Origin of the sequence: Acidovorax sp. Root568, from assembly GCF_001427445.1 — a bacterium.
GTDB lineage: Bacteria > Pseudomonadota > Gammaproteobacteria > Burkholderiales > Burkholderiaceae_C > Acidovorax > Acidovorax delafieldii.
In genome coordinates, this window is record NZ_LMGP01000019.1 from 220,869 (window position 1) to 266,157 (window position 45,289).

General features: G+C 61.5%; 45 protein-coding genes (1 of these 45 running past the window's edge). 31 read left to right on the forward strand and 14 right to left on the reverse strand.

What is annotated here, in order from left to right:
• The 7 genes from flhF to motA all read right to left on the reverse strand — a co-directional run.
• Window positions 1-177 carry the start of a flagellar biosynthesis protein FlhF gene (gene flhF / locus ASD75_RS21885; RefSeq protein ID WP_056748015.1) on the reverse strand. It extends 1,320 nt beyond the left edge of the window, so 177 of the gene's 1,497 nt are visible here — the first part of the coding sequence; it begins with the start codon at window positions 175-177; its stop codon lies beyond the left edge, outside the window.
• Window positions 174-2,255: a flagellar biosynthesis protein FlhA gene (gene flhA, locus ASD75_RS21890; RefSeq protein ID WP_056065684.1), complete on the reverse strand. Its 2,082-nt coding sequence runs from the start codon at window positions 2,253-2,255 to the stop codon at window positions 174-176. The genes flhF and flhA overlap by 4 nt, the downstream gene beginning before the upstream one ends.
• A complete protein-coding gene (locus ASD75_RS21895; protein ID WP_056065689.1) occupies window positions 2,252-3,406 on the reverse strand; it encodes a flagellar biosynthesis protein FlhB in 1,155 nt (384 codons plus the stop codon). The genes flhA and ASD75_RS21895 overlap by 4 nt, the downstream gene beginning before the upstream one ends.
• A 222-nt stretch (window positions 3,407-3,628) precedes the next feature.
• A complete protein-coding gene (locus tag ASD75_RS21900; protein ID WP_056748017.1) occupies window positions 3,629-4,246 on the reverse strand; it encodes a protein phosphatase CheZ in 618 nt (205 codons plus the stop codon).
• A gap of 4 nt (window positions 4,247-4,250) precedes the next feature.
• Complete coding sequence (cheY, locus tag ASD75_RS21905) at window positions 4,251-4,637, reverse strand: chemotaxis response regulator CheY (protein WP_010466076.1); 387 nt, start codon at window positions 4,635-4,637, stop codon at window positions 4,251-4,253.
• A 72-nt stretch (window positions 4,638-4,709) separates the two neighbouring features.
• On the reverse strand, window positions 4,710-5,642 hold the full coding sequence (gene motB, locus ASD75_RS21910) for a flagellar motor protein MotB (RefSeq protein ID WP_056065694.1): 933 nt from the start codon (window positions 5,640-5,642) through the stop codon (window positions 4,710-4,712).
• Window positions 5,643-5,683: 41 nt separating this feature from the next.
• Complete coding sequence (motA, locus tag ASD75_RS21915; protein WP_056748020.1) at window positions 5,684-6,544, reverse strand: flagellar motor stator protein MotA; 861 nt, start codon at window positions 6,542-6,544, stop codon at window positions 5,684-5,686.
• 468 nt (window positions 6,545-7,012) lie between these two features.
• On the opposite strand from motA, the gene rfbF reads away from it, so the two are divergent.
• From rfbF to ASD75_RS21950, 7 genes are read left to right on the forward strand one after another with little or no spacing between them, the layout of a single operon-like run.
• A complete protein-coding gene (gene rfbF, locus ASD75_RS21920) occupies window positions 7,013-7,783 on the forward strand; it encodes a glucose-1-phosphate cytidylyltransferase (RefSeq protein WP_056748022.1) in 771 nt (256 codons plus the stop codon).
• 6 nt (window positions 7,784-7,789) lie between these two features.
• Window positions 7,790-8,857, forward strand: coding sequence for a CDP-glucose 4,6-dehydratase (rfbG, locus tag ASD75_RS21925; protein WP_056748024.1), 1,068 nt, complete (start codon window positions 7,790-7,792; stop codon window positions 8,855-8,857).
• The gene (locus tag ASD75_RS21930) at window positions 8,854-9,414 is read left to right on the forward strand and encodes a dTDP-4-dehydrorhamnose 3,5-epimerase family protein (protein ID WP_056748026.1); all 561 of its coding nucleotides are present in this window, start codon (window positions 8,854-8,856) and stop codon (window positions 9,412-9,414) included. Before rfbG ends, ASD75_RS21930 begins: the two co-directional genes overlap by 4 nt.
• Complete coding sequence (locus ASD75_RS21935) at window positions 9,411-10,652, forward strand: class I SAM-dependent methyltransferase (protein ID WP_056748029.1); 1,242 nt, start codon at window positions 9,411-9,413, stop codon at window positions 10,650-10,652. Before ASD75_RS21930 ends, ASD75_RS21935 begins: the two co-directional genes overlap by 4 nt.
• A gap of 54 nt (window positions 10,653-10,706) precedes the next feature.
• Window positions 10,707-11,831, forward strand: a complete 1,125-nt coding sequence (locus ASD75_RS21940) for a DegT/DnrJ/EryC1/StrS aminotransferase family protein (protein ID WP_056748031.1) — start codon at window positions 10,707-10,709, stop codon at window positions 11,829-11,831.
• Between the two features lie 10 nt (window positions 11,832-11,841).
• Window positions 11,842-12,492, forward strand: a complete 651-nt coding sequence (locus tag ASD75_RS21945) for a GNAT family N-acetyltransferase (RefSeq protein ID WP_056748110.1) — start codon at window positions 11,842-11,844, stop codon at window positions 12,490-12,492.
• Between the two features lie 32 nt (window positions 12,493-12,524).
• Complete coding sequence (locus ASD75_RS21950; RefSeq protein ID WP_056748033.1) at window positions 12,525-13,172, forward strand: hypothetical protein; 648 nt, start codon at window positions 12,525-12,527, stop codon at window positions 13,170-13,172.
• Window positions 13,173-13,181: 9 nt separating this feature from the next.
• On the opposite strand, the gene ASD75_RS21955 is transcribed toward ASD75_RS21950, so the two are convergent.
• Together ASD75_RS21955 and ASD75_RS21960 are read right to left on the reverse strand one after the other, a co-directional pair.
• Window positions 13,182-15,380 (reverse strand): tetratricopeptide repeat protein, encoded by a 2,199-nt coding sequence (locus ASD75_RS21955; RefSeq protein ID WP_056748035.1) that lies wholly within the window; start codon window positions 15,378-15,380, stop codon window positions 13,182-13,184.
• Between the two features lie 124 nt (window positions 15,381-15,504).
• Window positions 15,505-16,989: a flagellin gene (locus tag ASD75_RS21960; RefSeq protein ID WP_056748037.1), complete on the reverse strand. Its 1,485-nt coding sequence runs from the start codon at window positions 16,987-16,989 to the stop codon at window positions 15,505-15,507.
• 321 nt (window positions 16,990-17,310) lie between these two features.
• Between ASD75_RS21960 and ASD75_RS21965 the strand changes: the two genes are divergently transcribed.
• From ASD75_RS21965 to ASD75_RS21980, 4 genes are all read left to right on the forward strand, one after another.
• Complete coding sequence (locus tag ASD75_RS21965; RefSeq protein WP_056748039.1) at window positions 17,311-18,807, forward strand: flagellin; 1,497 nt, start codon at window positions 17,311-17,313, stop codon at window positions 18,805-18,807.
• A gap of 201 nt (window positions 18,808-19,008) precedes the next feature.
• Window positions 19,009-20,442: a flagellar filament capping protein FliD gene (gene fliD / locus ASD75_RS21970; RefSeq protein ID WP_056748040.1), complete on the forward strand. Its 1,434-nt coding sequence runs from the start codon at window positions 19,009-19,011 to the stop codon at window positions 20,440-20,442.
• Window positions 20,443-20,511: 69 nt separating this feature from the next.
• Complete coding sequence (fliS, locus tag ASD75_RS21975) at window positions 20,512-20,961, forward strand: flagellar export chaperone FliS (RefSeq protein ID WP_056748042.1); 450 nt, start codon at window positions 20,512-20,514, stop codon at window positions 20,959-20,961.
• 2 nt (window positions 20,962-20,963) lie between these two features.
• A complete protein-coding gene (locus tag ASD75_RS21980) occupies window positions 20,964-21,263 on the forward strand; it encodes a flagellar protein FliT (protein WP_007860919.1) in 300 nt (99 codons plus the stop codon).
• A 329-nt stretch (window positions 21,264-21,592) separates the two neighbouring features.
• Here ASD75_RS21980 and fliE read toward each other — a convergent pair whose 3' ends face one another.
• Window positions 21,593-21,904 (reverse strand): flagellar hook-basal body complex protein FliE, encoded by a 312-nt coding sequence (fliE, locus tag ASD75_RS21985; protein WP_056748044.1) that lies wholly within the window; start codon window positions 21,902-21,904, stop codon window positions 21,593-21,595.
• Between the two features lie 175 nt (window positions 21,905-22,079).
• Here fliE and fliF point away from each other — a divergent pair, with 175 nt between their 5' ends.
• The 13 genes from fliF (at window position 22,080) to fliR (ending at window position 33,323) form a co-directional block, all read left to right on the forward strand.
• Window positions 22,080-23,774: a flagellar basal-body MS-ring/collar protein FliF gene (gene fliF, locus ASD75_RS21990; RefSeq protein WP_056065860.1), complete on the forward strand. Its 1,695-nt coding sequence runs from the start codon at window positions 22,080-22,082 to the stop codon at window positions 23,772-23,774.
• A 36-nt stretch (window positions 23,775-23,810) separates the two neighbouring features.
• On the forward strand, window positions 23,811-24,806 hold the full coding sequence (gene fliG, locus ASD75_RS21995; protein WP_056065732.1) for a flagellar motor switch protein FliG: 996 nt from the start codon (window positions 23,811-23,813) through the stop codon (window positions 24,804-24,806).
• The gene (locus ASD75_RS22000; RefSeq protein ID WP_056748111.1) at window positions 24,793-25,533 is read left to right on the forward strand and encodes a flagellar assembly protein FliH; all 741 of its coding nucleotides are present in this window, start codon (window positions 24,793-24,795) and stop codon (window positions 25,531-25,533) included. Before fliG ends, ASD75_RS22000 begins: the two co-directional genes overlap by 14 nt.
• Window positions 25,517-26,911 carry a flagellar protein export ATPase FliI gene (gene fliI / locus ASD75_RS22005; protein ID WP_099729183.1) on the forward strand — a complete coding sequence of 465 codons (1,395 nt, stop codon included), beginning with the start codon at window positions 25,517-25,519 and terminating at the stop codon, window positions 26,909-26,911. The genes ASD75_RS22000 and fliI overlap by 17 nt, the downstream gene beginning before the upstream one ends.
• 21 nt (window positions 26,912-26,932) lie before the next feature.
• On the forward strand, window positions 26,933-27,382 hold the full coding sequence (locus tag ASD75_RS22010) for a flagellar export protein FliJ (protein ID WP_056065736.1): 450 nt from the start codon (window positions 26,933-26,935) through the stop codon (window positions 27,380-27,382).
• Between the two features lie 950 nt (window positions 27,383-28,332).
• Window positions 28,333-28,740, forward strand: a complete 408-nt coding sequence (locus ASD75_RS22015) for a flagellar hook-length control protein FliK (RefSeq protein WP_056748045.1) — start codon at window positions 28,333-28,335, stop codon at window positions 28,738-28,740.
• A gap of 195 nt (window positions 28,741-28,935) precedes the next feature.
• On the forward strand, window positions 28,936-29,532 hold the full coding sequence (gene fliL / locus ASD75_RS22020) for a flagellar basal body-associated protein FliL (RefSeq protein WP_056748047.1): 597 nt from the start codon (window positions 28,936-28,938) through the stop codon (window positions 29,530-29,532).
• 22 nt (window positions 29,533-29,554) lie between these two features.
• Window positions 29,555-30,559 (forward strand): flagellar motor switch protein FliM, encoded by a 1,005-nt coding sequence (gene fliM, locus ASD75_RS22025; RefSeq protein WP_056065744.1) that lies wholly within the window; start codon window positions 29,555-29,557, stop codon window positions 30,557-30,559.
• Entirely contained in the window at window positions 30,549-30,989 is a 441-nt protein-coding gene (fliN, locus tag ASD75_RS22030) for a flagellar motor switch protein FliN (RefSeq protein WP_015015804.1), read from the forward strand. Before fliM ends, fliN begins: the two co-directional genes overlap by 11 nt.
• A gap of 7 nt (window positions 30,990-30,996) precedes the next feature.
• Window positions 30,997-31,362, forward strand: coding sequence for a flagellar biosynthetic protein FliO (locus ASD75_RS22035; RefSeq protein ID WP_056065746.1), 366 nt, complete (start codon window positions 30,997-30,999; stop codon window positions 31,360-31,362).
• Window positions 31,355-32,146, forward strand: a complete 792-nt coding sequence (gene fliP / locus ASD75_RS22040) for a flagellar type III secretion system pore protein FliP (protein ID WP_200938979.1) — start codon at window positions 31,355-31,357, stop codon at window positions 32,144-32,146. The genes ASD75_RS22035 and fliP overlap by 8 nt, the downstream gene beginning before the upstream one ends.
• An 11-nt stretch (window positions 32,147-32,157) precedes the next feature.
• A complete protein-coding gene (gene fliQ / locus ASD75_RS22045; RefSeq protein WP_015015801.1) occupies window positions 32,158-32,427 on the forward strand; it encodes a flagellar biosynthesis protein FliQ in 270 nt (89 codons plus the stop codon).
• 125 nt (window positions 32,428-32,552) lie between these two features.
• Window positions 32,553-33,323 carry a flagellar biosynthetic protein FliR gene (gene fliR / locus ASD75_RS22050; protein WP_056065753.1) on the forward strand — a complete coding sequence of 257 codons (771 nt, stop codon included), beginning with the start codon at window positions 32,553-32,555 and terminating at the stop codon, window positions 33,321-33,323.
• Between the two features lie 9 nt (window positions 33,324-33,332).
• Here the strand turns inward: fliR and ASD75_RS22055 are convergent, their stop codons facing one another.
• Both ASD75_RS22055 and ASD75_RS22060 read right to left on the reverse strand, forming a co-directional pair.
• Entirely contained in the window at window positions 33,333-33,962 is a 630-nt protein-coding gene (locus ASD75_RS22055; RefSeq protein ID WP_056065755.1) for a response regulator transcription factor, read from the reverse strand.
• On the reverse strand, window positions 33,959-35,068 hold the full coding sequence (locus tag ASD75_RS22060) for an ATP-binding protein (protein WP_056748049.1): 1,110 nt from the start codon (window positions 35,066-35,068) through the stop codon (window positions 33,959-33,961). Before ASD75_RS22060 ends, ASD75_RS22055 begins: the two co-directional genes overlap by 4 nt.
• Before the next feature lie 188 nt (window positions 35,069-35,256).
• Between ASD75_RS22060 and ASD75_RS22065 the strand changes: the two genes are divergently transcribed.
• From ASD75_RS22065 to ASD75_RS22095, 7 genes are all read left to right on the forward strand, one after another.
• Window positions 35,257-35,703, forward strand: a complete 447-nt coding sequence (locus tag ASD75_RS22065) for a hypothetical protein (protein WP_056065760.1) — start codon at window positions 35,257-35,259, stop codon at window positions 35,701-35,703.
• A 49-nt stretch (window positions 35,704-35,752) separates the two neighbouring features.
• Window positions 35,753-36,115 (forward strand): response regulator, encoded by a 363-nt coding sequence (locus tag ASD75_RS22070; protein WP_015015796.1) that lies wholly within the window; start codon window positions 35,753-35,755, stop codon window positions 36,113-36,115.
• Between the two features lie 40 nt (window positions 36,116-36,155).
• Window positions 36,156-38,300, forward strand: a complete 2,145-nt coding sequence (locus tag ASD75_RS22075; protein WP_056748051.1) for a chemotaxis protein CheA — start codon at window positions 36,156-36,158, stop codon at window positions 38,298-38,300.
• A 55-nt stretch (window positions 38,301-38,355) separates the two neighbouring features.
• Window positions 38,356-38,844 (forward strand): chemotaxis protein CheW, encoded by a 489-nt coding sequence (locus tag ASD75_RS22080; protein ID WP_015015794.1) that lies wholly within the window; start codon window positions 38,356-38,358, stop codon window positions 38,842-38,844.
• Between the two features lie 110 nt (window positions 38,845-38,954).
• The gene (locus tag ASD75_RS22085) at window positions 38,955-39,866 is read left to right on the forward strand and encodes a CheR family methyltransferase (protein WP_056748053.1); all 912 of its coding nucleotides are present in this window, start codon (window positions 38,955-38,957) and stop codon (window positions 39,864-39,866) included.
• 30 nt (window positions 39,867-39,896) lie between these two features.
• Window positions 39,897-40,646, forward strand: a complete 750-nt coding sequence (gene cheD, locus ASD75_RS22090) for a chemoreceptor glutamine deamidase CheD (protein ID WP_056748055.1) — start codon at window positions 39,897-39,899, stop codon at window positions 40,644-40,646.
• 15 nt (window positions 40,647-40,661) lie between these two features.
• Window positions 40,662-41,768 (forward strand): chemotaxis response regulator protein-glutamate methylesterase, encoded by a 1,107-nt coding sequence (locus ASD75_RS22095; RefSeq protein WP_056748057.1) that lies wholly within the window; start codon window positions 40,662-40,664, stop codon window positions 41,766-41,768.
• 80 nt (window positions 41,769-41,848) lie between these two features.
• On the opposite strand, the gene ASD75_RS22100 is transcribed toward ASD75_RS22095, so the two are convergent.
• Window positions 41,849-43,750 carry an ATP-binding cassette domain-containing protein gene (locus tag ASD75_RS22100; protein WP_056748059.1) on the reverse strand — a complete coding sequence of 634 codons (1,902 nt, stop codon included), beginning with the start codon at window positions 43,748-43,750 and terminating at the stop codon, window positions 41,849-41,851.
• A 124-nt stretch (window positions 43,751-43,874) separates the two neighbouring features.
• Entirely contained in the window at window positions 43,875-44,972 is a 1,098-nt protein-coding gene (gene ribD / locus ASD75_RS22105) for a bifunctional diaminohydroxyphosphoribosylaminopyrimidine deaminase/5-amino-6-(5-phosphoribosylamino)uracil reductase RibD (RefSeq protein WP_056748061.1), read from the reverse strand.
• Window positions 44,973-45,289: the final 317 nt, after the last annotated feature.

A 45,289-nucleotide genomic window follows, 5' to 3' on the forward strand; every position in this document is an offset into this window, starting at 1 on the left:
CGAAGCGGTGGGCGCACCACCGTCCAGAGCCGACAGCGTGTCCTCGGCCGTGGCCACCACTTCCACGCCGTTGGCCGTGGGGCGGTTGGACAGAATCAGCGTGCCGTCGCCAAAGGCCATGCGCGCCTTGGCCAGAGCCTCCCGGGAGGTGGGGGCGGTAAAGCGTTTGATGTTCATGCTGATGCACCTTTAAGGATCGGCCCAATACGGATGGTGTGGGTCTCTGGAATTTCACTGTGTGCCAGCACCTGCAGGCGGGGCGCTACGCGGCGCACCAGGCGGGAGATGGCATTGCGGATCTGGTCGGGAACCAGCAGGCAGGCGGGCAGGCCCATCTCTTCCTGCTTGAGGGCCACTTCGGCGGCCTTTTGTGTGAGGATGTCGGCCACGCCGGGGTCGAGTGCGGGGCCTGCCGTGTTGCCCAGGGCTTGCACCAGCAGGCGCTCCAGGCCGGGCTCGATGGCAATGACGTTGAGCTCGCGGGTGGGGCCGTAGATCTGCTGGACGATGGCGGGCGAGAGCGCAATGCGCACGCGGCGGGCCAGCTCGACGGGGTCCGAGACGCCACCAGCATGCTCGGCCAGCGTTTCGATGATGGTGCGGATATCGCGGATGTGCACAGACTCTTCCAGCAGCAGCTGGAGGACTTTCTGGAACGTTGCGATGGAGACCATTTTCGGAACCACTTCTTCGATGAGCTTGGGGGCCAGCTTGGCCACGTGTTCCACCAGTTGCTGCGTTTCCGTGCGACTGAGGAGCTTGGCGGCTTGCACTTGCATCAAGTGTGACAAATGGGTGGCCATCACGGTTTCGGAATCAACGACGGTAAAACCGGCCATTTGTGCGGCTTCCTTTTGCCGATCGTCGATCCAGTGTGCTGGCAGGCCAAAGGCAGGGTCGGTGGTGGCCGTGCCGATCAGCGGCGTGGTGATGCCGCCGGGGTTGATGGCCAGGAACATGCCAGGGAAGGCTTCGCCCTCGCCCACCACCACGCCGCGCAGCGTGATGCGGTAGCCGCTGGGCTTGAGTTCGAGGTTGTCACGTACGTGCACGGCAGGGGGCAGGAAGCCGACTTCCTGTGCAAACTTGCGGCGCACGCCCTTGATGCGGGTGAGCAGGTCGCCCTGGCGGCTCTTGTCCACCAGGCTGATGAGGCGGTATCCCAGTTCCAGGCCCAGCAGGTCCACGGGCTGCAAGTCGTCCCAGGTGGCTTCGCCATCGGTGGCGGGCGGCGGTGGGGCTTCGACCACCGGGGGAACCTTCTGGCGCTCATACATCACCCAGGCGCCGTAGCCCAGCAGGCTGCCCATGGTCAGGAACACCACATGCGGCATGCCGGGGATCAAACCCAGCAGGATCAGGATGCCTGCCGTCACGCCCAGCACGCGGGGCGACATGAACAGCTGCTGAACGATCTGGCGGCCCATGTCGTGGTCCTTGCCCACGCGCGAGATCACCATGGCGGCCGCCACCGAAATCAGCAGGCCGGGAATCTGTGCCACCAGCGCATCGCCGATGGCCAGCAGGATGTAGCTGTCTGCGGCCTGCTTGGCCGACAGGTCGTGTTGCAACACACCAATGGCGAAGCCGCCAATGATGTTGATGAGCAGGATCAGGATGCCCGCCACGGCGTCGCCGCGCACGAACTTGGACGCGCCGTCCATGGAGCCGAAGAAGTTGGCTTCTTCCGCCACTTCGGCACGGCGACGCTTGGCTTCTTTTTCGTCGATCAGGCCGGCATTCAGGTCGGCATCCACCGCCATCTGCTTGCCGGGCATGGCGTCCAGGGTGAAGCGCGCCGACACTTCGGCAATGCGCTCGGCGCCCTTGGTGATCACCACGAAGTTGATCACCACGAGGATCGCAAAAACGATCAGGCCGACGGCGAAGTTGCCGCCGATCAGGAAGTGGCCGAAGGCCTCGATCACAGCACCCGCTGCGCCAGGGCCCTGGTGGCCTTCGAGCAGCACCACGCGCGTAGAGGCCACGTTCAGCGACAGGCGCATCAGTGTGGTCAGCAGCAGCACCGAAGGGAATGCCGCGAAGTCCAGCGGACGCAGCATGTACGCCGCCACCATCATCACCATCAGCGCGACGGCGATGTTGAGCGTGAAAAATGCATCCAGCAGCCACGGGGGGATGGGCAGCACCATCAGCGCCAGAATCGCCACCACCAGCAGTGGTGCCGACAGGCCCTGCAGGGCGCTGGCATTGGTGCCAGCCCATTGCTGCAAAGACTTTACGGAGGTGTTCATACGGCAGCACCTTGCACCGTGGTGCGGTTCAGCGGATCGAGTTCAGGCGGCACGAAAGGCTCCACCAGGCTGTCGGGCATGCGGCCTTCGCCACGCAGGGCCGCCTTGAGGCGGTACACATAGGCCAGCACCTGGGCAACGGCGGTGTAGAGCGTCGCGGGGATGGCCTGGTCCAGCTCGGCATGGGCATACAGCGCACGGGCCAGCATGGGCGACTGCAGCACGGGCACGTTGTGCTCCTTGGCCACGTCGCGGATCTTCATGGCGATGAGGTCGGTGCCGCGCGAGATGACCTGAGGCGCACTCATGGTCTTCTCGTCGTATTTGAGGGCCACGGCGTAGTGGGTGGGGTTCATCACCACAAAGTCGGCCTTGGGGACGGCGCCTACGCTGGCCCGGTCGGCGATCTCGCGCTGCTTCTGGCGGATGCGGCCCTTGGTGTGGGGGTTGCCGTCAGACTCCTTGTGCTCCTGCTTGACTTCCTCGTGCGACATCTTCAGTCGTTCCTTGAAGAAGAACGCCTGCAAAGGCACATCCACCAAAGCTGCCAGAAACACGACCAGCAGCAACAGGCTCATGCCCGAAGTCAGCCAGTCTGCAATCTGGCGAATGGCCAGCGGCGAGGGCTGCAGCACCAGCATGGCGACCGTTTCGAGGCTGTTGCCCAGGAACTTCCAGGCCACGTAGGTCAGGATGGCGGTCATCAGCACCATCTTGGCCACGTTGGCCATCTGCTGCTTGGAAAACAGGTTGGCCAGTCCGGAGATCGGGTTGAGTCGGTTGAACTGCGGTGTGATGGGCTTGGCACTGAGAATCCAGCCGCCCGCCCCGATGGCGCTAATCAGCCCCGCGGCGCTGGTGAGGGTGGCAAACACCGTGCTGGCCACCAAGCCCACGATGACCATGTCCTGCAGCCGCGAGAGCATGGTGCCTGGCGCCATCACCGTGGCCGCATTGAACGCCAGCTGCTGGCTCATGGCCCACTGCATGCGGTCCATCAGCTGTGGGGCTAGCAGCAGCATGCATGCGGCGCCCGCACCCAGGATGGCCAGGTGCGACAAGTCGCGCGAGCGTGCCCCTTGGCCGTCTTCGCGCGCTTTTTGCAGCTTGCGTTCTGACGCGGGGAGGCTTTTTTCTTGGCTGGATTCCATGGTGGCATGACGGCTGGTGTCATGCCATTGTCGTGAGCGACCTGGAAATCTAAAGGCTGATAAGGGGGCTGCAGCCCCCTCTTTTCGGTGGTGCCTGGGGTGTGTCTAGCGGCGGCTCTGTGTCTGACCCACGCTGTGGATTGCTGTCATTCTTTTCAAAAATGATAGCAATCAGGCCATATTGCACTAGCGCTGTAGGGCTGCCGGACTGGAAGCGGAGCGTCAGAAGCCCAGACTGGCCAGCAGGTCGTCCACCTGGGACTGGTCGGTGACCACGTCGGGGGTGTTCTCCGGGTCCACCACCGGGCCCTGAAGATGCGCTGCGCGGACGGGCTCGGCGGGCACCTGGGCGCTGGGCGGAGCCGTCTGGATGAGCAGTTGCACCAGCTGCTCTTCAATGGTGGCTGCCAGGTTAACCACGCGCGCAATCACCTGGCCGGTGAGGTCGTGAAAATCCTGCGCCATCATGATTTCGGTGAGGTGCGTGTCGGCTTCCTTGGTCACGCGCTCCACGTCGGTCAGAAAGTTGAAGATCTCGCCTTTGGCCACAGCCGCCACCGGGTCCGCCACCAGCGAGTTTACGACCCGGCGCGTTTCCGCCGCAATGTAGTCGTGCTGGGCCTTGGCCTGTTCGACGCGGTTGAGCACCTTCTCGGCCGCTTCTCCCGTCAGGCGGGCGATATAGGAAAGTCGGCTCTGCGCGTCGGGCAGCTCGCCCATGGAGCCGCGCAGCTTGTCGGCATAACCCAGCTCGTTGAGTGAATCGTGAAGCTGACGTGTCAGCAGGCCAATCTTGTGATGAACATCGGCAGGCTGGCTGTTGTCCGGTGTGTCGTCCATGGTGTCATAACCCCATCTTCTTCAGAATCAAGGTCACTTTCTCTTCCAGAGTTGCCTTGGTGAAGGGTTTGACGATGTAACCCGCAGCGCCTCCCTGGGCGGCGGCAACGATGTCTTCCTTGCGGGCTTCGGCGGTCACCATCAGGACGGGTAGGTGTTTGAGCTTGTCGTCCTTCTTGATCTCGGCCAGCAGCTGGAAGCCGTTCATGTTGGGCATGTTGATGTCGGTCACCACAAAGTCGAACTTGCTGTTGCGCAGCTTGTTGAGTGCGGCGACACCATCCTCGGCCTCGTCGGCGTCTGCAAACCCGCTCTCCTTGAGCAGGTTGCGAACGATGCGTCGCATGGTGGAGAAGTCGTCAACGATCAAAAAACGAAGGGCTGTGGTCACTTGGGACCCTTTCAGTCGAGATTTACTGTAAGCATTGTCATGGGTGGCAGGTTTGGTGACAAGTCGTAACTGTTACCTGCTTGGGGGGGGATTTTCCCGCTTTTCCGTCAACAGTTCTGTGGACGTGATTTCAGGAATCCCTTTGCCCATGAGCCGTTCTTCGGCCTCCCGGGTCAACACCGTGATGGTGATGCGCCGGTTGGAGGGGGAGCGTGGGTTCTTGGGGTCCAGCAGATCACTGGCGGCCAAGCCCACCACGCGGCCCAGTTTAGCGTCTGGCATGCCCGCAGAGACCAGTTCCCGTCGCGAGGCGTTGGCGCGATCTGCCGATAGCTCCCAGTTGCTGTACCCCTTTTCGCTGTTGCCATAAGGTACGGCGTCGGTGTGGCCTGCAAGGCTAATGCGGTTTTCAACGCCACCGAGGGCTGCGCCAATTTCGCGCAGGATGTCGCGCATGTAGGGTTTTACCAACGCGCTACCGCTGTCGAACATGGGGCGGTTCTGGTCGTCGATGATCTGGATCTGCAGCCCGTCGGGTGTGATGTCGATGCGGATCTGCGACTTGTACTCATTCAGGCGCGGGTTCTCGGTGATCAGCGCATCGATCTTGGCCTCCAGGGCCTTGATGCGCTCCTGGTCCTGCTTGGCCCGTTCTGCCCGCGCGGCATCGATGCTCATGCGGCGCTGCTTGGCTTCTTCCACATCGGAGCGGCGCACCTGGCCATGCACCTTGGCCAGATCGTTGCCGCCACCGGGGATGACGCTGGAGCTGTTGCCTGCACCGTCGCCTCCGGTCATCGCCACTTTGAGCGGCGAAGCGAAATATGCCGCAATACCCTGCAGCTCACCTTTGGCCGTGGAGCCCAAAAGCCACATCAGCAAGAAGAACGCCATCATCGCCGTCACGAAGTCGGCATAAGCGATCTTCCAGGCGCCACCATGCACCGCGTGGCCGCCTTTCTTGACGCGCTTGATGATGATGGGCTGGAGCTTTTTTTCTGCCATGGTGGTGGGGCGTTACGGCGCGGCTACCGCATTCGCGGCGGCTACTTCTTGCCCTTCACGTGTCCTTCCAGCTCCGAGAAGCTGGGGCGTACGTTGGAGAACAGCACCTTGCGGCCAAACTCAATGGCGGTGGCCGGGTTGTAGCCCTGCATGCTGGCGAGCAGGGTGGACTTGATGCACTGCAGTTCCTTGGCGGCGTCCTCGGTCTTTTGCTCGACGAGTCCACCCAGGGGCTCGACCACGCCGTAGGCCAGCAAGATGCCCAGGAACGTGCCCACCAGCGCCGAGCCGATCATGCCGCCCAGCACGGAGGGCGGCTGGCCCACCGAGCCCATGGTGTTCACCACCCCCAGCACGGCGGCCACGATCCCGAAGGCGGGCAGGGCGCCTGCAAGGCGCGCCAAGGCAGCCACCGGGGCGTGTGCTTCCTGGTGGTGGGTGTCGATCTCGCTGTCCATGAGCGCTTCGATCTCATGGGAATTCAGGTTGCCCGACACCATCATGCGCAGGTAGTCGGTGGTGAACTCGATCACGTGGTGGTCGCTGCCCACCGTGGGGTATTTCTTGAAGATCTCGGACTCGTGGGGTGTTTCCACATCCTTCTCAATGGCCATCAACCCCTCTTTGCGGGCCTTTTGCAGGATGTCATAGAGCATCGCCATCAGCTCCATGTAGCGCTCTTTGGTGTATTTGGAACCCTTGAGCGCCATCGGCAGTGCGGCCAAGGTGGCCTTGATCACCTTGGGCTGGTTATTCACCACAAACGCCCCCAGTGCGCCGCCCAAAATGGTGATGATCTCAAACGGCAGTGCCTTGAGAATCACGCTGATATTGCCCCCGTGCACGATGTACACACCGAAGATGCAGCCGAGGCAGACGACGTAACCGATGATGACAAACATGCTTTAGACGTTTAGGGCGGCGGCAGGGGCACGACTGCGCTGGGGAGGGCTGCAGTCCACGGATTGACCGAAGGTTACTGCAAATGTATCGGATTGCAGAACGCGAAATGCCCCAAGAGAGCGGTCAACAGGCTGCTTCTCGGGCGAATGGCCGCTGGCCGCTGGCACCGATGGGACGTTGGTGGTCTTGCGCGCGGGGATGCGAGTGTTCCGATGGCCTTCGCGTGCCCAGCAAGGGGTCTGGGCGGCCTCCCGGGGGGCTGTGCATACCCAGGTTTTTGTCAAAGCGTGGCGATGCGCCGATATTTATTGCCTGTGATGCTATCAATTTGATATTGATCGGAGTGAGCCCTCGCGCAGCGTGTCCGCCATCCGTGCGCCCACATCGCATGCAAACGCCTCATTTGGACGGTGTTTCTGCTGTGACTGAACCTTTTTGGCCGTGAGGGCCTGCACTATGCTGCGGGCATGAAAGCTGTACTGCTGGCAGGCGGGCTTGGTACCCGCATTTCGGAGGAGTCGCACCTGCGGCCCAAGCCCATGATCGAGATCGGTGGGCGGCCCATCCTCTGGCACATCATGAAGATGTACTCTGCCCACGGCGTCAATGACTTCATCATCTGCCTGGGCTACCGCGGCTACGTCATCAAGGAGTACTTCGCCAACTACTTCCTGCACATGTCCGACGTGACGTTTGACATGGCCAACAACCGCATGGAAGTGCATCACCGCCATGCCGAGCCTTGGCGGGTGACGCTGGTGGACACCGGCGAAAGCACCATGACCGGCGGGCGCTTGCGCCGGGCGCAGGAATACTTGCCTGCAGGCGAGCCCTTCTGCTTTACCTATGGCGATGGCGTGGCCGACCTCGACATGACGGCCCAGTTTGCCTTCCACCGCGCCCATGGCCGCCAGGCCACGGTGACGGCCGTGCAGCCCCCGGGCCGTTATGGCGCCCTGGTGCGTGATGGCGACACCGTGGCGGGGTTCGAGGAAAAACCGCGGGGCGACGGTGGCTGGATCAATGGCGGCTTTTTTGTGCTGCAGCCCGAGGTGATCGACCTCATCGACGGCGACGCCACCAGCTGGGAGCTGGAGCCCATGGCCCGCCTGGCCACCAGCGGCCAGCTGCGCGCCTTTGAGCACACCGGCTTCTGGCAGCCCATGGACACGCTGCGCGAGAAGAATCTGCTCGAAGACCTGTGGCAATCGGGCCGCGCCCCCTGGAAGTGCTGGTAAACCACGATGCGCCCTGATCCCGACTTCTGGCGCGGCAAGCGCGTGTTGCTCACCGGCCACACCGGCTTTAAGGGCGCGTGGCTGGCCCTGTGGCTGCAACGCCTGGGCGCGCAGGTGACCGGCGTGGCGTTGCCCCCTGCTAGCGAGCCTAACCTGTTCAGCCTGGCCCAGTTGGGGCAGGGCGGCCCGGGCATGGAGAGACATTTTTGCGACATCCGCAACGCCCCGGCGCTGGCCCTGCGCGTGCACGCCGCCCGGCCCGATGTGGTGCTGCACCTGGCCGCGCAGGCGCTGGTGCGGCCCGGCTATGCAGCGCCACTCGACACCTTTGCCACCAACGTCATGGGCACGGCGCATGTGCTGGACGCGCTGCGTGGGCTGGAGGGCGTGCGCGTGGCTGTGGTGGTCACCACCGACAAGGTCTACCGCAACCGCGAATGGGCCTACCCCTACCGCGAGGACGACCCCCTGGGCGGGCACGACCCCTATAGCGCCAGCAAGGCCGCCACCGAGCTGGTCACCGCCAGCTACCGCGATTCCTTCCTGGCCGCACAGGGCATCGCCGTGGCCACCGCCCGCGCGGGCAACGTGATTGGCGGCGGCGACTGGGCGCAAGACCGCCTGCTGCCCGACGCCGTGCGCGCCTGGGAGAAGGGTGCCACCTTGCACATCCGCCGCCCCCAGGCCACGCGCCCCTGGCAGCATGTGCTGGAGCCGCTGGCCGCCTACCTGCGCCTGGCCCAATGCTTGTGGGAATCGCCCGCACTGGCTGGTTCCTACAACTTTGGCCCGCTGCCGCACGAGGCCGCTACGGTCAAAAATGTCATCGAATTAGCCTCCAGCGCATATCCTTCCGGCGCAACAAGCTATGAAAATGAGAGTGATGGCCCCCACGAAGCCGGCTGGCTTGCACTGGAGACTGCCCACGCCCGCCAGGTGCTGGGCGTCGCCCCGCATTGGGCGCTGAACACCGCCGTGGCCCGCACCATGAACTGGTACCGACAGCACCATGGCGGCGCCGATGCGCGCGCGCTGTGCCTGGCCGACATCGACGCGTGGGAGGCCCGCCCATGAGCCGCCTGGCCCTGGCGCAGCTGCCCCTGGCGGGGTTGTTCCGTGTGCAACGCCAGCCGTTGGTGGACGAGCGCGGCTTTTTTGCGCGCCTGTTCTGCGCCGATGAACTGGCGGGCGCGGGCTGGGCGGGCCCGATCGCCCAAGTCAACCAGAGCTATACAGCCCTCCAAGGCACCGTGCGTGGCATGCACTACCAAAAACCGCCGCACGCCGAAATGAAACTTGTGACCTGCCTGCGTGGCGAGGTCTGGGACGTGGCTGTGGACTTGCGCCAGGGCTCGCCGACCTTTCTGCACTGGCATGCCGAGCATTTATCCGCAGACAACGGCAACGCGCTGCTCATCCCGCCCGGTTTTGCCCACGGCTTCCAGGCGCTGACCGACCATGCCGAGCTGCTGTATTGCCACTCTGCAGCCTTTGCACCCGCCGCCGAGGCGGGGCTGCACCCGCTCGACCCGCGCCTGGCCATTGCCTGGCCGCTGCCGGTGGGGCAAATGTCGCCCCGCGACGCAGGCCAGCCCGGGATGACCGAAGAATTCGAAGGAGTGCGCCTGTGAAGTGCCGACACTGCGGCAGCCCGCTGCAACTCACGTTCCTGGACTTGGGCTGCGCGCCCCCGTCCAACGCCTACCTGCGCGAGGCCGCCCTGCGCGCGCCCGAGACCTGGTTCCCCCTGCGCCTCTTGGTGTGTGAGACCTGCTGGCTGGTACAGACAGAAGACCACGCCGGGCGCGAGGCGCTGTTCACCGACGACTACGCGTACTTCAGCTCGTTCTCATCGTCTTGGCTGGCCCACGCCAATGCGTACGTGGAGGCAATGCGCGAACGCCTGGCGCTCACCGCCGCCAGCCGGGTGGTCGAGGTCGCATCGAACGACGGCTACCTGCTGCAATACGTGCAGGCGGCGGGCATGCCCTGCTACGGTGTGGAGCCCACGGCCAGCACGGCGGCAGCAGCCCGCGCCAAAGGCATCGAGGTGGTCGAGCGCTTCTTCGGCGTGGCGCTGGCCGAAGAGCTGGCCGCCGCCGACCGCCAGGCCGACCTGATCGCCGCCAACAACGTGCTGGCCCATGTGCCCGACATCAACGACTTTGTGGGCGGCTTCACGCGGCTGCTCAAGCCCCACGGCGTGGCCACCTTCGAGTTTCCGCACCTGCTGCGCATGGTGGAGGGTTGTCAGTTCGATACGGCGTACCACGAGCACTATTCGTACCTGTCGCTCACGGCGGTTCAGCGCATCTTTGTGGCCAACGGCCTGGTGGTGATCGATGTGCAGGAACTGCCCACCCACGGCGGCAGCCTGCGCGTGTTTGCCGCCCGTGCCGACACCGTGGGCCACCCCCAGGCCACGCCCGAAGGCGCCGCCCGCGTGCAGCAACTGCTGGCCACCGAGGCTGCAGCCGGCATGCTGGGGGCAGGTTTCTATTGCGATTTTCAGACCCAGGCCATACGGGTCAAGCGCGAGCTGCTGACATTTTTACTTCAATGCCAGGCCGAAGGCATCACCGTGGGTGCCTATGGCGCTGCGGCCAAGGGCAACACCTTGCTCAACTTTGCGGGCGTGCGGCCCGACCTGCTGCCCTACGTGGTGGACAAGAACCCCGCCAAGCAAGGCCAATTCCTGCCGGGCAGCCACATCCCCGTGGTGAGCGAGGCGCACCTGCTCGCCCACAAGCCTCAACGTATCTTCATCCTGCCGTGGAATCTGCGGAGCGAAATCAGCTTGCAGCTGAGCGAAATACGTGAATGGGGAGGCCAGTTTGTCACGGCCATTCCTCGCCTAGAAGTCTGGTAGCCGAATACCTAGCGCTACGCCCATTTGAACCGTACACAACCGAAGGAGACCACCATGATCCCAATGTTCAAGCCCTTGATCGAACAAGAAGAAATCGATGCCAGCCGAGAGTCGCTGGAGCTGGGATGGCTCGGTATGGGCAGCTATGTGTCGGGGTTCGAGAAAAAGGTGAAAGAGATCCTGCAGGCCCCGGACCGCCATGTGGCAGCGGTGAGCACCGGCACGGCAGGCTTGCACATCGCGCTGCTGCTCGCGGGCGTGGGACCGGGGGACGAGGTGATCGTGTCGGCATTCAACTGCTCGGCCGACTACCAGGCCATCACCTGGGTGGGGGCGGACATCGTGTTCTGCGACTGCAACGACGACACGCTCGAGCTGGACCTTGTCAAGGCCGAGTCCTTGGTGGGCCCACGCACCAAGGCCATCATCGTGATGGACTACGACTGCATCATCAGCAACCATGAAGACATTGCCGCGTTCGCAGAGCGCCACAAGCTGCGCGTAATCCATGACGCGGCGCATTCATTTGGTTCCAGCTACAAAGGGCGGATGGTCGGCAGCTTTTCCGACATCTGCGTTTTCAGCCATGACCCGGTGAAAACAGTGACCTGTCTCGATGGCGGCACGATTGTTGTGCGTACGGAAGAGGAGTTGCGTCGTGTGCACGAGCTGCGGCTGCTGGGCATGCAGCAGCCTGCGGAGGTGATGTACCAGAACAAGCGTGCCTGGACTTTTGATGTCGAGCGGGTGGGATTTCGCTACCACATGCTCAACATGCACGCCGCGATCGGATTGGCGCAGCTGGGCAAGCTCGATGTGATCAAGTCGAGCCGGCAGGCAGCATCGCGCCGCTACAACGAAAAGCTGCAAGGCATTGCGCAGGTGCGCACTCCCCGTACCGATTTTGCCGAAGTCAACCCGTTTCTGTACTACATACGGGTGCCGGCAGAGCACCGCGATGCACTGCGAGACTTCCTCAAGGAGAACGGTGTGGACACCGGCATCCACTGGCAGCCGGGGCATTGGTTCTCGCTCTGGAAGGACTGCAGGGCAGGGGACCTGTCGGTGACCGACAGCGTGGGCAAGGGCATTCTCTCGCTGCCGCTGCACTCGCGCATGCCCCTGGAAAGCGTGGACACCGTGGCTGCGCAGGTGCGCCGCTACTTTGCCCAACTCTGAAGAGGCCGCCATGAGTGCATCCACCCCTGGGCAGCAGCTTTTTGCTGCCATCAAACAGACGGCCCGTGCTGGCGAGCCTGGCCTGTTGTTGCCGGTGGGGCAGCCGCTGGCAGCGGTCGTTCGACCCATAGCCACCGTGCCTGGACACACCGATGCTGTTGATGTGCGGCTTTTGACGGAGTGGCGAAACCGCCATGTCAAATCTTTCCTGACCGAGTTTGTATCCACCCCTGAGCGCACCGCCGCCTGGCTGGCTGGAGCGGTTCACGAGAACTCCGGCAAGATGTTGTTCATGGTGGAAACCTTGGACGGCGAGCGTGTGGGGCACGTGGGCCTGGGCTTCATTGATTGGCAGCGTGGTTATGGCGAGGCCGATGCCATTGTCAGTGGAGGTTCATCCCCTCCGGGGTTGATGAAGGCCTCGTTGCTGGCGCTGATGCACTGGGCGCGCGATGCTCTCGGGCTGCAGACGCTGGCCGTGCGGGTGCGATCGGACAATCCGGCGGTCGACTTTTACCGCAAGGTGGGTTTTCAGGAGTACCAGCGAGTGCCCATCGTGGCCAGCACAGTCCCTGGCGGGGTGGACTGGAAGGAGGACCCTCATGCAGTAGGGGCCCCTGCCAGCTTGGTGTACATGCAACTGCACTTACCCCGGGCCTGAACAGGCCCTGAGGTCGTTGAAGGAGGCTGGGCATGGAAATTTTGCGAATGGACCGTGATCGGTTGCTGCGCTACGTGGTGCAGCAACTGCACTACACACTGCCAGACGATTTCGATCCCCGCATGGACATTGATGCGTGCCTGGACGAAGCACTTGCTCGCCTGCACGGGTGTATCAATGCCGTCCGGCCCTGGCGGCAGGACTGCTTTGATCCGCTGCATTCCACGCAGTACTGCAGTTTTCTGTACTTTCTGGCCAATACCATCTGGCGCCACACGGCCAGTACGGAAACTCCCACACGCCTGTTCTTGCTGAACAAGGCCTTGAACGGTATCGACCTCTTTTACGAAATTGAGATGCCGCCGGTTTTCTTCATCGGACATTCCGTCGGGATCGTCTTCGCCAAGGCAAGCTACGGCAACTATCTGGTGATCTACCAGAATTCCACCGTCGGCAAGAACCATGGGGTTGCACCCGTGCTTGGAGAGGGCGTCATCATGTACGCGGGCACCGCCATCATTGGGGACTGTCAGGTGGGCGACGGCACGGTGTTGTCTCAAGGGGTCAGCCTGGTCAACACCCACTCACCCGGGCAGTGCACCATTTACCGTGGCGACGCCGGCAGGGTGGTTTTCAAGCCCACCCGGCGCAATGCGCTGCTCGACATTTTCCGGATCTGACACGCAGCATCAGGAGCCCGGGATGTCCATCCCCATGGCTTGCGTCGCATATTGAAGGTAAGTCACCGCGAATTCGGTGTGCCCGTGTGCATGCTCCACTTCGGCAAGGCACGCCAGAGCGACGGGATCGTGTGGTACGGCGTTGAGCACTTTTTCGGCCAGCTCGGTCACGGCAATCCAGTGGCGATCCGTGATCAAGGGGGCTGATTCGCCGATTCGCCGGGGCGGAGAGGAGGTCCGTGCTTTTTCAACCAGGTTCTGCAGGCTTTGGTGGGCTGCGTGCAAGCTGACCCGCTGGCCGGGTTTCAAGCCGACGCCCAGGACTGGGGGTTGCTCCCACTCTTGCGGGAACTGCGGTAACCAGCTCTGCATGGCCTGCTCCTGCGCCTGAGGATCGTCGGGATGCTCCATTTGAGCCAACCATTTCAGCCACATCACCCGCAGGCCTTCGCCAAAGTGCCGGCAGTAGAGGTCTTCGCGCATGAGCGCAGAGTTTTCCACTTCGCTACGCAGGTTGAGCCGAAGCGCATTGAGCGCCTGGGTATCTGCTGCCAGGCCCGCAGCAATGCGCACATAGTCGTCCGGGCTCTCTGCCAGCCACTCCTTTCGCCCCAGGTAGCTGAGCATGCCGACGCCCATGCGGCTCTTGAAACTTTCGCCCATCATGGAGACGATGGGGACCGCCATCCACAACACATCGAAGGTGGTCGTGCCGCCGGTGAGTGGAAATGGGTCCAGCGCAATATCGATGCGGTGGTAGGTCAGGTATTGGTTGTCTTGGTTGAGCGGCACCAGCTCCAGCCGCGAAGGCGGGAGCCCCAGTCCCTCGCAGCGATCGCGGTAGGCCTGCGCGAACTCGGGGCGATCGAAATTCTTGCCCTCGATCAGCAAGCGTGAATGAGGCACGGCTTCCAGGACACGCCCCCACAGTGCCAGCACTTCATCCGTCAGCTTGCCCAGGTTGTTGCAGGAGCCGAAGGTGATGAACCCGTTATCTATCGCGGGCGAGGGGCGCACCTGATAGCGGGGCTGGTAACGCCACAGGGGATTGCGGCTCATGGGCCGGTAACAGGCGAACAGCGTAGGCAACCGGTACAACTGTTCCGTGTACTGGTCATCGACGCCTGGCGGGTCGGTGATTTCGTCCGTGAACTTGTAGTCCACGGCGGTGAGCCCGGTGGTGGCCGGGAACCCCAGCCACGACACCTGCACTGGTGCAGCCTTGTGCGCCAGGATGAGCAGGCCGTTGTTGCCCGTGTGGCCCGCCAAGTCGACCAGGATGTCTATGCCTTGGGCGCGGATGGCATCGGCCTGATGCTCGGGGCTGAAGCCAGCCAGGCGCACGAAGTGGTCAACATGGCATTCCACCCGTTCTGTAACATGGTCGCCTTTTGGGAAGAGGTAGAACGCATACACCTCGAATTGCCGCCGGTCCAGCTGGGCCAGCAGCCCCTCCACCGAGTACATGACGGCGTGCATGCGGAAGTCTGGTGACAGAAACCCAATCTTCAGGCGGCGCCAGGGCGAGCCGCGATGGGCCAAAAAGCTGGGCCAGTTGGGGCGCAGTGGGGGCTCAAAGACGCTGCCAAACTGGCGGGCGGCTGCAGACAGCTGCGCAGCGTTCACCTGCGGGTTCGCCAGCATGAAAAGCAGCCTGTTGGTGTAGTTTCCAGGGTCGCCGGGGCTGAGCGCGATGGCTTTCTCGCAATCCTGTACAGCCTCGCGCACCTGGCCCAGCTCGCGGCGGTGAATGGCGCTTTGCATCAGGGCACCGACTGTCAGCGGCATGGAGTCAGCCAGCGCGAGGGCTTTCTGGCTCGCATCAAATCCCTTGCTGTGCAAATTGATCAGATAGCAACACTCGGCGAGTTTGATCCATGCAACGGCTTGCTGGGGGCGCAGCTCGCAGACCTTTTCGAGATGCGGAAGTGCGTCGTAGTTGCGTGCTTGCTCAATCAGGATGTTGGCGTAGTTGATGAGCAGCTCGGCATCGCCTGGCCAGTACGCATAGGCTTGCTTGTAGGCCTTGAGGGCTGCGTCGAACTCGCGCTGCTTGTGGAGCGAGAAGCCCAGCAGGCGGTTGGCGCCCAGGTGGCGGCCATTCTTGCGCAGAATTTGGCGGCACAACCGAGTCAGCGTGGGCCAGTCTGCGGCTGCGAGGGCCGCATGGAGGCGGGGATCGTCCTGGGCGGTGTTTTTGGATTGCACGTGGCTGCCGATCTACAAGCTAAGAAGCGGGGGGCGCCGCACAGTGTGCCATGTGAAAAGGGGCCCATCGGGGCCCCTTGTCGTTGCGTTGCAATTCCACTGCGCGGCGTGTGGGCTGGGTCAATTACTTGAGCAGCGACAGCACGCCTTGTGGGATCTGGTTGGCTTGAGCCACCATCGCCGTGCCGGCCTGTTGCAGGATCTGAGCCCGCGACAAGTTGGCGGTTTCTGCCGCGAAGTCGGCATCCTGGATGCGCGAGCGCGAGGCAGAGAGGTTTTCCGATGTGATCTGCAGGCTGGAAATGCTGGTTTCAAAGCGCGACTGCAAGGCGCCGAGCTTGGCGCGTTCGCCATTGATGAAGGCCAGGGCCGAGTCCACGGTCTTGAGCGCATCGGTGGCGCTGGTGAAGGTGGTCACGTCCAGGTTGGCCACGGTGTGCAGTGACGATCCACCGTTGTCCAGCTGGTTGCTGGCAGAGGTCAAGGCAAACGATTTCTCAGAGTCGAGTGTGATGTAGCCGCCGGTGGCAACGTTGTCGATCGTGGCATCGGCTGCCAAGGTCTGTGCAGTGCCGTTGCTGGCGCCTGCCGCGTCGTAGCCGGTCACGCTCACGGCGGCTGCATTGGCATTGGTGGTATCTCCCACCACGATGTTGTTGCCGGTGGCGTTGGTCAGGATGATCTGGGTGCCGTCCGAGCTCAGCGAGGCGTTGATGCCGGTTTTTGCAGACTGTTCATTGATCGCCGATACGGCAGGCGACAGGCGGTCTGTGCCGGTGGCGGATGTCAAGGTGAACGAGATCGTGCGGGATGCGCCTACGTTGTCGCCTTCCAGCGTCAGCGAATAGGACCCGGCCGAGGCCATGCCTCCCAGGCGTACTTCGGTGCGGGCGGTTGCCGTCACGCCCGTAGTGGCCTGCAGGGAATTGATCTGATCGGCGGTGGCTTTGGCGGTGGCATTCGAATTTACCGTCATGGTGCCTGTGCCCAGGTAGCCGCTGATGGAGACCGAGCCCCCTGTCACGCCGTTGGATGTGGCGCCAGTCGCAGGGGCCTGTGCACCAATACCAGAGCCGTTGGAGGCGATGTTCTGGTTGTTGCCGTACACGTTGGTGCGCAGGTTGGCCGTCGCTGCGACGATGGTCTGGTTGGCATTGGCGCCCACCTGGAACTGTTGCGTACCAAAGGTGCCGTCCAGCAATTTCTGGCCGTTGAACTCGGTGGTTTGCGAAATCCGGTCCAGTTCTGCCACCAACTGGCCGACTTCCTGCTGCAGGGCCTGACGGTCGCCGGCGCTGTTGGATGCGTTGGCCGATTGCACGGCCAGTTCGCGCACCCGCTGCAGGATGTTGCCGGCGGAGCCCATCGCACCTTCTGCTACCTGGGCCAGCGAAATTCCGTCGTTCGCATTGCGAACCGCCTGGTTCAGGCCACGAATCTGGCTGGTGAAACGCTCGGAAATCGCCAAACCGGCTGCGTCGTCCTTGGCGCTGTTGATGCGCAGGCCCGACGACAAGCGCTGGATGGCTGAGTTGAGCGACATCTGGCTGGTGCCCAAATTTCGCTGCGCGGTGAGCGAGCTGATGTTGGTATTGATGGTTGCTGCCATGGCGAAACTCCTTAACGTCGCAAGACGGATCTGTTTGCCGGTTCAAGCGCACCCGTCCGGCTGTCAATGAGGGAACGATGGATGAATTGTGGAGATGCCGCTTTTTGGCGTTGGGGAGATAAGCGGCAAAAAAGTCGTACAACTTGCGCGTTTGACCCTCAAGTTTTCCGGCGGTGACCCGAAAACACTTACAACGGACCGTAAGCGGCCCGCCGTTCACCAGAGGCTAAAGAGCACTGGCGAACCCAGGAAGCCAGCGTGGTGCTGGCGCCCCGGCTGGCGGCAACGCCATATTCAGTCAGTTCTTTCTGGAGATTTGCAATGGCTTCCACCATCAATACCAACATCAGCTCGCTCACCGCACAGCGCAACCTGGGCATGAGCCAGACCTCGCTGAACACGTCCATCCAGCGCTTGTCGTCGGGCCTGCGCATCAACAGCGCCAAGGACGACGCAGCCGGTTTGGCGATTTCCGAGCGTTTCACCAGCCAGATCCGTGGCCTGAACCAGGCGGTTCGCAATGCCAATGACGGTATCTCCCTGGCGCAAACCGCTGAAGGTGCATTGAAGGCTTCCGGCGACATCCTGCAGCGGGTGCGTGAGCTGGCCGTGCAATCGGCCAACGCTTCCAACAGCGCCGGTGACCGCCAAGCCCTGCAGGCCGAAGTGGGTCAGCTGGTGTCCGAGCTGGACCGCATCTCGCAAACCACTGAATTCAACGGCCAGAAGCTGATCGACGGCACCTTTGGTACGCAACAGTTCCAAGTGGGCGCCAACGCCAACCAGACCATCGTGGCGGCCACGGGCAACCTGCGCACGACGGTGTACGGCAACAACCAAAACGTGGCATCTAACGGCTCGGGCATCGGTGCGCAGGCCACTGTGGCAGCGGGCGCGACTTCCAACGGCGTAGCTGCTGGCACCATTGCCATCAGCGGCTACCTGGGTACTAACAGCATTGCGGCAGGGTCGAACGCGACGGCCAAGGCAACAGCCGATCAGATCAATGGTATGAAGGCCACCACCGGTGTGACGGCAACCGCCCGCACCGAAGTGCGTTTGGGTGGCATGGCCTCGGCTGGTTCGTATTCGCTGACCTTGCAGGGCGACAATGTCGGGTCTGCTGCCGCCGTCACCGTGTCTTTCACGCTGACTTCTGCCACGGGTACTGACCGCCTGTCGGCTGCGGTGTCTGCCATCAATGACCAGTCTGCCAAGACCGGTATCAACGCTGCTCTGAGCTCGGACGGCACGCAAGTGATTCTGACCAACGCTACCGGCAACGACATCGTGGTGGGTGACACCGCCAATGCCAATGCTGCCAATGTGACCGTCACCGGCTACGATGCGGCAGGCGCCAGCAACGGTACGGCCCAGACGCTGACTGCCAACTCTGCCGCAGAAATGGTGAATACGGGCGGCTACATCGTCCTGGATTCGGAAAAGTCGTTCGCTGTGGACTCTACTAGCGCGACCCAACTGGATGACGGTGGATCTGCGTTGCAGGCTGTGGCCAACCTGGACGTGACCACGTTCAGCAACGCGACCAATGCGCTCAAGACCGTGGACTCTGCCCTGGCCTTCATCAACGGCGAGCGTGCCAAGCTCGGTGCCCTGCAGTCGCGCTTTGAAACGTCGATCAGCAACCTGCAAGTGACGTCGGAAAACCTGTCCTCCTCGCGTTCGCGTATCCTGGACGCCGACTTCGCCGCAGAAACCGCCAACCTGTCGCGCGCTCAGATCCTGCAACAGGCCGGTACGGCGATGGTGGCTCAGGCCAACCAGCTGCCACAAGGTGTGTTGGCCCTGCTGCGTTAATAGGCAGAGGGCATGGCAGTCAGGGCGTTGCAGCGCCCTGAAGTGGCCCAGGCGGCGGCAGATTTCTGTCGCCGCCCTTTGGCTTTTTGGGACAGCGGGTGCCAGGACCGCTGGATAAGACGGGTTTCCTGGCGTGTTTACGGACGTTCTTGATCGCCGTTCGGCGCCATAATTTCCGTTGGACCAGTTCAGGAGGTTTGTATGGCAACCATTTCATCCCCAGGTGTCGGCACGAATGGACTTGATGTCAAAAACATCATCTCCCAGCTCGTCGCTCTGGAAAAAAAGCCCCTGGACACGCTCAAGCTGCAAGCGGCCACGGTCAATACCAAGATTTCCGCCTTTGGGCAGATCAAGTCGCTGGTCTCCACGCTACAGGACGCCGCTGGCAAGCTGACCAGCGTGACCGGGTGGAATGGTGTGGCCACCACGTCATCCGACTCCAAATATGTTTCCGCCACAGCCGTTGGGGGCACGCTGCCCACAACGTTCAGTGTGGAAGTCCAAAGCCTTGCCAAGGCACAGGCCACGGCGTCGGCCGCTTTGCTGCCCGTAGGTGGTGCGCTCGGGGCGGGTACGCTGCGCCTTGAATTGGGCCAATGGAGTGTCGCGCCCGCATCGTTCACGCCTGGCAGTGGCCAGCCCGTGGAAATCACCATCAGCGCCAGCGACAAACTGTCGGATGTGGCCAGCAAGATCAATGGCGCCAATGCAGGGGTCACTGCGTCGATTCTCAGCGACGCCTCGGGCGAGCGTTTGCTGCTGCGCAGCAAGAGCACTGGTGAGGAATTCGGATTTCGACTGAGCGTGATGGAGGGTGGTGATACGGATCCCCAGAGTGCCGGCAACACCGACGCCACGGGTTTGTCCCGCCTCGTCAATGGCACCACGGTCACACAGGCAGCCGCCAATGCCAAGGCCACGGTCAACGGGATCGCGGTGTCTTCTGCCACCAATACGTTTGCGTCCACGATTTCGGGTGTAACTTTCAAGGCCGAGCAAGTGACGACGGCTCCCATTGATATCACGGTGAGCAAGGACAACTCCGCCATCCAGTCCAACATTGATGGATTCGTGAAGGCCTACAACGCCATCAACGAGTTGCTGCAAGATGCGACCAAATACGACGCAAAGACCGGTTCGGCGGGGCTTTTGCAAGGGGATTCGACCGCTGTGGCGCTGCAGAACTCTCTGCGCAACGCGATCCAGTCGATCTCGACGGGCGGCGGGGCCTTCCAGCGTTTGGCAGATGTCGGTATCACGCAGCAGCTGGGCGGGAATCTGGCCGTGGACTCCACCAAGCTGAACAAGGCCCTGGCTGAGAAGCCTGACGACGTGAAGAACCTGTTCCGCAACACTGGAGGCGGATCGGCCGATGGCATTGCGGTGCAACTGAAGGCGCTGACCACCAATCTGCTGGCCAACGATGGTTTCTTCAAATCCAAGGATGACACCCTGCAGCTGAGTCTCAAGCGCAATTCTCAGGACCAAACACGCGTGAACGAAAAGGTTGACGCATTTGAAAAACGCATCACGCGGCGCTATAACGCGCTGGACAGCCAGTTGAGCAGCCTGAATGGCCTGAACGCCTATATCTCGCAGCAGGTGGCGGCCTGGAATAAATCGACGGGCTGAATAAACAGAGGCTTCAGTTTTCTTGGCGCACGCCGATAACTTAAGTAATACCTCGGAAGGATTGTCAGCATGTTCAGCGCCTACAGCCCCCGTGCAGCCAACGCTTACCAGCGCATCAACGTAGAGACCAGCATGCACACGATCGACCAGCACCAGCTGGTCAGCCTGCTGTATGAAGGTGTTCTCAACTCCATTGCCACTGCACGCGGCGCCATGGCGCGCGGTGATGTGCTCGGCAAGGTCAATGCCATTTCCAAGGCCATCCGAATTCTGGAAGAGGGGTTGAGCACCTCGCTCGACAAGGTGGATGGCGGTGAACTGGCGGAGAACCTGGGTGCGCTTTATGACTACTGCATCCATCGCCTTACTCTGGCCAATGCCCGTAACGACGACGCCATGATGCAAGAAGTCATGCGCCTGATCGAGCCCGTGGCAACTGGGTGGAATGAAATCAAGAAATCGGGTGTCGGTGCCTCCGAAACGCCCGCCTCGGGCCAGCCCGTGCTGGTGGAGACCTGACCATGTCTCACATGCTGATTGACTATTACAAGGCGATTGAGGACAGCAGCGCCAAGATGCTGGAGGCGGCCAAGCTCAAGGACTGGGATGGTGTGGTGCGCTATGAAGGCGCCTGTGCAGTGCTGATCGAGCAACTGCGCTTCAAGTCGCAAGAGCACGAATTGCTGCCTGAGCACCGCCGTGAAAAGACCCGCATCATGCAGCGCATCTTGCGCAACGATGCGCAGATCCGCTGCCTGGCAGAGCCTTGGCTCGCGCAGTTTGAGCATCTGTTCGAGGGGCAGCCCCAGATGATGCACTGAGTGCTGGCCGCGCAGCACGCCCGGGGCTGCTGTGTGCGGCAGCGGCCTAGCGGTCAAAGATGGTTGCTTGTTAGGGCTGGGATTGCCGGATTAGCGGAGCACCCGGGTGAGGGGGGTGCCGTCCAGTGGGATGCCAAAGTGCGCGGTGCTGAACCTGTCGCTACTTCGACCGCCAAGCGTCTCTGGGTCAAAAAGATGCACTAAATGTGCCTGAGGCGCTAGTCCAGCATGTCTTTGCTGCTATCAAAATTATAGTTTCTTGTGTTGGCACAGCGCAGTGCCACACGGCTGCCCCGTTGAGAACGGGGCCTTCATACTTCGCCAGCAGCTCACACCTGCATGTTCATGATGTCGGTGTACGCCTGCACCATGCGATTGCGCACGTGCAGTGTGGCTTGAAAGCCGATTTGCGCCTTCTGGATAGCCACCATGGTCTCTTCCAGACTCACGGAGGGGTTTTCCATTTGCACCTCCTTTTGCATCTCGGAAGATTTGTTCTGCGCGGCACTCACTGACTGCAATGCGCCCTTGAGCGCGCCGGAGAAGCCGACTTCATTGCCCGTGGTTTGCGGCGCTGCAACACGGCGCGCGACGCCAGCGCCCGTCAGCGGGGCGGTTGAGCTGGAGATGCGAAGGTCCATGGCGGTATCCGTAGGGGAATGGCGGTATGCTGCGTATCCTAGCTACCGGCCCAGGATGCATCGCTCTGAATAGATGGCCAAACGGACGGCTTATCCAGCGAACATTTTGGGGGCGTGACCGAATAATCGACCCCACGCTAGGTCTGTTGCAGGGCCTGCTTTAATGGAAAGCAAGATGTCTGCTGTTGCTGAAGTCCCTCTCAATCCGCTCCCGACGCCGGCCAGTCCCAACTGGCTCCAGCGGCTGTCCGCCCTCGACCGGGCGCAGCGCATGCGGCTGGGTGCGGGCGTGGCCCTGCTGGTGGCTGCTGCCGTTGCGGCCGTCGTGATGGGGCGCCAACCCGACTACCGGGTACTGTTTTCCAACCTGGGCGACAAGGATGGCGGGGCCGTGGTGGCACAGCTGTCCCAAATGAATGTGCCCTACAAGTATTCCGAGGGTGGCGGCGCCATCCTGATCCCAGCGGAGCGCGTGCATGACGTGCGTCTGCGACTGGCCACGCAGGGCCTGCCCAAGGGCTCCGTCGCAGGTTTTGAGCTGATGGAGTCCAACAAATTCGGGATGACGCAGTTTCAGGAGCGCCTGAACTTCCAGCGCGGGCTGGAGGGGGAGCTCACCCGGTCCATACAGGCTTTGTCGTCCGTGCAAAGTGCCCGTGTGCACCTGGCCTTGCCCAACCAGAACGGATTTTTCCGTGAGCAGCAAAAGCCGTCGGCCTCGGTACTGGTGAGCCTCCACCCCGGCCGCATTCTGGACCGTGCCCAACTCGCGGGCATCGTGCATCTGGTGGCTTCCAGCGTGCCGGAACTGGCGCCGTCGGCCGTGAGTGTGCTGGATGACACGGGCAAGCTGTTGTCCCAATCGCCCGACAGCACGGCCGGTGCTGAAATTAATGCCCAGCAGCTCTTGTATGTGCAGCAGCTGGAGCAGCAGTATTCGCGCCGCATCATGGACATTCTGGAGCCCGTGGTCGGCCGTGACAACGTCAAGGCACAGGTGACGGCTGAGGTGGACTTCTCCCAGACCGAGTCCACCTCCGAGCAATTCCGCCCCAACCAGACGCCAGACTCCAGCGCCGTCCGCAGCCAGCAGGTGCTGGAAAGCCGTGGCAGCGCGACGAAGACCGCCACGGGTGTGCCCGGTGCGGTTGCCAATCAGCCTCCCGCTCCGTCTGCAGCGCCCATCAATGGCGCCAACCCTGCGCCCAACGCGGGCGGCCAACAGGGCACTGAGGAACAGTCCAACAAGCGCGAGTCCACCACCAACTATGAAGTGGACAAGACGGTGAAAGTGGTCCGTGGCAGTACAGGCGCAGTCAAGCGGCTGAGTGCTGCGGTGGTGGTCAACTACCAGTCGGCCGAGGACAAGGGCAAGACCGTGACCAAGGCGCTGACGCCCGAGCAGATCGAGCAGATGACGGCGCTGGTGCGTGAAACCATTGGCTTCAACCGCGAACGCGGTGATTCGGTGAATCTGATGAATACGCCGTTCCAGGTGACTGCGGTGCCCACCACAGACACCCCGCTTTGGAAGCAGCCTGAGGTGGTTGATCTGGCCAAGACCTTTGCCTGGCCGGTAGGTGCGGTTCTGTTTGCTGCCCTGGTGCTGATGGGTCTGGTGCGTCCTGCGCTCAAGGGCCCAGCGCCGGCCAAGGCCGGTGCCGCCAAGCCGGTGGCAGGTGGACAGCTGGACGCGCTGGAGGCAGAAACACCTGAGCGCCCGGCATTGGCAGCGCCCGCCCGCAAGGACGAAGTGTTGCCCGCGACCCCCGAGCAGCTGCGCCTGGAAGATGCGCGGACGCTGGCCAAGGAGAATCCGGTCGCGGTCGCCAATATTCTCAAGACCTGGCTGAACGGCGAGCCCGTTTAGTCGCCGCTACCGCTACCGATTGCACGGACCACGACCATGGACGACCAAGGACTCCACGATGCCGCCATCATGCTGATGTCCCTCGGCGAGGAAGAGGCGGCCGAGGTGTTCAAGCATTTCTCGCCCAAAGAGGTGCAGAAGCTGGGCGAGACCATCGCGCGCATGCGCTCGGTGTCGCGCGAAAAGGTGGACGAGGTCATCAACAAATTCTCCAACGCGGCCGCAGCGCAAAGCCTGTTGGTATCCGACACCGGCAATTACGTGCGCGCTGTGCTCAAGCGCGCGCTCGGCGATGACAAGGCGGGACTGCTGATCGACCGGATCTTGCAGGGCGGAGATGTCTCGGGCATTGAGAGTCTCAAGTGGATGGATCCGCTGTCAGTGGCTGAACTGCTGCGTAACGAGCACCCGCAGATCGTTGCTGCCATCCTGGTACATCTGGACAGCGACCAGGCCTCGGGCATCCTGATGCACCTGACGGATCGCCAGCGTAGCGAAATTCTGTTGCGTGTGGCCACGCTCGAAGGTATCCAGCCGACAGCCCTCAAGGACCTGAACGAAGTGCTTTTCAAGGTGCTGGCGGGCGGAGACAAGATCCGCAAGAGTTCGCTGGGCGGTGTCAAGGCTGCCGCAGAAATCATCAACTTGCTGGGCGGCAACATGGACGCCGTAGTGCTCGAATCCATCCGGGGGTACGACCCTGACCTGGCGCAGAAGATCATGGACAAGATGTTCGTGTTCGAGGATGTTCTCAAGCTGGACGACAAGGCCATTCAAACGGTACTCAAGGAAGTGGCATCCGAAACCCTCATCGTGGCTCTCAAGGGCGCAGTGCCCGAACTGCGCGAAAAATTCCTCTCCAACATGTCTTCGCGTGCAGCCGACGCGCTGCGTGAAGACCTCGAATCGCGCGGCCCGATGCGGCTGTCCGAGGTCGAGGCGCAGCAGAAGGAAATCCTCAAGACGGTGCGTCGCCTGTCTGACGAAGGCCAGATCGTGATCGGAGGCGGTGGTGATGATGCCTTCGTCTAACCAGCGGTCCTATTCGCGGTTCATTCCCAGCGAGGAAGTCGGCGACTTCAAGCAGTGGAAGTTTGCCGCCGTAGACGGCTCCGATCTGGTCGAGCCAGAGCCCGAGCCGGAACCTGTGGCGGAGCTGCCCGCCGAGCTGGATGAAGCGGCACAGCAGGCGCTTGTCCAGCAGGCTTGCGACGATGCATATGCAGAGGGCTTTGCCCAAGGGCAGGCGCAGACGGCGCTCGAGTGGCAGCGCCGCATGGATGAATACATTGCCCAGCAGGGACAAGAGGCGGCACAGCGCATGCAAAGCGTGCTGCAGACACTGGAAGCCAGCCTGATCGACATGCAGCAGCACATGGCGCAGCAGGTGCTGGAGCTGGCGTGTGACATCGCGCGCCAGGTGGTGCGTCAGGAACTGTCGGTCAATCCCAATGCCTTGTTGCCGGTGGTGCGGGAGGCCGTGGGCATGCTGGTCACTGAAGGGCGGCCAGCCACCGTCCGGCTCAATCCGGAGGATATGGAGGCCATGGCCCAGCCTCTGCGCGAAGAGATCAATGCGCCTGGCGTGCAGTGGATGGCGGATGCCGCTGTGCCTGCTGGCGGCTGCATGGTGGAGTCGGCGGGCACGGTCGTTGATGGCAGCCTCGACAAACGGTGGCAGCGTGCCATTGCGTCGCTGGGGCTGCAGTCACCCTGGGACGACGAGACGCTTGGGGATGGCGATGACCGTCGACCTTGACTCTGCCTGGACCCGCTTCATGGACGACGCGCGCGAGCGTGTGGCTGAAGGCGCACCGTTGGAGACGCGGGGTACGCTGACCCGACTGACGGGACTGGTGCTGGAGGCGGTGGGGATCCGTGTGCCTGTGGGGTCGCAGTGCATGGTGCAAATGCCAGGGCACGCGCCGGTGTTGGCTGAGGTCGTCGGGTTTTCTGCCGACCGTGCGTTTTTAATGCCTGCGGGCGATATCCATGGGCTGTCCAGTGGCGCCAGTGTGGTGCCGGCTGCGCCATATATCCCCATGCCTCGCTTGGGCGAGCCTCCACGGCCCGTACAACGCGCCGGGGTGCTTCGTTTGCCCATGGGCGACGGCTTGTTGGGCCGCGTGGTGGATGCGCAAGGCCTGCCCCTCGACCATGGTGGACCGGTGCAGGATGTCGTGTCGGAGCCCATGGGGCGGCGGCAGATCAATGCCATGGATCGGGACCCGGTGCGTGAGCCCTTGGATACTGGCGTGCGCGCCATCAATGCCTTGCTGACCGTGGGGCGGGGCCAGCGTCTGGGGCTGTTTGCAGGCTCCGGGGTGGGCAAGAGTGTGCTGCTGGGCATGATGGCACGCTACACCCAGGCCGATGTGATTGTGGTGGGGCTCATTGGGGAGCGGGGGCGCGAAGTCAAGGAGTTTGTGGAAGACATCCTGGGCGAGGAAGGCCGCGCACGGTCCGTGGTGGTGGCTGCACCTGCCGACGCGCCTCCGTTGTTGCGCATGCAGGGGGCGGCCTACGCGACTGCGGTGGCGGAGCATTTTCGCGACAAAGGGCAGCATGTGCTGCTGCTCATGGATTCACTGACCCGCTATGCAATGGCGCAGCGGGAAATTGCCCTGGCCATCGGCGAGCCGCCAGCAACCAAAGGGTATCCGCCGTCCTGTTTTGCAAAGCTGCCGCAGCTGGTCGAGCGCAGCGGCAACGGCCTGCATGGCGTCGGCTCGATCACGGCGTTTTATACGGTGCTATCGGAAGGTGATGACCAGCAGGACCCGATCGCGGATGCTGCCCGTGCCATTCTGGATGGGCACATTGTGTTGTCGCGTGCCCTGGCTGAGACCGGGCATTTTCCGGCCATCGACATTGAGCAATCGGCATCGCGGGTGATGCACAACGTGGTGTCTCGCGGGCATTTTGACCTGGCGCGACGGTTTCGTGCGGTGTATTCGCGCTACCAGAAGAGTCGGGATCTGGTGCAGGTGGGGGCCTATATGAGCGGCTCCGACCCGGCATTGGACGAGGCTATCCGCTTGCAGCCACAGATGGCGGGTTTTCTGCAGCAGGACATGTACGAGGCGGCCTCCATGGACCACAGCGTAGCCGCCATGGCGGCGGTGCTGGACCATTGACGGCGGACAAGGGAAGCCATCATGTCCAACCTCAACGCCCTCTCTGTCGCAGTCGAAGTGGCCTCTCGCAAGCGGGACGATGCCCGCAAGGTGCTGCAGGACACGCTGGCTGCCGAGCAGGCAGCGCGTGCCCAGCTCGATCAGCTGGAAGACTACGCCCGTGAAACCGAGTCACGCTGGGGCATGAAGGCAGATACGGCCATGCAGCCCGAAGTGATGTACCACCACTACCACTTCATGGACAGGCTGGGTCATGCCGCCAGCATCCAGACCAGCGTGGTGGGTGACCAATCTGCGCGGGTGCAAGCTGCCCAGCGTGCTCTGTTAGATGCGGAGCTGCGTTTGGCCAGTCTGCGCAAGGTGGTAGACAAGCGACGCAACGACCTCGCTCTGCAGCAACAGCGCAGAGACCAAAAACAGACCGATGAACGCGCCGCGCTGCAGTATCGCAACGCGGGCCAGGAGAATTGAACATGGAACCGACCAAAGTAGCCTCCTCGCAGGGCACCCAGCCCGCCCACACGACTCGTGCCAAGTCATCGGCCCAGCCTGCTGCCGCAGACGCTAGCGATCCTGCGGCTGGGGGTGGTTTTTTGGCTTTGCTGGCGGCGTTGGGGGGCGGGGCAGAGGAGGGGGCGCTGGGTGATACTCTTTTATCGTCAGTGGACAACGGCACTGATGCAGCGTCAGTGTCTGCGGCAGACGTGGCCGCATGGCAAGGCCTGTTTGCTCCAACACAAAGCCGGAATGAGCTTGGAACGTTCAACGGACAGACTGCCTTGGGAGCCTCCCAGTCCTCCAACCCGGGTTTCGGGGGTATCGCAGCAGTGGGGCAGTCAGGTGCGCAAGGGTCTATGGTTTCCCAGGGAACTGCGCTCAACGACATGTTGCTGGGAGGCATCCCTCAAGGTTTGGTTGCCGAGACGGCGAAGCTGGATGCGTCCGCTGATTTCAAAGAGGGGTCTTCGCAAGGGGCTTTGACCGGCTTCGGACGTAACTTTTCGCGTATGCAGAGCGCTAGCGCTCAACGAGGCAGTGGCATGGGTGCGGTCGATGCACCCATGGGCTCACCCACGCTGGGGGACTCTGCTGCGCGTTCCAACGCCGTGCATGGTTTCTCCGCCACACTGGTCGCCTCCGCCGGAGAGCGGGCTTCCGCAGGCGTGAGTGCTGACGTTACCTTCGATCGGTCAAGGCTTGCACAGTCAAATCCTGCCGCGGGTACGGAGGCGGCAGTGCCTCTCGCCGACGGTCTGCTGGCTTCTGCTGGGGCGTTACATGCTTCAGAGTCATCGGCTGGCGGGCGTTCCAATGGCGATGGCGCTGGGGCTGGCGGCGCCTGGTATGAAGGTGCGTCAGGGGGAGGGGCTGTTGAGTCTGGCAACTTCACCGATGCAACGGTCTTTGCAGACCCCAACGCTTTGGGTGCAGAAGAGCAGGTGGCCGAGCAGGTGGCCTACTGGGTGAACCAGAAGACCCAGAACGCGGAGTTGACGCTGCAGCGTGATGGTCAGCCGGTGGAGGTGTCTGTGTCTTTGTCGGGCAACGAAGCGCACGTGTCGTTCCGCAGCGACCAGCAGCAGACGCGGGAGCTGCTGGACCAGAGCATGGCGCAGTTGAGTGATCTGTTGCGCAGTGAGGGTTTGGTGTTGTCTGGCATGTCGGTGGGCACATCGGCACGCGACAGTGCCGGTGGTGGCGAGGCGGGGCAGCAGCGACCTCGCGACGGGGCACGCCAGGCGCAGGTGGTATCTGCCGTGCCTGCTGGCACAGCCTCGCTGGCGCGCGGTGGTGGGGCGACAGACCGGGCCGTGGACGTCTTCGTCTGATTCTGCGGGGTGATGTGGGCGGTCGGTAGTTCTGCTCCCATCTCCGCAGTGCAGGCGAGCGCGGTGAATGCCATGGTTTTGGGCTTTTATTCTGGCTATTATTGGTTACACCCCCGACCCATAATGGGCTAACAGGTTGTGCTTGCACTTTGATAGCGTCTGTTCTGCCTGTTCCCTACCGCAAGGAATTCCATTGTGTCAGCCAATACTCCCGCAGCAGCCGCACCCGCCAAAAGCAAGAAGATGCTGTTGATCATCATCGGCGTGGTGGTGGCTGTGCTGGTGATTGGAGGGGGCGCAGCAGCATGGTTCATCTCCAGTCGGTCGCATGCAGCTGAGGACGAAGAGGGCGGCGGTGCACCTGCGGCTCACAAGGAGGCGCCCAAGGTAGCCCCCACCTTCCTGCCCCTGGAAAACATGGTGGTCAATCTGGCTGATCCTGGCGGTGATCGCTTTGCCCAGATCGGCATTACGTTGGAGCTGGAGGATGCAAAGACTGCAGAACAGGTCAAGCAGTACCTGCCGTCGATCCGCAGTGGAATCCTGATGCTGGTGTCGCAACGCACGTCCACGGAGCTGCTGCAGCGCGAGGGCAAGGAAAAGCTCGCTACTGACGTCTTGCGCGAGGTCTCGCGCCCTCTGGGCTACTCGGTGCCGTCAGAGCGTGAGCGTGCAAAGGCAGCTGCTGCCGCTGAGCAGGACGGAGATGCAGAGGAACGCCCCGCCGCGCGCAAGCGCACAGAGCGCAATCCTGTGCGCAAGGTGCTCTTTTCGAGCTTCATCATCCAATGAGCCAGCCGGGTAAGGACCAGCCATGAGTGATTCATTTCTTTCGCAGGAAGAGGTTGATGCCCTTCTGGAAGGGGTCACTGGCGAGAGCCAGAAGTCCGTTGAGGAAGTGGCTGAGGCGGGGTCGGTACGCAATTACGACATCTCCAGCCAGGAGCGCATCGTCCGTGGCCGCATGCCGACGATGGAAATCGTCAACGAGCGGTTTGCACGCAACTTTCGCATCGGACTCTTCAACTTCATCCGCCGCAGTCCTGAAATTTCGGTGGGGACGGTGTCGGTGCAACGCTACAGTGCTTTCCTGCGAGAGCTGGCGGTGCCGACGAACTTCAACATCGTGGCGATCCGCCCCCTGCGAGGCAGCGGACTCATCGTCTGTGAGCCTTCGCTGGTCTTCGGCATCATTGACACCCTCTATGGTGGGGTCGGTAAGTTCCAGACCCGCATTGAGGGGCGTGATTTTTCGCCTACCGAGCAGCGTGTCATCAACCGGCTCGTAGATGTGATCTGCGCGGAGTACAAGAAGGCGTGGCAGGGGATCTATCCGCTGGAGCTGGAATACCAGCGCTCGGAAATGCAACCCCAGTTCGCCAACATTGCTACGCCCAGCGAGATCGTGGTGTCCACGGCCTTTCAGCTGGAAATTGGCGACCTGTCGGGCGCCATCCATATATGCATGCCTTATGCAACGCTGGAGCCGATCCGCGATGTACTGTATTCGTCCACGCAGGGCGATTCCATTGAGGTGGACCGCCGCTGGGTGAATGTGCTCAAGCGTGAAATCCAATCCGCAGAGGTTACGCTGGTGGCGGAGCTGGCGAAGGCCGATGCCACCGTAGAGCAACTGCTGGCCATGAAGCCGGGTGACTTCATCGAACTGGACCGCGAGCCCCGTATCCGTGCATCGATCGGAGGGGTTCCTATTTTTGAATGCCAGTATGGAACCCACAATTCCAAGTACGCCATCCGCATTGAAGAGTGCCTGCGCACTTCGGACATGAGTTGGCTGGGAGAGAAAAATGGCAACTGAAGAAGATAACAAGGACGCAGGCGCGGACGATCCGTTTGCGGGTTGGGCCGAGGCGCTCGAAGAGCAGAAGCGGACGGACGAAAAACCGGCGGACGCAGAGCAGGGAGGGCCACTTTCCGGCGAGCCCGTGCGACCATTTTCCGGTGCTGCGGGCGGTGATACCGTCAACGACATCAACATGGTGCTGGACATTCCGGTGCAGCTGTCGGTGGAGTTGGGGCGCACCAAAGTGCCCATCAAGTACATCCTTCAACTGGCACAAGGTTCGGTGGTGGAGCTGGATGCACTGGCAGGCGAGCCCATGGACGTGCTGGTCAATGGCTACCTTATCGCCCAAGGCGAAGTGGTGGTGGTCAATGACAAGTTTGGTATCCGCCTGACCGATGTGGTCACGCCGTCAGAACGTTTGCGGCGGGTGAGCCGTGGATAGTGGGAGCATGACCCAGACGCTGCTGGTCGTGGTGCTTTTTGTGGGCGCCATGGCTTTGCTTCCCTGGGCTGTGCGCCGGCTGCAGCAGCGCCAGTCCTCCGGGACGCTGGCTGCCGGGGTGGCGTCACGCGTGGTGTCTGCAGTGGCCGTCGGCCCTCAACAGCGGGTAGTGACGGTGGAAGTCGGCCCTGAACATGCGCGTACTTGGCTGGTGCTGGGCGTCACCGCTCAACAGGTCAGTTGCCTCCACGTGCTACCAGTGGCGGCCAAGGGGGCTGGGGACGCCGTGAACGTTTCACTCCCGACAGAACCATCGTTTGCTCACGAGATGCGAGCTGCGTCCGCTGATTCTGGAAAGTCCGCGCATGTCTGAGCTCGCATCCTTGCTCCCAAGGCGCGTAGCGCGAACAGCTGGGCGTGCTTTGCCTTGGGCCGTTGCTGTTGCCAGCGTGGTAGCGCATGGCTCCGCTTGGGCTCAAAGTCCGGGCGCATTGCCACTGGTTGTTGGCAGTGGGCCATCTGGCGCCAGCTACTCGGTACCCATTCAGACACTGCTGTTTTTCACGGCGTTGTCTTTTTTGCCCGCTGTGCTGCTGATGATGACGGGCTTTACACGGATTGTGATTGTGCTGTCCTTGCTGCGTCAGGCCTTGGGGACGCAGTCGGCTCCTCCCAATCAGGTCATCATCGGGCTGTCACTGTTCCTGACCTTTTTTGTCATGGGCCCGACGCTGGACCGTGTGTACCAGGACGCTTACGTTCCCTATACCAACAACACCATCAGCTTCGAACAGGCGCTGGACAGGGCAGAGGCGCCGATGCGCAGCTTCATGCTCAAGCAGACGCGGCAATCTGACTTTGCGCTGTTTTCCAGGCTGGCACGTCTTGATCCCAAAGTGACGGCTGAGACGGCGCCCATCCGTGTGCTGGTGCCGGCCTTTGTGACCAGCGAGCTCAAATCGGCGTTTCAGATCGGGTTCATGATTTTCATCCCGTTTCTTGTCATCGACATGGTGGTGTCCAGCATCCTCATGTCCCTGGGCATGATGATGTTGTCCCCGGTGTTGGTGGCATTGCCGTTCAAGCTGATGCTGTTTGTGCTGGCAGACGGCTGGAACCTGCTGATCGGCTCATTGGCCGCCAGCTTCGTCACCTAGAGGATTCCGCCATGACTTCACAAATGGTGCTGACCATTGGGCGTGACGCCCTCACCCTGCTGCTGATGATTTCCATGCCAGTGCTGGGGGTGGTCATGGCGGTGGGCTTGTTGGTCAGTATTTTTCAGGCTGTCACGCAGATCCATGAAGCAACGCTGGCGTTTGTGCCCAAGCTGATTGCGGCCATGGTCGTTTTTGCGATTGCTGGGCCTTGGATGCTCAGTACCCTGGTGGACTTCATCCGCCGGACAATCGAATCGATCCCGTCGATGATTGGATAGCACATGCCAATCTGGGCACTTGGCGGCCTCAGGACAATGCTGGGCTGCTGGAGTCAGCGACGAGCACTGGGGGCGGCCGTGCCTTGGCCGTCAATGCACCCAGGCCTCGCCGGTGGAGGAGGGGCGTGATCACCTTCTCCGAAGCTCAGATCATGGCGTGGCTGTCTCCCATTCTGTGGCCCTTTTTGCGCGTGCTGGCATTGTTTTCCGTGGCCCCAGTGTTCTCCATGCGGGTCGTGCCCATGCGCGTAAAAATCGGTCTCGCTTTCCTTGTGGCTTTGTGTGCGCAAGGTGTTCTGGGCGAGCAGCCTGTCATCAGCGTGAACGGCCGTGAGGCGCTGGGCACGGTGGCGCAGCAGGTGGCTGTGGGGCTGGCGATCGGCTTTTCGGTTCGCCTGGTGTTCACAGCCGTTGAGCTGGCTGGTGAAATCATTGGCCTGCAGATGGGGCTCAACTTTGCATCGTTCTTTGACCCCACGTCCAACGGTCAGATCAGCGCCGTGGCCCGGTTTTTTGGCCACATGTCCATGCTGCTCTTCATTGTCATCAATGGCCATTTGTTGATATTGATGGCCGTGGTCAAAAGTTTTGACCGCTTTCCAGTCGATGGAAATTTTCTGCAGGCGTTGGGACAGATGCGGTTGTATGAGTTGGGTGCTTCGCTCTTTTCCAGTGCGCTCTGGATTGCCATGCCCATGATTGCGCTGCTGCTCTTCGTCAACCTGACCATGGGCATCATCTCGCGTGTGGCGCCGCAAATGAATATCTATGCAGTGGGTTTCCCGGTCACGCTCACGGTGGGGATGCTGGGCATAGCAGCAACGTTGCCGATGCTGGAGCAACCGGTGTTGGCGTTGATGCAACAAGCCGTGGATCTGTTCTCTGTTGGCAGGTAGGGCCGTCACTTACACCAGTTGATTGCGGATGGCGTAAACGGTGAGCTCAGCATTGTTCGAAAGCTTCAATTTTTCGAGAACCCGTGAGCGGTACACACTCACGGTTTTGGGACTCAGCATCAATTCGTCGGCAATGTCAGACAGGCGCCGGCCCGATGCAATCTTGACCAGGGTTTGCAGCTCTCGTTCGGAGAGCGCCGCATGGGGCACCTCCGGCGTGGGTTGAGCCAGGCTGTCCGCAAGCATCTGGGCCACTTCGGCAGTGAGGTACTTGCGCCCCTGCATCACCGTGCGCACTGCCGCAATCAGCTCCACCGGATCGCCGGCCTTGTTGGCGTAGCCTTGGGCTCCCGCCTTGAGGCAGCGCAGCGCGTATTGATCCTCGGGGTACATCGAAACCACCAGCACCCGGATGGTCGAGTGGGTCTCGCGCAGGCTGGCCAGTACTTCCAGGCCGCTGCGTCCGGGCATGTTCAGGTCCAGTAGCAGCACATCACAGGCAGCCGTGCGCAGAACTTCACGCAGCTCAGAATACCCGCCTGCTTCGCCGGTCACCTGAATGTCCGGTGCTTCGGCGAGTGTGTCGCGAATGCCGCGCCGCAATACGGCATGGTCGTCGCACAAGACGACATGGATCACTGGGCATCTCCTCGAGCGGATGTGGGAGGAGATGGTAACGGGACGGACAGAATGACCGACGTGCCCTTGCCCGGCCGACTGCTGATGTCCAGCCATCCCCCTACGGTGCGTGCACGCTCTTGAAGGCCCTTGAGGCCGAAGGCTTTTGGTTTGTCGCGAACTGTGGAATCCATGCCACGGCCATTGTCCGCGACCTCCAGGGTCAGTACCCCTTCCTTGTCAGACAGTTCAATGTCCACCTTGCTGGGCTGCGCGTGCTTGGAGATATTGGTCAATGCTTCTTGGGCAGTACGGTATGCCACCAATTGAATGTCGGTGGGTATATCGATGGTTTCGCTGCTGCTCTGCATCCTTGTGGTGATGCCCGTCCTGCGCTCAAAGCCCGTGGCCAGCCACTGGACAGCCGCCACCAGCCCTTGTTCCAGGATGGGTGGGCGCAGGTTCATCATGATGCGCTGGCTGGCGCCAATCGCGTGTTGCAGCATGTCCACCGCAGAGGTGGCATGCTCTTGCATGGCAGGATCGGTACTGTGGCGCCCTATCCAGGCTACGTCAAAGCGTACTGCGGTCAGTGCGCCACCAATGTCGTCGTGGATCTCGCGAGCGATGGCGGCCCGCTCATGTTCGATGGAGGTCTGCAGATGCTCGGCCAACTCGGCCAAGCGGCGTTGCGACGTGGCCAGCTCGGCAATAGCCTGCTCGCGCGCGTTGCGTGCTTCGTGCACTTCCAGGGTGCGGGCAATTACATGCGGGAGGCGCTGGATATCGTCTTTGAGCAGATAGTCCGCTACCCCGAGCCGCATCGCGTCAACCGCTGCGGGCTCGCCAATGGCACCTGAAAGCAGCACAAAAGGTGGGTGATGCGGTTTTTGCGCCACATGGGCCCAGGCATCCAATGCGGTGAAGCCTGGCAGGCGGTAATCTGCCAGGATGATGTCAAAGCGGCCGGTGTCCGTCAGTCTTTGGAATTCAGAAAGGGTGTCAACTCGCTGGAGGTGGCAACGGAGCCCTGATCGACGCAACGCACGCGCTGCCAATTCGTGATCGGCCGGTGAATCTTCAAGATGGAGGATTTCAAGGGTCTGGTCTGGTGTTGCAGGGCCCATAGGAGCGCTATCATAGGATACAAATTGGAACAAACAAGGGTGTTTGTCCGGTTGGGATGGTTTGTGCGTCAGCGTCCAATGGGCGCGGATGCTCCGGTTTGCTCGGGGGCCTTGGCTGGTTACTGATGCAAGTATCGTAGTCCTGTGTATTTGCGTGTTTTGCTGCTACGTGCTGCGATGGAGAAACGATGCAATCTACGCTAACAACGCCTGGAGGACCTGCTGTCCAGGTTCCCGTCATGGTGGCGGCAGAGCTGCAGGACTCTTTGTTGGTCGTGATGCACGACTTGCACCGCCTGGAAGGCTTGCTGAACCACGCCACCGACAACCTGCTGGAACGGTTTGGAGAGGCAAACGCCATGTTGACAGATGCTGTAGTGGCGGACTCCCCGGAGTTGGTGGCCGCGCGCACGGCGTTGCGCAGCGCAGTGACTGAGCTGCAGTTCCAGGACATGGCCTCCCAACTGATATGGCACACCACCAAGGTGCTGCAGGGCTGTGCCTTTCGGCTGGCCTCGGAAGCCATGGGGCATGAAGAAGGTGAAGATGCAGCGCCCTTTGCGGAGATGGCGCCCGACAGGCCGAACCCTGTCACCCAAAGCGAGATGGATGCAGGTTCTGTGGACCTGTTTTGACGTTCACATCACTGGTTACCTTATATATTCAAGTCAGTTGGAGCCATACATGCAATCGATCCTTGCCGTTGATGATTCACCTTCCATGCGCAAAATGGTGTCGTTCACCCTCACTGGTGCCGGCTATCACGTCGTGGAGGCAGTGGATGGGCAAGATGCCCTCGAAAAGGCTGAGACGCACAACATTGACCTGGTGCTGGCAGACCAGAACATGCCACGTCTTGATGGCATTGGCCTGACCCGCAAACTGCGCGAGCATCCCAAATTCAAGACCATTCCCATCCTGATCCTGACGACAGAGTCGAGCGATCAGATGAAGCAGGCGGGCCGCACAGCGGGTGCCACGGGATGGCTGGTAAAACCTTTTGATCCGAATCGCCTGATCGAAGTCATCCAGAAAGTGATCCGCTGAGCCGGGTTGACTGAGATCATTTAGTACACAGGAGCCCACCATGGCGGAAACCTACCAAGAAGGATCAGGTGCAGGCGCTGACTTCGACCTCAGCCAGTTCTATCAGATCTTTTTCGAGGAAGCGGGTGAGAACCTCGACCAGATGGAGCAGATGCTCCTGAATCTGGACCTGAGCAGTGCCAACGACGAAGAGCTCAACGGCATCTTCCGCTGCGCTCACTCGATCAAGGGAGGTTCTGCCACCTTCGGGTTTTCTGACGTGGCCGAGCTGACCCATCAGATGGAGTCCCTGCTCGATCGTCTGCGCCGCCATGAGCTGCAGCCCATCCCTCAGATGGTGGACGTTCTCCTGGAGTCTGCGGATGCTTCGCGCAGCCTGCTGGCACGGCATCAGGCGGGTGGACAAGGTGAGGCGGTTTCCACCACCTCCCTGGTTCGCCGAATCAGCGACCTGGCGGCAGGCTTGGTGCCCGGCGATGCTGCACCTGTGGTCGCAGCGCCGCCTCCTCCTGCACCCGCGCCGGTGGCAGTAGCTCCGGCTCCTGCGCCCAAGGTTTCTGCGCCTGTTGTGCCAGGGCAGGCACGACAGCTGGAAATCCAGATCGGGCCACTGGACCGCCCCGAGCAGGCCGACGCGATCAAAGAATTGTTCCGAGACATTCCCGGTTTGGGGGCGATCCGCGATGTCCCGGGCAGCCAGGCCAATACGCGGGTCTTTGCGGTGGAAACGACGTCCACCAACGATGATCTGCTGGACCTGTTTGCGTTCCATGTTTCCAAGGACCAGGTGCTGATTCGTGATGCTGCCGCTTCTGGTGACGCTGCCGCCGCAGATGCAGACGACGAGCCTGTGGTTGCCGTGGATACCTCCGGGGGCGAAGCGCCTTATGGATTCTTCAACGGCGCACCCGGAGCTCCCCATGGTGAAGCTGCGGCGGCTGCCCATGCGCCTGTCGCGCAAGCTCCCAAAGCTGCGCCCAAGGCGAGCGCCGAGCCCAAGGTGGCGATGCAAGCACAGATGGAGTCCACCACCATCCGCGTGGATGTGAAGAAGGTCGATCAACTGATCAACCTGGTGGGTGAGTTGGTGATTACGCAGGCCATGTTGGCGCAGAACAGCCGGGGCCTTGATGCTGGGGCCTATCAGCAATTGCTGGCCGGGTTGGCAGATCTGGATCGCAACACGCGCGACCTCCAAGAGTCGGTGATGTCGATCCGCATGATTCCAATGTCCATCGTTTTCAGCCGCTTCCCGCGCATGCTGCGCGATCTGGCGAACAAGCTGGGCAAGAAGGTGGAGCTGGTGACCCTGGGTGAAGCCACCGAACTGGACAAGGGCTTGGTCGAAAAGATCACCGACCCGCTGACCCACTTGGTGCGTAACAGCTGCGACCACGGTATTGAAATGCCTGCCGATCGTCTTGCCAAGGGCAAATCCGAGCACGGCACCATCACCTTGTCGGCGTCGCACCAAGGTGGGTCGATCGTGATCGAGGTGCGTGACGATGGTCGTGGCCTGTCGCGCGAGAAGATCCTCAGCAAGGCCCAGGAGCGCGGCATCGAGGTGTCCGATCAGATGAGCGATGCCGATGTCTGGCAGCTGATTTTTGCTCCAGGCTTCTCCACGGCCGATGAGGTGACCGATGTGTCAGGCCGTGGGGTCGGCATGGACGTGGTCAAACGCAATATCGCAGCGCTCAACGGCTCGGTAGAGATCGATTCTGCAGAGGGCTACGGCATGAAGGTGTCCGTTCGCCTACCGCTGACGCTCGCCATCATGGATGGCATGTCGGTGGGGGTGGGCGAAGAGGTTTACATCCTTCCCCTGTCGTCGGTGGTGGAATCGTTCCAGGTCAATGCGGACGATGTCAGCACCGTGGCGCAAGGCTCGCAGCTGGTCAAGGTGCGCGACGAATACATGCCTGTCATCGCGCTGGAGAAGATCTTCCAGGTTCCGCGCTTTGACCTCAACAAATCCAGCAACATCATGGTGGTGGTCGAGGCTGACGGAAGCCGTGTGGCCTTGCTGGTGGATGAGTTGCTCGGCCAGCATCAGGTGGTCGTCAAGAATCTGGAATCGAACTATCGCAAGGTGCCCAATGTGTCGGGCGCCACCATTTTGGGTGACGGCACCGTGGCCTTGATTTTGGACACGGGTGGCTTGGTGCGTCGGGCGCGCCACTAGATACAGGTGCGGGCGCCCCTGGGGGCGCTGCGCCGCCATGAAAGGAGAATGCACCATGAGTGTGATCGGTAAAACTGCAGACGCTGCACCAACGGGTGCTCGTGAATATCTGACGTTCCGCCTCGACCAGGAAGAGTACGGCATCGACATCCTGAAGGTGCAGGAAATCCGGGGCTACGAACCTCCCACCCGCATTGCGAACGCGCCAGACTTCATCAAGGGCGTGGTCAATTTGCGCGGCACGATTGTTCCCATCGTGGACATGCGCATCAAGTTCAACTGTGCGCAGGCGGACTACAACAGTTTCACAGTGGTCATCATCCTCAACCTGCGCAACCGTGTGGTGGGCATTGTGGTGGATTCGGTGAGCGATGTGATGGAGTTGACACCAGAGAGCATCCGTTCGGCACCTGATATCGAGAGTGCGATCGACAACAGCTGCATCTTGGGCTTGGGGTCCGTGGGCGAGCGCATGCTGATCTTGCTGGATATTGAAAAGCTCATGTCCAGCGTGGACATGGGCCTGGTGACCGCCAACGAATAAGGCGTAGCAGTCAGCAGTCAGCAGCCAGTGGTGGCGCAGGCGCATGTCAGGCTGTGAGCTGTGCTCACAGACCTTTTGGAGCGAACAGGACTTCCCCTCGGACGATCAATATGGCCCAAACCACCAGTGCTTCGGCGTCAGTCCGGTCAGGCCCAGCCCGGGTAGATCCTGCGTATGCCGCAGCCGCAGCCGCAGCGCCCTCTGGCCCTCTGGCCCAGGGGCGAGAATTTGTCTGGACCAATGCAGACTTTGCCCGTGTGCAGGCGCTGATCTATCAGCGCGCTGGCATCAGCTTGCATGATGGCAAACACGCCATGGTGTACAGCCGCCTGTCGCGGCGGCTGCGCGACACGGGGCACACCAGCTTTCACGACTACCTGAGCTGGCTGGAGAACCATGACGGGCCGGAGTGGCAGGAGTTCGTGAATGCGCTGACCACCAACCTCACGGCATTCTTTCGCGAGCAGCATCATTTCGAGATTTTCGCGTCGCACCTGCGCTCCAAGCCATCCGCCAACTGGCGGGTCTGGTGCAATGCTGCCTCCACGGGCGAAGAGCCTTACTCCATCGTGATCACCGCGTTGGAGGCGCTCGGCGCCAACGCATCTTTCAAACTGACAGCCAGCGACATTGATTCGCGCGTGCTGGCCACCGCGGCGCAGGGCGTGTACCGGCTCGACGGTGTGAAGGGCTTGAGCCCTGAGCGCTTGCAGAAATTCTTTCTCAAAGGCAAAGGCGGGAACGCGGGCATGGTCCGCGCCAAGCCGGAGTTGCGGCGCGCCATCGACTTCATGAGTGTGAATCTCATCCGCGACGATTGGCCATTCAAGGAGCCCTTTGACGTGGTTTTCTGCCGTAATGTGATGATTTACTTTGATGCCCCTACACAGCGGCGCGTGCTGGAAAGAATCCACCGTGTGCTCAAACCGGGTGGCATGTTGTTTGTGGGGCACGCAGAGAACTTCAGCGAGTCCAAAGACCTGTTCACCCTGCGTGGCAAGACGGTGTATGAGCGCCGCTGACCTGTCCATGTTGTCCTGCACATTGCACCCATGACCAACATTCAAACAGGTTCATCCCCTTCCAATGCTGCTGCTGTGCCCGGCAGTTCCGAAAGGCGCCGCGCTCCGCGTATTGCGCCGCTGAGCGCCGATATCTACAGCTCTGGCAACGGGCCCGCGCGCGAGTCGTCGCTGCAGGAGCTCAAGGCCCGCAGCCGCAAGCCAGGAGAGGCCTCGTTTTTTTACCTTGATCACCACTTCCAGCACAACGCGGTGAAGGTGCTGCCTGGTGAGTATTTCGTGTCGGATGAGAACATGGTCATCATGACCGTGCTCGGCTCGTGCATCGCTGCCTGCCTGTGGGACAGCCGCGCACGTGTGGGAGGAATGAACCATTTCATGCTGCCGGACGGCGATCTGGCGGACGCATCCGGGCGTTATGGTTCCTACGCGATGGAGCTGTTGATCAATGAAATGCTCAAGCTCGGTGCACGCCGTGAAACCATGCAGGCCAAGATTTTTGGAGGGGCCCAGGTGATGCACAACTTCACCACCATGAATGTGGGTGAGCGCAACACGAATTTTGTGTTGAACTATTTGCACACTGAGCGCATTCCGATCGTCTCCGAGGACGTGCTCGACATCTATCCGCGCAAGGTGGTTTTCTTTCCAGTGACCGGCAAAGCGATGGTGAAACGGTTGGCGCATGCCCATCCCGAAGCCCTCGTGGCCCAGGAGGTTCGTGGCAACGCGGCCACTGTTGCCAAGACCACGTCGGGTGGTTCTGTGGATCTGTTTTGATAAAGGTTTGAGTTAATGAGCAGGAAAATCCGGGTGATCGTGGTGGACGATTCGGCGCTTGTCCGTAGTCTGCTGTCAGAGATCATCAACCGCCAGCGGGACATGGAGTGCATTGGCACGGCCAACGACCCTTTGGTGGCGCGCGAGATGATTCGCGAATTGGATCCGGATGTCATCACCCTGGACGTTGAAATGCCACGCATGGACGGCATTGATTTTCTGGGGCGCTTGATGCGTCTGCGGCCGACTCCGGTAGTGATGATCTCCACGCTGACCGAGCGTGGCGCGGAGGTCACCATGAAGGCCCTGGAGTTGGGCGCCGTCGACTTTGTGGCGAAACCGCGTGTGGGGCTGGCCAGCGGGCTCAACGATTTGGCGGCGCAGATTGTGGACAAGATCCGCGTTGCTGCCGTGGCGCAAGTGCGCCGCGCCCCTGTGCGTGATGCAGGCCCAGCCTCCAGTGTTGTGGGGGGCACTCCTGTGCCCCACGCCGTACCCGCAGCGGGCCTGTTGGGGCGCCTTTCCACCGAAAAGCTCATCTGCATTGGGGCGTCCACCGGTGGTACCGAAGCCATCAAGGAGGTGCTGGTCCAGATGCCTGCGGATTCGCCAGCGATCGTGATCACCCAGCACATGCCTCCCGGGTTTACTACCAGTTTTGCGGCCCGTTTGAACGGGTTGTGCCAGATCACCGTCAAGGAGGCGGTGAATGGCGAGCGCATTCTGCCCGGCCATGCCTACATCGCACCGGGCGGCACACAGTTCCATGTGGCGCGCAGTGGCGCCAACTATGTAGCGGTGGTGGACGATGGCCCTCCGGTCAATCGCCACAAGCCCTCGGTCGAGGTACTCTTCAAGTCCGCAGCAGCGGTGGTGGGGCGCAACGCGTTTGGCATCATGCTCACGGGCATGGGCAACGATGGGGCTGTTGCCATGCGGGAGATGAAAGACGCCGGCAGCTACAACTATGTGCAGGATGAGGCGACCTGCATCGTGTTTGGCATGCCGCGGGAAGCCATTGCCCACGGTGCCGCCGACGAGGTGCTGCCGCTGGGGCAGATTGCTCCTGCCTTGATTGCCCGGTTGCGCGGAACAACGGACCGCCTGCACCACCGGATTTAAGGGCGATTACCGAGCCCTGGCGGCGGGCCTTCACCATGTGTGTCCCCGCCAGAGCCTCGCGCCATGAACCGGTTTGGCGCCTATTCAGAGAGTGCTGTCCAGCGCTCCAACGCGGTCATCAGCTCCTCGTCGATGGCGGCTGCTCGGCTTGTCAGGGCTGCCGCGCGTGTGGGGTCAGTACCAAAGAGTGAGCCGTCGGAAAGTGCGTCTTGAAGGGATTTCTGTTCCGTCTCTAGCGCACTGATCAGACCAGGCAGTTGATCCAGTTCGCGCTGCTCTTTGTAACTCAGCTTCTTTTTTGATAGCTGTGCAGGCTTATTTAATGTGCGCTCCGGCGTGCTTTGGTTGGAAACTTCCGGTGTGGGTGGTTTGGAGGACGTTGCAGCAGCTGCTTGCAGTGACCGACTGCGCTTGGATTGGAGCAACCAGTCTTGGACGCCGCCTTCGTACTCGCGCCACAGGCCGTTGCCTTCAAAAGCGAGGGTGCTGGTCACCACGTTGTCGAGAAAGGTGCGGTCATGGCTGACCAGGAACACCGTGCCTTCGTAGTTTTCGAGCAATTCCTCCAGCAGATCTAAGGTGTCAATGTCTAGGTCGTTCGTGGGCTCATCCAGCACCAGGACATTGGCCGGTCGAGCGAACAGCCGGGCAAGCAGCAGGCGGTTGCGTTCCCCGCCGGACAGCGACCGCACTGGGGAGTGCGCGCGCGCGGGGGAGAACAGAAAATCGCTCAGATAGCTCTTGACGTGTTTGCGCTGATTGCCGATCTCGATCCATTCGCTGCCAGGGCTGATGAAGTCTTCCAATGTGGCGTCGAGGTTGACGGCGTGGCGCATCTGGTCAAAGTAGGCTACTTGCAGGTTCGCTCCCTGCCGGATGGTGCCCTTGTCGGCCTGCAGTTCGCCCAAGATCATCTTCAGCAGCGTGGTTTTACCGGCGCCGTTCGGGCCGATCAGGCCCACTTTGTCCCCGCGCAGTATCGTCCCGGAAAAATTGTGAACGATGGTTTTGTCGCCGAAGGCTTTGCTCACTCCTTGCAGTTCCGCCACGATCTTGCCCTGGTAGCCGTTGGAGCTTCCGGTGGCGACATCCATGCGCACACTGCCAACGACCTCACGGCGGGCCTCCCGCCGGGCGCGTAACTGTTCCAAGCGGCTGATACGGCTCTGGCTGCGGGTGCGGCGCGCTTCCACACCACGCCGAATCCAGATTTCTTCTTGTGCCAGGAGCTTGTCGGCCTTGGCGGCGATCACTGCCTCCTGCGCCAACTGCTCTTCTTTCTGAATCTGGTATTGAGCAAAGTTACCGGGGTAGGAGCGCAATTGACCGCGGTCCAGCTCCACGATGCGGGTGGCCACACGGTCAAGGAACGACCGGTCGTGGGTGATGGTCACGACGCTGCCCGGAAAGTCCAGCAGCAGGTCTTCCAGCCACTCGATGGAGTCCAGATCCAGGTGGTTGGTGGGTTCGTCCAGCAGCAACACGTCAGGGCGTGCCACCAGCGCCTGCGCCAGCGCCACGCGTTTTTTGGTGCCGCCAGAGAGTGCTCCGACCACGGCTTCCGGGTCGAGATGCAACCTCTGCAGGGTTTCTTCTACACGCTGCTCCCAGTTCCAGGCGTCGTAGGCCTCGATCTCCGATTGCAATGCATCCAGATCCAGTCCATCCGCCCCCGAGAGGTATTGATCGCGGATAGCGATCACGCGTTGCAGGCCTTCGGAGGCTGCCTTGAAAATGGTGGCATCGGGGTCTAACGTTGGCTCCTGTGCGACGAAGGCAATGCGTACCCCCTGCTGAACTTGCAAAGAGCCATCGTCCGGCTTGGCAAGTCCTCCCAGGATTTTGAGTAGGGAAGACTTTCCCGCGCCATTGCGGCCAATCAGGCCAACCCGCTCAGCGGTCTCCAGGGAAAAGCCGGCGTGATCCAGCAGTGCAACATGCCCAAATGCGAGTTGGGCGTCCAGTAAGGTGATAAGTGCCATAGAGCGGGATTATCCGTGTCGCGCTCTGGCGGGACTTTTGCGCCAGTCACATGATTGAGGGACAGCCGGTCGGGCGTAACTTTGATTGGCGGAAAATTCCGCGATCAGTTACGCAGCGACTTCTTCAGAACCTGTCGCGCCCCTGCAAGCGTGCAAGGACGCGCAGGTCTTCCCCGATCCTGTCTACCGTATGGAAGCTGAGGGCATGTGCCTCGGCAAGTGTCGCCAAGGGAGCTATCTGGGCCAATCCCATGCCCTCGCCCATCAGCTTGGGGGCGAGATAGACCAGTAGTTCATCGACCAGTCCTTTGCTCAGCAGCGAGCCATTGAGCTTGTAACCTGCTTCCACGTGCAGTTCATTGATCTCCCTGCGCCCGAGGTCTTGCACCATCGCGGGTAAGTCCACCTTGCCGGCACTATTCGGCATTGTGATCACGGTGGCGCCAAGGGATTCGAGCGCGCTGCGTTTTTTCTCGTGTGCAAAGGCTGTATAGATATAGACCGACCGGTTCGCTGCGAAAAGCAAGGCATCCAGAGGAACAGCTAGCTCGCTATCTACCAAAACGAGTGAGGGTTGCCGATCGGTGGGTACATCCCGCACATCCAGTCGTGGGTTATCTGCGAGTACGGTCCCGATGCCGGTCAACACCGCGCAAGCCCTTGCGCGCCATGCATGTCCGTCGGTACGAGCGGCGGGACCGGTGATCCATTGGCTTGCTCCATTGGGCAAGGCGGTCACACCGTCGAGCGATGCAGCTGCTTTCATGCGGACCCAGGGCGTTTTTCGAATCATCCGACTGAAAAATCCCAGGTTCAGCTCCCTGGATGCTTCCGCCCGTTGCCCTACCTCTACAGCTACCCCCGCCGCACGCAGGCGCGCAAACCCATTGCCCGCCACTGCGGGGTTGGGGTCGGCAATCGATGCGACGACCTTGGCGATACCTGCCTTAATGAGTGCATCGCAGCAAGGACCCGTACGTCCGTGGTGTGAGCAAGGTTCTAGCGTGACGTAGGCGGTAGCACCTTGAGGGGAATAGCCCCTCTGCTCTGCGTCGCGTAGAGCCATCACCTCCGCATGTGGCCCCCCCGCGCGCTGGGTGGACCCCTGGCCAATGATGGTGCCGTCGTGGTCGACGAGCACGCAGCCCACGCGGGGGTTGGGCGATGTCCTGTAGAGAGCCTCATGGGCAAGATCCAATGCCGCCTTGGTGTAATCCGTCATGGTTGGTGTCGATGAAAAAGCGACTGGTACGGGTTGTAGTCACAGCAGCTTACGCGACGTTCGCGAGATGGCTGTTGACGCAACGCCCATGGAGACCGCCAGAAAGAGCGGGGCTTTCCTGTTCCTGGATGCCCTGGAGGCAGCGGTGGCGGGCATGCGGGACTGAATCTCTAATCGCATGAGCGGGGCTGGGACGGGCAAATCCACGGGTTTTCTCGGCTGCCTGTTGTAAACCGTGCTATAGTCGAGGGCTTCGCTACTGAGACCTGAGCGCAAAAGTGTTGGGGTTGATGGGGTGGTTTGTGGTGGTGCTTAGG

What these genes read in the sequence shown, in the direction of transcription:
- ASD75_RS22060 (WP_056748049.1), bottom strand. Translation starts at nt 35,068, where the DNA reads ATGGGCCCTGCAACACCAGACCAGACCCTTGAAATCCTCCATCTTGAA.
- ASD75_RS22080 (WP_015015794.1), top strand. Translation starts at nt 38,356, where the DNA reads ATGAGTGTGATCGGTAAAACTGCAGACGCTGCACCAACGGGTGCTCGT.
- fliI (WP_099729183.1), top strand. Translation starts at nt 25,517, where the DNA reads ATGACCGTCGACCTTGACTCTGCCTGGACCCGCTTCATGGACGACGCG.
- ASD75_RS21960 (WP_056748037.1), bottom strand. Translation starts at nt 16,989, where the DNA reads ATGGCAGCAACCATCAATACCAACATCAGCTCGCTCACCGCGCAGCGA.
- ASD75_RS21945 (WP_056748110.1), top strand. Translation starts at nt 11,842, where the DNA reads ATGAGTGCATCCACCCCTGGGCAGCAGCTTTTTGCTGCCATCAAACAG.
- rfbF (WP_056748022.1), top strand. Translation starts at nt 7,013, where the DNA reads ATGAAAGCTGTACTGCTGGCAGGCGGGCTTGGTACCCGCATTTCGGAG.
- ASD75_RS22000 (WP_056748111.1), top strand. Translation starts at nt 24,793, where the DNA reads ATGCCTTCGTCTAACCAGCGGTCCTATTCGCGGTTCATTCCCAGCGAG.
- ASD75_RS21900 (WP_056748017.1), bottom strand. Translation starts at nt 4,246, where the DNA reads ATGGACGACACACCGGACAACAGCCAGCCTGCCGATGTTCATCACAAG.
- fliP (WP_200938979.1), top strand. Translation starts at nt 31,355, where the DNA reads ATGTCTGAGCTCGCATCCTTGCTCCCAAGGCGCGTAGCGCGAACAGCT.
- ASD75_RS21930 (WP_056748026.1), top strand. Translation starts at nt 8,854, where the DNA reads ATGAGCCGCCTGGCCCTGGCGCAGCTGCCCCTGGCGGGGTTGTTCCGT.
- fliM (WP_056065744.1), top strand. Translation starts at nt 29,555, where the DNA reads ATGAGTGATTCATTTCTTTCGCAGGAAGAGGTTGATGCCCTTCTGGAA.
- ASD75_RS22075 (WP_056748051.1), top strand. Translation starts at nt 36,156, where the DNA reads ATGGCGGAAACCTACCAAGAAGGATCAGGTGCAGGCGCTGACTTCGAC.
- ASD75_RS22085 (WP_056748053.1), top strand. Translation starts at nt 38,955, where the DNA reads ATGGCCCAAACCACCAGTGCTTCGGCGTCAGTCCGGTCAGGCCCAGCC.
- fliF (WP_056065860.1), top strand. Translation starts at nt 22,080, where the DNA reads ATGTCTGCTGTTGCTGAAGTCCCTCTCAATCCGCTCCCGACGCCGGCC.
- rfbG (WP_056748024.1), top strand. Translation starts at nt 7,790, where the DNA reads ATGCGCCCTGATCCCGACTTCTGGCGCGGCAAGCGCGTGTTGCTCACC.
- ASD75_RS22070 (WP_015015796.1), top strand. Translation starts at nt 35,753, where the DNA reads ATGCAATCGATCCTTGCCGTTGATGATTCACCTTCCATGCGCAAAATG.
- ASD75_RS21940 (WP_056748031.1), top strand. Translation starts at nt 10,707, where the DNA reads ATGATCCCAATGTTCAAGCCCTTGATCGAACAAGAAGAAATCGATGCC.
- ribD (WP_056748061.1), bottom strand. Translation starts at nt 44,972, where the DNA reads ATGACGGATTACACCAAGGCGGCATTGGATCTTGCCCATGAGGCTCTC.
- ASD75_RS21895 (WP_056065689.1), bottom strand. Translation starts at nt 3,406, where the DNA reads ATGGAATCCAGCCAAGAAAAAAGCCTCCCCGCGTCAGAACGCAAGCTG.
- ASD75_RS22065 (WP_056065760.1), top strand. Translation starts at nt 35,257, where the DNA reads ATGCAATCTACGCTAACAACGCCTGGAGGACCTGCTGTCCAGGTTCCC.
- motA (WP_056748020.1), bottom strand. Translation starts at nt 6,544, where the DNA reads ATGTTTGTCATCATCGGTTACGTCGTCTGCCTCGGCTGCATCTTCGGT.
- ASD75_RS22100 (WP_056748059.1), bottom strand. Translation starts at nt 43,750, where the DNA reads ATGGCACTTATCACCTTACTGGACGCCCAACTCGCATTTGGGCATGTT.
- ASD75_RS21980 (WP_007860919.1), top strand. Translation starts at nt 20,964, where the DNA reads ATGTCTCACATGCTGATTGACTATTACAAGGCGATTGAGGACAGCAGC.
- fliD (WP_056748040.1), top strand. Translation starts at nt 19,009, where the DNA reads ATGGCAACCATTTCATCCCCAGGTGTCGGCACGAATGGACTTGATGTC.
- flhA (WP_056065684.1), bottom strand. Translation starts at nt 2,255, where the DNA reads ATGAACACCTCCGTAAAGTCTTTGCAGCAATGGGCTGGCACCAATGCC.
- ASD75_RS21950 (WP_056748033.1), top strand. Translation starts at nt 12,525, where the DNA reads ATGGAAATTTTGCGAATGGACCGTGATCGGTTGCTGCGCTACGTGGTG.
- motB (WP_056065694.1), bottom strand. Translation starts at nt 5,642, where the DNA reads ATGGCAGAAAAAAAGCTCCAGCCCATCATCATCAAGCGCGTCAAGAAA.
- ASD75_RS21965 (WP_056748039.1), top strand. Translation starts at nt 17,311, where the DNA reads ATGGCTTCCACCATCAATACCAACATCAGCTCGCTCACCGCACAGCGC.
- ASD75_RS22095 (WP_056748057.1), top strand. Translation starts at nt 40,662, where the DNA reads ATGAGCAGGAAAATCCGGGTGATCGTGGTGGACGATTCGGCGCTTGTC.
- fliG (WP_056065732.1), top strand. Translation starts at nt 23,811, where the DNA reads ATGGACGACCAAGGACTCCACGATGCCGCCATCATGCTGATGTCCCTC.
- fliN (WP_015015804.1), top strand. Translation starts at nt 30,549, where the DNA reads ATGGCAACTGAAGAAGATAACAAGGACGCAGGCGCGGACGATCCGTTT.
- ASD75_RS22010 (WP_056065736.1), top strand. Translation starts at nt 26,933, where the DNA reads ATGTCCAACCTCAACGCCCTCTCTGTCGCAGTCGAAGTGGCCTCTCGC.
- fliQ (WP_015015801.1), top strand. Translation starts at nt 32,158, where the DNA reads ATGACTTCACAAATGGTGCTGACCATTGGGCGTGACGCCCTCACCCTG.
- cheD (WP_056748055.1), top strand. Translation starts at nt 39,897, where the DNA reads ATGACCAACATTCAAACAGGTTCATCCCCTTCCAATGCTGCTGCTGTG.
- ASD75_RS22035 (WP_056065746.1), top strand. Translation starts at nt 30,997, where the DNA reads ATGACCCAGACGCTGCTGGTCGTGGTGCTTTTTGTGGGCGCCATGGCT.
- fliS (WP_056748042.1), top strand. Translation starts at nt 20,512, where the DNA reads ATGTTCAGCGCCTACAGCCCCCGTGCAGCCAACGCTTACCAGCGCATC.
- fliE (WP_056748044.1), bottom strand. Translation starts at nt 21,904, where the DNA reads ATGGACCTTCGCATCTCCAGCTCAACCGCCCCGCTGACGGGCGCTGGC.